Raw genomic sequence first — 57,671 nt, 5'->3', positions numbered from 1 at the left:
ATGGTAGGCGGGAATGCCGACCGACTTGGCGAGGTAGAGGATATATTGCTTGCCATGGGCCGGAAGGTCATCCCCATGGGGCCGAATGGCAGCGGGTCAATCGCTAAGCTAGCGCATAATACGATCGTCGGCATTAACGTAGTTGCACTTGCGGAAGGAATGGCTATCGCGGCAAGCGGCGGCATTGACGGCCATGCTTTCGTCGAGCTCGTCCAATCCGGCGGCGCGGCAAGCAGGGCAGCCGAGATGAAAGGGCCAAAGCTGCTTGAGGGCAACTATGACGTCCAATTCTCGCTTGAGCTCATGCTGAAGGATCTCCGGCTCTCATCCGTGCTGTCGGACAGCCTTAACGTACCTGCGCCGCTGCTTGAAGCTTCCAAAAGCTTATTCCAAGTAGGCGATGCGATGGGCCTCGGCGCGCTCGATATGTCCAGCGTAGGCCAAGCTTATGAGCAATGGATTGGCCGCAAGCTGAGCGGGAAAGCCGAGCAGGTGCACTAAGTACAAGCACAAATGGCGGTGCAGGGGAAATTAACCCTGCACCGCCATTTTGTTTGCCTTGCCATTCCTCAGTATTTTCAAAGATGCTGTCACCTCAGGCATGATGCCAGAAGAGACGGCTTCTTTGTATGTTGATCTACTTGAACCAAGATGTATGCGTTGCTGCGAGATTGGCTCGTTGCAATTAGATTAAGTCGGACTTTTGGAGCAGGCGCTCAATCATTACCGCGACCTCAGCTCTAGTAATGAATTTTTTAGGGGCAAGCTCACTGCCGGTTCTGCCGGACACAACGCCGGATTGGACACTGTCTGCAATGCCTGTTAGTGCCCAAGCCGAAGCTTGTTCCGCATCCAAATAAGGACGAAGCGTCAATTCTACCGATTGCTCTGGAAGCGTAGCTTTCAAAGCTGTAATCGTCATCGCTTTGGAGATGATGACCATCGCTTGTTCACGCGTGATTTTGTCATTCGGATGGAAGGTTCCATCTTCAAATCCATTAATTAATTTATACCCATATGCCGTTTTGATGGAACTATTGAACCAGTCCGCTGCTTCAACATCAGAGAATGGTGCTTCGCCCTCTTCCGGCTTAAGCCCTAAGCCGCGTACAAGGATCGCTGCAAACTCGGCACGGGTGATGTCGCGGTCAGGGCTAAACGCTCCGTTTCCAGTACCGTCAATAACCATGCGTGATCCCATGTTATTCACCGCTTTTTTGGCCCAATGGTTCATCATGTCGCTGAATTCCAGAGGATGCCATACAATCGCGTAAGTGCTGTTGGTTAAGCTTTTTACTTTCGCGAAATACTGGTCTTCGTTCTTAACTACCTTAGTCGGTACATGGCGCACCGTACCGTTAGGCTCAACGACAAGACCTGTCGTAATCTTATTCGGATCAACGCCAGTCGGAATGGCAAATGCACGCTCTACATAAGTACTGAATTTCGTAATGGCAACTTTTTTGTCGCCATATACCGCATGTATTGTGAAGTTCAATGGTGCTACGGCAAGAGTAAAACCGCCGCTTGCCGCTGCATTTTCGACTACGCGAACCGTTTCGCCCAACGGAGCTCCGATTTCAATGCGCAGCTTGATATCCTGCAAGCTCACACTGGAGCCAAGCTCTGCAGAAATCGCATCAATGTTGATTTCCTGCATCGGAAGCGTGTAGATCGCTTTATCCGTTTGGACTTCAATCATTGCTTGTTTGGATTCCATATTTTTCACCATGCGGCCGTTAAGCTCGCTGACGACTACGTCCGCTCCCGAACTGAGCTTGATCGTTATTTTCGCACGATTTCCTTCGTTTCTAAGTCGCTGTTCAAGCTTGGCTTCATCCACTACGATCGTAGTCACCTTTTGGCCGTTTACAACCGTCGTGGTTGCTGTTCCAGCAGATTCAGGCTTGCCGTTCACGTATACTTCTACGCCCGTAGACGCTGGCGGCGATGACGGAGTGACCGTCCAGTGCGCGTAAAGCACTACATTTGTTCCGGCAATCTCGAAAGCGGATCCTGACGCATAAGCCGTACCTTTAAGATCCGCTTGCGTATTCCAGCCTACGAACGTGTAGCCTGCCTTTGTCAACGGCCCTGTATTACCCGCTACCGAAGCCGTTGCGCCTTGCTCGTAGGTTGTGCCGTCAGTCGGAACGCTGCCGCCCGTATTGCCGTTGCCGTCATACGTGATCGCGTATGTCGCAGCCCATTTCGCATAAAGAGTAATGCCGTCTACCGGAACGGTATTAACATCAAAATCCCAAACGTTCGTAAGCTCAATCTCCGTATACCAGCCTTTGAAGGCATAGCCTGCTCGCGTTGGCACTGCCGGTACGGTGATTTTCGTGTCAAAGTCCGCTTGAATGTCACTTACCGCGCTTCCTCCGTTGCTGTCGAAGTTTACTGCATATTTATTCACGTCGTAATCCGCAATTGCCGTCACGCTAGCGATGACATTCGTAAACGCAACATCCCAGCCTGTGAATGTGTAGCCTGTGCGTGTCGGGTTCGCCGGTGCTGTAGCATCGCTGCCGTAATCAACTGTCTCCGACTTTAGCACATCACCGTTCCAGTCCTTGAATACAACCGTGTTTTTAATAATCGCCCAATTCGCATACAGCGTGGTGCCATTTACCGGAATAGTGTCCACGTTAAAGTTCCACTCATTCGTCAAGCCTGCTTCCTTGTACCAGCCTTCGAAGTCATAGCCCACGCGCGTTGGCGCTGTCGGAGCCGTGATCTTCGATCCGTAGTCTGCTTGTACGTCGCCTATTGCGCTTCCTTGGTTGCTGTTGAAGCTGATTGTATATTTATTTATGACATACTGCGCCGTAACGGTTGTATTCTCCGTAATATTCGCAAATGAATTGTCCCAGCCTGTAAACGTATAGCCTGTACGTGCAGGGTTCGCAGGTGCCGTTGCGCCACTGCCATAATCAACCGTTTGCGTATCCAACGTATCGCTGTTCCAATCTTTAAACGTAACCGTATTCGTTTGGATTTTCCACTTCGCATGCAGTGTAATGCCGCCGACAGGAACGGTATCCTCGCTAAAGTTCCACCCATTCGTCAAGCCTGCTTCCTTGTACCAGCCTACGAAGTCATAGCCCACGCGCGTTGGCGCTGCCGGAGCCGTGATCTCCGTTCCGTAGTCTGCTTGTACGTCGCCTACTGCACTTCCTTGGTTGCTGTTGAAGCTAATTGTATATTTATTTATGGCATACTGCGCCGTAACGATTGTACTCTCTGTAACATTCGCAAATGATTTGTCCCAGCCTGTGAACGTATAGCCTGTTCTTGTTGGATTCGCAGGAGCCGTACCATCGCTTCCGTAGTTTACCTCTTCTGTTTTTAATGTGTTTGCGTTCCAGTCCTTAAACGTAACCGTATGCTGCTGGATCGACCATTTCGCATGCAGCGTGATGCCGTTTACCGGAACCGTATCCACACCGAAATCCCACACATTCGTCAAGCCGGCTTCCTTGTACCAGCCATCGAAGGTATACCCCAGCCGCGTCGGCGCTGTCGGGGCCGTGATCTTCGTTCCGTAATCCGCTTGTACCGCAATGACCTCGGTTCCTCCGTTACTGTTAAAACCAACCTCATATTCATTCACGTCATATGTTGCATTTACAGTCAGAATAGCGGTGACATTCGTGAAACCGGCATCCCAGCCGGTGAACGTATAGCCTGTTCTTGTTGGGCTCGCAGGAGCCGTAGCGTTGCCGCCGTAATTTACCATCTCTGTTTTTAATATGTTTGCATTCCAATCTTTAAACGTAACCTTATGCTGCTGGATCGACCATTTCGCATGCAGCGTTGTGCCGTTTACCGGAACCGTGTCCACGCTAAAGTCCCATACATTCGTCAAGCCTGCTTCCTTGTACCAACCGTCAAAAGTATAGCCTACCCGCGTCGGCGCTGCCGGAGCGGTGATTTTTGTTCCGTAGTCCGCTTGTACAGGGCTTACCGCACTTCCTCCATTGCTGTCGAAGCTAATCTCATATTTGTTCACTTCATATGTGGCAGTCACGGTCAAATTTGCTGTGACATTCGAGAATGCGACATCCCATCCCGTGAACGTATAGCCTGCCCGCGTTGGGTTCGCAGGAGCAGTTGCATCGTTGCCGTAGTTTACCGCCTCTGTTTTTATTGTGCTGGCATCCCAATCCTTAAACGTAACCGTATGCTGCTTAATCGACCATTTCGCATGCAGCGTGGTGCCGTTTACCGGAACCGTGTCCACACCGAAGTTCCACACATTCGTCAAGCCCGCTTCCTTGTACCAGCCGTCAAAAGTATAGCCTACCCGTGTCGGCGCTGCCGGAGCGCTAATCTTTGATCCATAGTCCGCTTGTACCGCGCTTACCTCGGTTCCTTCTTTGCTATCGAAGCTAATTTCATATTTGTTCACGTTATATATGGCAGTCACGGTCAAATTAGCGGTGACATTCGAGAATGCGACATCCCAGCCTGTGAACGTATAGCCTGTACGTCCCGGGTTCGCAGGAGCCGTTGCACCGCTGCCTGTGTTAACCGTCTCTGTCTTTAACACGTTCCCATTCCAATCCTCAAAAGTTACCGTATAATTTAGTGGCGCTGCTGCATGTCTTATCAGCCAAGTATTGTAGTCGCTTTTGCCTGCTTCGACATCATTGATTAGCAATGACAATTTACCGTCGACATCTTTAAATGGGAAAACAACTCCGAATTCGGCATTCATGGCAGGCAATTGCGAAGATAAATCATTTTGTAGAACACCGTTATTATCATACTCTTTTAAATAATAAGCTGTATCTACATTATCATTATATGTGTAAGGGATTGCAAAACCGTCATTCGTAACAATTGGTTCACCAATCGAGCCCCACGTATGAGTTCCTCCAATTACTGATTCCGCAGCAAACGGAGTACCGTCCGCATTATAGATTCGAAATGCAGTACTTCTACTGCTATAATCACTAGTTGTTTTTTTCTGATAAACAGCCAAAAACTTTCCATTTGATAATAGTCTTAAATATATGACTCCGTTTGCAGCATCGTTATGAGTAGAAATAACAAATGAATTTTGCCCACCAACTTGTATTGGCGTGGATGCATTGTTGTCAAATACCATCCCTTTATAGTCAGGGTTGTTATACGAAATCATAATCATGAATCTGCCATTATCATTAGAAATAATTTTATGTGAATATTGTGAGCCGGGTGTTCCCGCTAAAGCAGTAATCGATAGTTGTGAAGCATCTACAGCAGTCCCATTCGGTGCAAATCTTCTAAGCGCATAATTACTGGCAGAAGTTGTCCACACAAAGGCAAAATTGCCATCCGAGAGCTCAGCAACATCAGTGTCTCTATTTAATTCGCCGGCCTCTGAGTTTATTTTTGTAGCCCCGACAATTTGAGCACCGTCTTGGTCAATGATTTTGAAATAGGTATCCGTGAAGCCCTTGCCCGATGATCCGCTATACCAATAAATAAGTAAATGACCATTGGAGAGTTCTTTAATTAGAATCGAATCTGAGCTGTCATTCGTTTTAGGAGATATCGAGAATGCCGGAAAAGAGCCGGGTGTACCGTCAGCATTAATAACTGAGGAATATAGGGACCAATCTACTTGATCGTACCATGAAATAACTACCTTATCGCCAACAACCAACGGTGAAGTCATTACGTAGGAATTTATGATTTCACTATTATCAATATTGATCCGTTCAGTACCAATATCAATATTCGCTGCTGACGCATACATCGGAACCACAGAAAAAATGATCATAAAGACTAATAATAGCGGGATAAATCTCGATTTTTTTTTCATTACGCTATAATCTCCCTTTGTCTAGCAAAATTTGGCCTTCGATTTATGTAGACCTACCTTTTGAAAACTTGAATCCCTCCATTCAAACTCACAAAAGCCGACCAGAAGGTCGGCTTTTCATCAATCATTTATGAATAGTAAGGAGAGATCATCAAATACACGACCACTCCTGTGAAGCTAACATATAGCCAGATCGGCATCGTCCATCTTGCGATTTTGCGATGCTTATCCAGTTTCATCTGCAAGCCGCGTACAGCGGATAACAGCGCAAGCGGAACAACGACGATCGCAAGCAAAATATGCGTGAGCAGTATAAAGAAATAAATCGAGCGCAGCGCGCCCTCTCCGCCATATTTCGTTGATTCCGTCAAATAATGATACGTCACATACGAGACAAGAAACAGCGTAGTTGACGTAAAGGCAGCTCCGATAAACGCGCGGTGCAGCTTAACGTTTTTCTTCATAATGGACACCAAAGCAATCACCAGAGATATAAAGGTGAAGCAATTGAAAATCGCATTCAGCAGCGGCAATATCTTAACATCGAATCCGATTTCTCCGTCATAAGCAGGCAAAAAGAACAGCACCGTTATGATGGCAACTAAGACGATGGACAGTATGGCTACCATAGGTCCGACGTTTTTTTCCTTCAAGCGAATAACCTCCTAATCAAATGCGTCAATACTTTAATTACACGCGTTTTCTACTCTCTTAACATATCCGATTTACATAGTTCAAAGCAATTGCATTTTCACTATATTTATCACAAATAATCGAATTTTGTAAAAAAACCGCCGTGGAAAAGCCCATGCCCGGCTCTCCTACGGCGGCATTCCTTTCAGCCTATTTCCTAATAAACGTTCAGCATCTCGAATCGCTGCGGATCGCGTCCCTTGCGCGGGTCATGCTCGGCCTCGTCTGTTACATAAATATGCGCGTTTCTGCGGTCTTCCGTACCGAAACCCGCGCTCAGCACTTTCCCCGTCGTGCGGTTACGAATCCTAACACCGTTCTCGGCGACTGCATTGTCGATCAATCATTCGCTGCAGCCCAAGGCATCGCTTCTCTCCAATACCAACAGCTCATCACGCAGCAGTTCACCGTCTGCTGATAGGCTTACGGCAAGGCATCGGCCATCTGTCTTGCTTCTAATCCGAACATATCCGCTATGGTCAACGGGCTCAACTATCCATTTCTGCACGTCCGAAGCGTATGAAATTGCTTTAACCACTCTCGACGTCTTCTATGGCCAAAACAAAAGAGGCCCTCCCTCGGACGATGAATCGCCACTAGCGGGAAGGCCTCTTCGTTAATCAAATCCAGCTTACTCGTAGATATACGAACAGCAATAGTCGGATACTTCAGCAACCTGAAGCTTGAATTTCGTGTTCGCAGGCACCTGGAACTCGCCTTCGCCTTGAATGTGGATCCACGCGGTCTCGCCAGGCAGAAGCACTTTCAAATCACCTGCGAGAATCTCCATGATTTCTACGCAATCCGTACCGAACTCATAATCGCCCGGCAGCATAATGCCGAGTGTTTTTTTAGTGCCGTCCGCGAATAATACAACGCGGCTTGTCACTTTACCGTCGAAGTAGACGTTAGCCTTCTTGACGATGGATACATTATCGAATTGAGACATGGTAGTCGTGATCTCCCTTATCTGTCAAATGTTAAGCTGCAAGCCGTTATTACAGCAATGCTTTCACTTTGCTAACAACGTTCTCCACGGTAAAGCCGTATTCTTTGATTACGCGATCGCCAGGTGCGGATGCGCCGAAACGGTCGATGGCAAGAATATCGCCTTGATCTCCCGTGTAACGCTCCCAGCCGAACGGATGTGCCATTTCGATCGCAAGGCGAGCTTTAACCTCCGGAAGGATAACGGAGTTTTTGTATTCCTTCGATTGCTTCTCGAACAGATCCCAGCTTGGCATGCTGACGACACGAACCTGAATGCCCTCTTCGGCCAAAGCTTTCTGTGCAGCAACCGCAAGTTGAACCTCGGAGCCTGTTGCAAGGATTTGAGCTTGCGGTTTGCCGCCCTCTGCATCCGATACAACATATGCGCCGCGGCGAATGTTTTCATGAACGCCTTCAACCGTACCTTCAAGAATCGGAAGGTTTTGACGAGTCAAGACGAGGGCAACCGGGTTGCCTGTGTTCTGGACCGCATAAGCCCATGCTGCGGAAGTCTCGTTCGCGTCAGCAGGACGAATAACCGTAAGATCAGGGATAATACGGATCGAAGCAAGCTGCTCGATCGGCTCATGCGTAGGGCCGTCTTCGCCGACAGCGATACTATCATGCGTAAGTACGTATACGACCGGCAGCTTCATCAATGCGGCAAGACGAACGGCAGGACGAAGGTAATCGGTAAATACGAAGAACGTACCGCCGAATACTTTCAAGCCGCTATGAAGGGCAATGCCGTTCATCGCAGCAGCCATGCCGAACTCACGAACGCCGTAGTACAGGTTGCGGCCGTCGTAGCTGCCTGGCTTGAATTGCGTTAAGCCTTTCAAGTGAGTCATTGTCGAGCTTTCAAGGTCAGCCGATCCGCCGAAAATCGTAGGCACGTTTTTGGCAAGTCCGTTTAGTGCGTTGCCGGAAGCGACGCGAGTCGAAACCGCGCTGTCTCCTACCTTGTATGCAGGAAGGTCAGCATCCCAGCCCTCTGGCAATGCACCGGAGATGGCTAGCTCGAACTGAGCAGCAAGCTCAGGGAAAGCTGCTTTATAGGCTGCGTATGCCGCATCCCAAGCCGCGTTTGCTTGCTCGCCGCTGCTTTTCACATCTGCGAAATGAGCGCGAACTTCATCAGGTACGTGGAATTGGTGCTCTTCCGACCAGCCGTACGCTTGTTTCGTCAATTTGGTCTCGTCAGCGCCAAGCGGCGATCCGTGAGGACCGGCATGTCCGCCTTTTCCGCCTTTGTTCGGGCTTCCGTAACCGATAACCGTTTTAACTTCGATCAAAGTCGGTTTGGACAAATCGGCTTGCGCTTCGGCTACCGCTTGGGATAAGGCAGCAAGATCGTTGCCGTCCTCTACGCGAAGCACCTGCCAGCCGTAGCCTTCAAAACGTTTTTGAACGCTTTCGGAATACGAAAGACTCAGCTCGCCATCAAGCGAGATATCGTTTGAATCATATAGAACAACCAATTTGCCAAGCTGCAGGTGACCTGCGAAAGAAGCTGCCTCGTGGGAAACGCCTTCCATCAAATCGCCGTCGCCGCAAATGGAGTATGTGAAGTGGTTGATTAGATCATGGCCTTCTTTGTTGTAAGTAGCGCCAAGCTGAGCTTCCGCGATCGCCATTCCAACAGCCATCGCGATACCTTGTCCAAGCGGGCCAGTTGTCGCGTCTACTCCCGCAGTGTGACCGAACTCAGGATGTCCCGGAGTCAAAGAACCCCATTGACGGAAGTTTTGAAGCTCTTCGAGCGGAAGATCATAGCCCGAAAGGTGGAGCAGGCTGTAAAGCAGCATGGAACCATGTCCTGCGGACAAAACAAAACGGTCGCGGTTAATCCATGTCGGATTTGCCGGATTATGCTTCATATTTTTCGCAAAAAGCTGGTAGCCCATCGGAGCAGCTCCCATTGGCATGCCAGGATGTCCTGATTTTGCTTTCTCGATCGAATCGATCGCTAGCGTACGGATCGTATCGATGGATAGCTGTTCAATTGATTTTTGTGTAACCGTCATTCCTATTTCCTCCTATAGTCTGATCTAATTTCGTCTCGTTATATGGTTTCTCATTAACGATACAACGTCATACCAGTACGCAATAACTTTGAATATTGTATCACTCTGCATGCTTGTTTTCCATCATAAAAATTAAGTGCAACGCATAAAAATACAGTTAATTGAATACGACCGTTTTATTATTATGCACGATTACGCGATCTTCAATATGCCATTTCACCGCACGGGCGAGTACGACGCGCTCGATTGTCCGGCCAATCCGCTTCAAATCATCCACATTGTCGCGATGGCTGACACGTTGAACGTCCTGCTCGATGATTGGTCCGCCATCGAGCTCTTCCGTTACGTAATGCGCGGTAGCGCCAATAATTTTTACGCCGCGCGTATAAGCCTGCGCATATGGCTTTCCGCCAACGAATGCAGGCAGGAAGGAATGATGGATATTAATAATGCGGTTAGGAAATTGCTCAATGAATTTCGGTGAAATGATCTGCATATAACGAGCCAAAACAATAATATCCGCTTTGTCTGCTACAACCTCCATTTGCTTGCGCTCCGCTTCTGCCTTCGTTGAAGCCGTTACCGGAATATGGTGGTATTCGATACCGAACGATTCCACGAGCTCCCGCATATCCGGGTGGTTGCTGATAACCATCGAGATATCGGCATCCAGATCTCCTGCTTTCCACTGCCACAGCAGCTCGAGCAGACAATGATCCTCTTTGGATACGAACACGGCAAGCCTCTTTTTGCGGCTTGCGCGGAACGTATGCCATTTCATATCGAAACGGTCGGCTACCCGGGCGAAATCTTCAACCAATACCGGAAGCTCCTTCTCCAGATCATTCAGGTCAAACTCAAAGCGGATAAAAAACATGCCGCCTTCCGGATCCATGGTATATTGATCCGATTGTACGATATTCGCACCGTGCTCGTATAAGAAATGGGAAACAGCCGCTACGATTCCCGAGCGATCCGGGCACGAGATAAGCATCCGTGCGCGGCCGCTTTTTCCGCCGGCCCCGTTTTGAGCCTCTGGCGGGTTGGATTGTGATGACATGGACTCTTAACTTCCTTTCACAGCAATATAAATGAATGTACGAACCTTTTTATTATTAGATCTTGGCTAGCAGCTCTTTGCCGCCAAACCAAGCCGTAATACGCTGGTTGATTTGTTCTTCGGTGAGACCTTCAGGGAGCGCTTCGCCTGCAATGATAAGATCATACAGTCGCTCCATCGGCTCGCGAGGATCCGCTTTCTTGGCCTTCGCGTCCGATCTCAGGACGTCCCAAGCAGACAATACGAATGCTCTCGGATCAATGTCCTGCTTACCAAAGAAATGGTGAAGGCGTTCTACGTCCTCGAAGAACGGTTCTCCAAGACGGCTTCTGCCATTGTCGCTCAGCAGTGCAATTTCCACTTCATACATAGGCCGTTCCGTTTTGTCTTCTTTGCCAATCCACGGCGTTTCAAGGATGAACGGACGCCCTTTGAGGCCTTCGTGGTGCACGATACGGGAGATCGCGTCATGCCCTAGCCAGCCGGCTCCGATCGGAGCATGCCTGTCTTTTCCCGCGCCGCGAGCGTTTTTGCTGTCATTGACATGAACCACGGCTACGCGGTCAAGTCCCACCAGACGGTCAAACTGCTCCAGGACGCCATCCAGGTCATCAATCAGATCATAACCTGCATCATGCATATGGCAGGTGTCCATACATACAGTCAGGCGATGATTATCCTGTACCTTGTCAATAATAGCTGCCAGCTCTTCAAAGCTGCGCCCAATTTCCGTGCCTTTGCCAGCCATCGTCTCAAGCGCGATATTCACATTGGTTTCTTTTGTACCCGCTAGTACTTCATTCAAGCCCTCTGCTATGCGCGCTATGCCAAACTCGGCATCCTTGTCCGTATAAGCGCCAGGATGTAGGACAATATTACGAACACCGATGTAATCGGTTCTGCGAATTTCTTCCTGCAGGAAGGAAACCGCAAGCTCGAACGTCGAATCCTTGTAGGAGCCCAAATTTACAATATAAGGCGCATGGACGACAATCTCGTTGATGCCCGATTGCTCCATAAGCGCCTTGCCCTCTTCAATATATAAGCTATCGATCGGCTTTCTTCTCGTATTCTGAGGTGCGCCGGTGTAAATCATAAATGTGCCTGAGCCGTAGGATACGGCCTCCTGTGCTGCCGTTAGCAGCCCCTTGTCCGAAAATGATACATGGGAACCTATTTTCAACATAAATTTTACGCCCCTTTCGGTTGATCAAACCTTATTTTACAAGGAATGTCGAAATAAATCTAGGAATACGGTATAATTCATTATTGAGGTGAAAGACAAGTATGAAAGTAGCGCCCGATTGGTTTATGTACTTTATCGTTTTTTGGGCGGTCGTCATGGTTGGAGCCATGTCGATTGGCGGGTTTTTCATGTTTCGCAAATTTCTCAAGGTGCTTCCGATGCGGGACGGCAAGTCCAAGCTCGATTGGCAGAACTATTGGGTGGAACGCAGCCGCAGCATGTGGAATGATGATTCCAAGGCGCTGCTCGACGAGCTTGTATCCCCGGTTCCGACTGCATTCCGCGATATAGCCAAGCATTCAATCGCTGCAAAAATCGGCCAGGTTGCGATCGAGCACGGCGCTTCATCCGTCACTCGCGCGCATTGCATCGAAGGCTACATAAGAGCCACACCAAAACGTGATTACCGCAGCTTAGTTACCTTCCTTGACCGTCAAGGGATTGACTACGCTCCCTATAAGCATCTACTTAATAAATGAGTTTAAGCCGCGGTTTTGCGGCTTAAACTCATTTATATTTTTTCAGACCGCCAGACATCCTTTCCTTGCAATTGCTTCACCCTGCAGCATTAGGGTTAAATATAAAAATGTAACCTAACTAACATCCATTTCGTTATAACAAGCAGGAGGTGGTTCTCATGATGAACTCATCAAGACGCAAAAGAAGCAAAAAAGCAGCAGCAGGAGCCGTTCTTTTAGCAGTGATGCTCGCGACGGCAGCATGCGGCGGTGCGAATGGCAATAAGCCCGCTGCCGGAAATGATCAACCAGGAAACGTGGAGGAATCTCCCATCGTAACGGATTTGCCTGAAGAAAGCGGTGTGCTCGATCCCGACGTATCGGTACCCGAACCAACAGCGGAGCCAACCGCTACCGCAGACAACGAAAGTCCAACTGAAGCTCCGGCTGATCAGGTAAAGGTGAATGAAGGCATATACAGCGGTCTAATCGACTCGCACTCTATAGAAATTGAAACAGCGGCAGGCGCCATACCCTTGCAAATAACCGATGAATTCAAAAGCCAGCTTGAAGCATTGCCTGATGACGCGAAAGTGAAATTTGAGTATACGGAAAAATCGATCGAAGACGATGCTACCGTCAAGCAGAACTGGCTTGTGAAAATTGAGGAAGTGAAGTAACGAGGCTAAAAAAGGAGCGAGTGGGAATGCGGGTTGCAATTGCCGGTGGGACAGGTTTTATCGGAAGCGCTCTGAAAGAAGCGCTGCTGGATAGAAATGACGAGGTATGGATTATATCGAGAAGCCATTCGCAGAACGAGCCAAAACGCCCAGGTCTGAACAGAATGACCTGGGACGAGCTTGAGGCTGCGCCTTCGTTATTGGAAGGGCTCGATGCGATCGTTAATCTCTCGGGCGAATCTATTAATCAACGCTGGTCACCCGCTGCCAAGCAGCGGGTAATGGATTCGAGAATTACGGCAGCAGCCCGCGTCTCCAAGCTTGTTCAATCGCTAAAGCATAAACCGCCGCTCGTTTTGAACGCTTCCGGGATTTCGGCTTACGGGATTTCGGCGGAAGGAAGCTTCGACGAAACAAGTGCAACGAAAGTGACGGACTTCCTATCAGAGGTGGTGCAGAAGTGGGAGCTTGCTGCAGACAGCATTCCTGCTGAGCGACTCGTAAAGCTCCGGGTTGGCGTTGTTCTCGATAAGAAGGAAGGCGCTTTCCCGTTAATGGCTATGCCTTATCGCTTATTCGGCGGTGGCAGAATCGGCACTGGGAAGCAGTGGCTATCTTGGATTCATCTAACCGATATGACCAGAATGCTCTTGTTCATCCTCGACCATGAGGACATAAACGGTCCGATCAACGGCTGTTCGCCAGATCCGGTGACGAATGATGCATTTGGAAGGGCAATCGGCAAAGCCATGGGCAGGCCTCACTGGTTCCCTGTCCCCGCTTTTGTGATGCGTACCTTGTTTGGCGAGATGTCGACGCTATTGCTGGATGGCCAACGTGCCTTCCCACGAAAAGTCGTTGAACATGGCTTTACCTTCCGTTATCCGACGGTTGACAGCGCAATGAATGAGTTAGTCAGGGGCGGCTAGCCTCATCCCCCAGGTTTCAACTCATAAACAGGTCCCTGCTCGCCTGCTAACTGGACAATATCTCCTACCTTCAGCATATAGCTTTTGTAGGGGATCATCACTTCTCCATTTAACAGGCTTCCATTTCTTGACCCCAAGTCTTTTGCCGCGTAATGACCTTCCACATACTCAAACTCCAAATGAAGACGCGAAATTCCGTTTGCTGGATCCGCATAGCTTACCTTTTCGCCAATACGGCCGATTTTGAAGCTGCTCTCCGTCAGCTCCAGCCTTGTTCGCACGCCGTCCAAGCTTCTTTGAAGCCACAAAGCAGATGATGGTTGTGGCTCATGCTGCTCTTGGTCCGGACTCAGCCACACCGTAGGGTCTACGCTAGGGTAAATCGGGTTGGCAGCAACGACATGAAGCGATGCAGCTTTCTTTTCCGCGCTTCCTCCCATAGGAGATTCCATAACGTCTCTTATGTTCGAGTACTCGTGCTCCCTTGCTTTGTCTAAATGTACAGAACCGTTAAACTTTCCCGGCTCATAATAAGGCTGCTGGTTCAGATCCTCCATGTCTTCCGGGCTATCCTTCCGATCCCATCCATTTCTCCATAACCATAAAGCAACAGCCAGCAGGAGCAATGTTATTCCCGCGCATAGAAGCAAGCTTTGCTTAGTTGGTGAAGCGAGGTATACAAATCGCCAGGTACAGGCCGCCGTAACAAGAAGTGCTGCAGTTCCTACCCACCTCCCCTTTCCTTTTGACCCAGACCCGGAATCGGAATCCGACTCGAACTCCGAATCCGAGCCCTTCATGAATTCCAAATCATATTCTTTCGAGACCGCCTGCTGCTGATAGGTATCCATGTATAGCTTTGGCTCAAGCAGAGGCTCTGCGTAAATTTCGGCTGGCTGCTTCGGTTCTTCCGCTCTATGAGAATGCCCATTCGGTTTTGAGTCACTCTGCTCGTACATATTTCGTCCTTGTTTCTCTCGCAATTGTGCTTTCCCTTCAAACCGCATGTCTCTCTGCTGCTGCACGGCCTCGCCCTGTTTTAAAGGAACATCCCCAATTAAATCGAGCAGCGTATGCCGAAGCTCCTCCATGGGCCATTTCTTCCCCGATAAATGATGGAGCACCCGCTTCAAGCCTTCGCCATCTATTTGATTGATATAGGAAGTGAACCGTATAACCAATGACAAAAGATCACCCGCTCCCATTTCCTGAGCGTTCGTGTCAGCCTTAATCGGCACGTAGGCAAGAGCAATGTCATGGAGCTTTTCTCCAATAAAAATAAATTGCTCATCAAGGAGACAGCCTTCCGGACGCAGCATATAATCCCTGCATCCATAGAGCGCATCCACAACGCCAAGAAGGAGAACGTAATACTCCTCCATTGTCAGCTGCTGCTGTTGCAGCCGATGAAGAAGCATTTTTTTGCCGGACAGCCTATAGCGAAAAGTAACTCTAGCATCCAGCTCAAACCAATCCATGTGCAGCAAATAGGGAATCTGCTCATTCCGAAGCATATGGAGCTCAATATCGTCCAGCTCACTTCTGTATATCCCGCTTTCACGGTCAATCACCATTTCATGCCCTTGATTCATTTCAAAATCAATGCGAAAACGCTGCATGGCGATATTCTCTCCTCCCAAGCATCCAGCTCTAATTGATAATGGACCATACGGTAACCGCAGCTGGCGCCACCGCCAGCATGAATGGAAACTTTTTGCCTGAGTTTGCCCATCGCAGCCACTCTGGCTTTCTCCACCCCGATGCAGGCGCGAGAATGGCAGTCACACCTGCCGCAACCCGCTTCCCGAAAGCCCGATTAACTGCGAGAACAAACAATCCGATTATTCCCGCGTACAGAATCGCATAAAACATCAGCTGCAGGACCAATACCCCTCCCGCCCATGCGCCTAATGCTCCGAACAGCTTCACATCTCCTGCGCCGATGCCTTTGGCGATATGAAGGAGCAGCAGCGGCATAAAACCGGCAATTGCGCCAACAGCAGCCGTACCCGCTCCGGCCATTCCATTTGAGGCAATATGATAGATAAACGCACCGATAAAGAAGCTTAGCGTTAGGTAGTTGGGAATAATCTGCGACTTCAAATCCGTAATAAACGCCCATACTAAAAGCAGTCCAATTGCCAGTGTCGGATATAAGTCCATTCAAGCTCCTTTCTGCAGCAGTCGATCATTGAGTTAGCTGCTGCCGCTGCTTTTCTCCACGACGAAATGCATAGATATCCGGTTATCCGCACGGCCAGACTCTGATGCGGCAAGCTCCCATATACCGGGAGTTGTATTCCCGGAAACATGCCAGGTCCATTTGATATATCCTTCTGAGTCAGCGACGGCCTCCCCCAAATGCTTTGCTTTGCTAGATCCGCTTTTATAGGTAACCTCCAGAGAAATCGCCGCTCCCGGCGCTGTTTTCACGATTACGGAGGCTTTTCTGCCAGGCCGCAGCGGTGAAGGCTCAATCGCCACGATTTGGATCGGCACGGCTGCTTGGTCCCCGTCTTCAATGCCATATCTTGCTGGCGCCGCATCACTTAACCAAACACGCTCCGCGGCTTGCTCTTTCAGTACGATTGGCTTTCCCAAAAAAGGCAGCTTTAAAGGAAAATCATATTCTACCTCGATGGATAAATACGGTTCATTGCTCTTGGTTAAATCGGGCAGCGTCAGCCAGCTTAGCCTTAGGCGAGCCGGATCTATGATAGCCGCATCGGTAAAGCTCCTGATCAGAGGCATAATGACGGCTTGCCCGATATGTGTAGCCGCCATATTCTGGAGCGGTTGAAAATCTCCTCGCAGCGTAGAGGCTATTAACGGGCCTGCCGGAGATGGCAGCCATTCCGAAGCCTCTGCTGCTACTTCGTTCCAAGGAGACAGAGGAACCAACGTTTCGGGAAGAGAAGGAGCCTGGGCAGCAGCTTGCTGCCAAGCCAAATCTACAGGATGAATATGGGCCGCAATCTGCTTGACCGATTGCGAGGCTGCCGAATGGAGGGCCATTTGCACCGCACATAATCGGATGAGCATCACGAACACCAGCAGCACCACAATAACCATCGGCATTACCAAAGCTGATTCTACAACGATTGAGCCCTGCTCTTCCCTTAACTTGCGAAGCCTAATATGACCAGCCGATTGTTTGCGTAGTCTCATAGCGGTTTCCTTCAACCTTTCCATCCAGAAGTCCGAGATTGCCGAGCGCGCCCATTAAGCCAGGCACGAACCAAAGCTCCGCGGAGAGCCTAGCCTCTCCCGTTACGCCGCTCGGAACAGCTGATAATATCGTCCCGCTATTATGCTCGATGGATGCAATCATCCGCGCTAAGCTAGAGCTGTCATTCGCCCCGTGTAATAGTATAAAAAGCCTTAAATAATCCTGGTAAGAAAGCTCCAGCTTCACATATTTGGACAAAGGCGCTGAGCCCCGTTCGGTGAACGCAAGCAGATCCTCTATCGATTTCTCTAAGCCGTAAATAAGAGCTGCAGATAGAATGAGCAAAGGATGTCCGAGTGTCCTGCTTTCAATTAACCCTTCCATCGTTCGTACTGACAGCCTCGCGGCAAACAGTTCCCCATATGCAGCAGCAATGTTTCCCACCGGATTGTGGAAGCCATAAATAATGTATTCGGCCTCCTGGTTATTGAATGAAACAGCATGCGACAGCTCTGACAACTCACCACCGGTCATCATCGCCTTCAGATGCTGAGGCGCAAACGAAGCATACCTGCCCAGAACGTATTCACCGAAAAACAAATCGTCTCTCGTATCCGTCAGCATACTTGCCATGCCAGAAAACAAGCCATCCATTAACGCAGCTGATTGCTCGGAAGCATCGTGAGCCCCTCCTGCTGTTCCTGCTGTATCTGGAATGGATGCTTCCTCCTCTTTCTCGTTAAACAAAAGATTGGCATTGTACAGCTGTTTGATCTGTTCAAAAACAAGCTGATGCTCTTCCGTTTGCGGAATTGCAGTAAGTCCGTGAAGCAGGCTGCGAGCCTGTTTCCACAATGATTCGGACTGCTTCTCCTGCTGCTTTAGCTTTTCTTTAATCTCACCGTGCTCCAGGGCATTTCTTCTGCTTGCCAAAATTGCAGCAGGCTGGATATATTTTTCATTGTAGCTGCCGTATGCAACGCTGAGACTCGCTGCCCCCTCTAACAAGGTGTCTGCCGACAGCATCCGGATTGGCTTTATCAGCGAGGCCATAGCACTTGTCTGGAAGCTCCCTGTCTCCATATCAATCGCAGCCGCGGATGAGCCTTGGGCCTCAAGCTCCTGCCGGTATTCCGCAAACCACTCATCATTCAGAACCAGTTCAACCGCTGTTTTCCTTATTTGTTCCAAATCCGATGCCGCATCGGCAGGAACCTCATGCTTAACCGCTCCCGGCACTTCCATTTTCGAAACGGAATCATATCCGCCTTGACTCGCTCGCTGGTTCGCTTCCCTGGCTAGCTGCTGCATCTGCTCGTTCAGCGTCCTAGCAGCTCCTAGCTCCTTAATTGCATCCCCCAGCAGCTTCGTATGGCGTTGAAGCATGTCTCTGCCGACCTGCCTAAGTGTTAATGCAAACCCTTTTACTAACTCTTCATAGTCTTTCATTTGCGTTGTCTTTTCCTGGCCTCCCTCCGACTCAGACAGCTGGCTCTTCATAGCTATCGCTGCATAACCCGAATATGCTCCGGCGATGCCTAAGGCAGTATCGGCAGGTATCGTTCCCGTGCTCGCTTGAACCGGAATCATCGCAGACACTCCGCTGTCCCTCATTGCTGCTGCAGCGAGCTCTTGCAGTTGAAGAACGCGGATTAAATGGGCTTCGCGCTGCTCATAAAGCTTACGCATACGCTCGAGCAGACTGATGGTAATGGAAGATTCCTTCATTGCACCAGCGATCGGTATAAACTTAGCAGCTAGCTCCAACGTAAAATCAACGGGTGCCTTATATTTCATTTCCTCCAAGACCTGCCTAGCAAAAATGTCATGGCTCCCCAAAAACGAAGCAGGATGCAAGGCTGCTTCGTCTGCCTTAATCCGAACCAGCTTCATACCAGGCTCCGTAAACCGAGCCGATTCATCCGTGTTGGCTGTCAGTGCTTCCGAGAATATCGCCTGCCCCTCCGTACCGCCTCGGCCAAACAAGCCGTAGCGCTCGTAAAGCGTGGAATCATAGGCTGAGAGTACGGACCGCACACCTGAGCGAACGGCATCCTCTGCCAGCTTGTGCATAACCGCAATGCGCGCATAATCAATAAGCAGAGAAAAAAATAACAGCAAGGAGGATAACACAATGACGGAAAAAACGGTTACCGCTCCATTTTCTTCAAAGAAAAAACCGCTATTGCAGTCTGTTTTCTTTAATTTCTTTATTTTGGCGGCCAATGCCTTTCTACACCTCCATCGTTACGTTCCCTTCGGCTTGCCAGCTTTTGAAGCCTCGGCATAAGGTGCGAGAACCTGACCCGCTTGCTGCTTCGCCTGGCTCGCACCGCCTGTCCGGTTAGCGAATCTTGCCGCATAGTAACGCGTCAAATCAATGCTTCTTATAAATTCAACCGGATCTATGATCGAGGCAGCTGCTACGGTTTTGGGCTCCCTTCTCAGCCAGCTGGGCGCGGCTCTCCCATTCGAAAAAGGAGACTTTAGCTTAACCTCAACCACTCGCTTCAGAACGTCCCGTGAATAGCTCATTTGCCCTTCATAAGCCAAAGCGGCGTCTCCCATCCACTGAGCCGACTTCGCCAATTTGCGATAATACAAATCATCATCGACGCTATCGGCCTTTCCTTCAACCGGGAGCGCGAAAGATGCCGGCGAGATTTCGCTGCCGATGCTGAACAAGCTGCTGAGCATTTCGTCATCGCCTACCCGCCAATACAAGCCATCATAGGCTGGCTCGCTCAGCATCCCGCTTCTAGCTATTCGGAAGCTGTTGTCCCAACTAAAGGCAGCGCGTTCCGCAGTTGAGGACGCCGCGTAATAAAGGACAACCTTCTGGTACATATACATGCCGAACAATAAAAATAACAAGATAAGGCCGAGCAGCAATGGAAACACAATCGTGGCTTCCAGCGTAAAGCTGCCCTGCTCCTTTCTTAGTATCTGCAGCAGTCTCACACGAAAATTTTGCTTATCCATGCAATGGCACCTGCTAACTGAAAATTTTATCTGCCTCGTCGTCCGCCTTGCCCATCAGGCGCTCGATTAATTCGATGATCCAGTCCTTAAACAACAGGGCAATAATAATGACAACCGCAATAATCAGAATAATCTCCAGCGTGCCAAGTCCCTCTTCCTCTTTCCAAAACGAACGAACGGATTTTGCTAACTGATTCATTTGTCCTCTTCCTCTCTATTTTCAATTTAAGACATAAGCAGAACGGCTGGCGCGGCTACCAGAATCATGAGCACCAACAAAATGCCGACAAGCGGAAATACAAGCTTCGACGAAGCCTCCTCCCCACGCGATCTTGCAATCGCCTTACGCTTCTCCCAAAGCGTATAGGACAGTTCCCGCAAGGCGAGCACGAAATGCTCTCCCCCTCTTCGGTAATTGAGCAGCAGTACTGTCGTAAATACGGATACCTCCTGCACCGAGCAGCGCCGGTTAAAGCGTTCCATCGCCGTATTGAACGACTGGCCATTCCGCAGCATCGAAACAGCCTCGCTCCATTCCTTATATAAGGGGTGAAGCTTCACTTCTTTCCCTTCAAGCGACCTAGCCAGCGCCTGCTGCACAGTCTCTCCCGCGCCTACAAGCAGCATCAGCTTGCTCAGCATGTCGGGCAGCTCGATGATCATCTGCTGCTTGCGCTGCTCGACCTTTCTTCCCGCTTCTACGAATGGCCGAAGCGTAAGAACGATACCGAATATAGCTCCTACCACGAGCAGCAGAGGCTCTTGTCCAAGAAAACTAAGCCACGCGCAGGCCGTCAATGCGGCGTATCCCATGCCTAACGAAGCCGCTGCCTGCTTTTTCGTCTGCTCCATCGTCCATCCGTTTTCCATTAACAAGAGAAGTCTCATATGAAAGCTTCCCATTGGCAAATGCAAGGAATCAAATACCTTATGCCGCTCCAGCATACGTAAAAAGGGATTTACCATACCCAGCTGCTTCCATGCTTCACTCGTCATTCCGCCTTGCTGCTTCTTCCCTGCAAGCTGCTTCCAGCATGCATGCAGCGTGCCTACCCCCGCCCAATAAACCCAAATTCCGATTAGCGCAAACGAAGCTATCGCGGCAGCCATTTCTCCCTTCCTTTCACTACATTTGAATGCGCATCATTTTTGCCATTAGCCAAAAGCAAGCCAGCAACAACGCCAGCGCAGCTGTCAGCAGCAGGTAGCCGGCTCCATCATATAAAGGTGCCATGTAATCAGGAGCGGCTAGGCTTAAAAACGCGAGGAACACAAAAGGGACCGCCATCATAATTCGTCCCTCGAATCTCTTCTGGGCAACCATAACGGCTATTTCTTGCTCAATCTCCAACTTCTCGCCAATAATAACAGCGGTCCGCTTCATGACCTCCAGCAAATCCCCTCCTGAACGCTTGCAGGCTCCCAAAGCATCGACGAATTGGGTGATCTCGTCTATTCCCGCCCGATCCGCAAAATTTCTCAGGGCATATTCAATGGGCTCGGCATTTTCTAGACGAAACCGTATGATTTGAAATTCGATCAATAGCTCCGTTTTCGCGTTCGGATATAGAAGCCTCAAGTCATCAAGGGATGCTAGAAAAGCATTCTCAATCGAGCGCCCCGCCGCAAGCGAGGAGGTTAGCGAGAATAACGCTTCCTTGAATTGCAGCTTCAATCGTTCTTTTCGCTCACGCAGCAATGACATGCGCCGAAAGCGCGGCGCGATAATGCCAAGTGCCGCTGCTGCTAGCGATAACAGAACGGAATGGTAGAACAGGTAGACCGCTGAATAAAAAAGAAGAGACGCCGTAGACGCTGTCAGTAAGAACTGTTTTCGGCTGAGATGATAATGCTCGTAGTTCGTTAATACTCTGCCCGCGCGAATATTCGCCAAAATCTGTTCGCTTTCCCAGCCGCACCAATATAAAAAACGCTGCTTTCTCCCCGATAGCCCATACCGATGCCCCGTTTCGGACATGCCTTTAGCCATACTCATAGCGCAGCCTCCCCCTTTCCCTTTCTACCAGCCATGATCAGCTTGTCCTGTCTGACAATGGCGTTGTCTGTCCGTTTCAGCCCACCCGCCACCTTCCCCTCACGCTCACCCTTCTCCTCGAAATAAAACAAAGGATTAAGCATTACTTCACCGTCAGCCATTCCCACGACTTCGCAAATTTCCGTTACTCTGCGCGATCGGTCCCGGAATCTCGATAAATGAATGATAATATCAATCGCTGAAGCAATCTGCTGCCGAATGACCGTTACAGGCAGTTCCGCTGCGCTAAGTGCCATCGTCTCAAGCCTGGCGAGCATATCCTTCGCACCGTTCGAGTGGCCAGTAGACATGCTTCCAGCATGGCCTGAATTCAACGCTTGCAGCATATCCAGCGCCTCTCCGCCCCGCACCTCCCCCACGATGATCCGGCTCGGCCGCATTCGCAGCGAAGCACGAATCAGATCGCGTACGGTGATCTCGCCTTTGCCTTCCGTATTCGCATTCCGTGTTTCCATCGAGACAAGATTCGGAATGGAGCGAATTTGCAGCTCTGCCGAGTCCTCGATGGTAACGATCCGCTCATCCGCTGGTATGAACTGCGACAAAGCATTAAGAAAGGTCGTTTTGCCCGTCCCCGTTCCTCCGCTGATAAACATATTGTATTGCGCCCCTACGAGCTCACTCAGGAATGCAGCCGCGTCACCGGATAATGACTCAAGCCCCACCAGCTCCTCCATCGCAAGCGGCTTATCCGGGAACTTACGAATGGTCATGCAGGGACCCTTGAGCGCAACGGGAGGAAGCACGACATGCACCCTTGAGCCGTCCTTCAGCCTCGCGTCTACGATAGGCGACGATTCATTGACTACGCGGTTTACGCTGGCCACTACGGTCTGGATCAAATCCTCAAGCCGTTCCCTGCTCTCAAAGGAAACAGGCAGCAATGACATTTCGCCTCTTCTTTCCACAAAAATTTCCGCATGATGATTAATCATGATTTCACTGATCGAAGCATCCTCCATAAGCGGCTGTAAAATATCGAGTCCGCGGAAGGAGTGGAACAGCCTGCGCACCAGCTTGACTTTCCCGGTTGCCGTTAACGGATTGCGCGCACACCAGTCAAATACCGTCTCCTCCGCGATATTCAGCAAGCTTTCGTCGGACAAGGAGCCGCTGAAATCAATCTTTGACCGGATTTGATCCCTCAGCTCCAATACGATTTCATCGCTCGGCAATCATTCCCTCCCCTTCCATGAAGAGCTGCTTGAACAGCTGATCGGCCGCTGCCCGGTACAATGGCGATGACAGCAGCTTTACGCGGCTTGCCCCTCGCCAATCCGCAACTTCCGGCAGGCGGAAGCTGACGGTGCCTCTGTCATCCTTTTCCCGATTCCCGCCTGGATGATTACTGACAGATTGATTATTCACGTATGTAAATTTCCCGAGCAATCGCTTGAAGCGCCCGTCCCACTTCTGCTCACCGTAGCGAAGTACCATGGCTTGCTTTTGTCTTGCGGATGCAGAGCTATTCGATACCCACAGAACAAGATTCGATTTCTCAAACACGCTCACATGCGTGCCGTCCAGATCGCTGTCCAAATCGACGATAATCAAATCGTATTGCCCGCTTGCGGAGATCACCTCAAGCAGCGAAGCCGTATCCTCCTCGCTCAGCGTTAAGCGATCCTCTAAATTGGTGCAGAGCGCCAAATAATCAGCACCAAGAATGGCGTCACGTTTTCGATGCTCCAGCAGCCACTTGCCAGCTAGGCCAGATTGTGCCTTAAGGCTGTAAAGCAGCTCTGATAGGCCTTCCTCCTTTAATGGCTCTTGCTTCTGGTCCTCCTCGTTTCGATTTGGTTCAAACCATGATTCCGAGGAATTCCAACGCTCCAGATTAAGATAGAACGTTCGGAAACGGTGCATGCTTGCCGCATGCGCGATATGAAGCGCAAGCCCGGTCTTCCCGGTGCCGCCGGAAGCGGAGTATACCGCGAGCACCCGCGTTCCGGCAGCCATATCTTCAAATGTTGGAGCTTGACCGGATAACGCTGCTGCTCGGGCATGAATCTCCGACATCCGCTGCAGCAGCCGCGGGAGCGGCTGATATTGCTGGAGCTCATGCTCCTCCGTACTTTCACCGAATGCAAGCACGAGCGCGATAACCGTCATCCTCGGAAGCATCGGCTTGGTCTCTGCCAGCAGCCCCGGCTGCGCAATCAGCATATCCAGCTTGTATCCTTGCCCCACGTACCGTTTGCAAGCATCCGCATGGGTAAAGGCAATAATCTGCCATTGCTCGCTATACTTGCTGTCGCGGATGTAATCGGCTAGCCGCCGCAAGTATTCAGTGTCGCTTACAGCTACTCCCAGCTGGTATTTCATCATCCAAGCATTCCTCCCTTCAGCAAGAAAACACAAAAAAAGCACCGTAGAAGGCGCAGTTAGCTGCGTCCTTATACGGTGCTTCCGTGTGTGATCTTTAACTTTGTATAAAATTTACCATACCCTGATTCTATTCGTCAACCAAGGATTTTACTTCTGCTTGTCCCAATCGCTAAGAAACTTCTCGATCCCGATATCGGTAAGCGGGTGCTTCCACAGCGAAGGCAGCAGCGAGCCCGGTATCGTCGCAATATGCGCGCCTGCGATGGCAGCCTGCTCCAGATGGCCGATATGGCGGATACTCGCAACGATGATTTCAGTCGGATACCCATAGTTACGAATAATGGCGTTCAAATCGCGAACCAGCTTAAGCCCTTCTACGCCAATGTCATCCAGCCGCCCGACAAACGGGCTAATGAACGTCGCTCCTGCTTTTGCTGCCATAAGCCCCTGAGCCGCGGAAAAAACGAGCGTCACGTTCGTTTGAATGCCTTTTTCCGATAACGCGTGTGCTGCATACAAGCCATCCTCCGTAAGAGGCAGCTTAATCACAACATTAGGTGCCCATTCCGCTATTTCAAAAGCTTCCTTAAGCATATCGTCCGCCTTTGTTCCAATAACCTCGGCGCTGACCGGACCAGATACAATGCTGCAAATTTCTTGGATGACTTGTTTAAAATCCCGTCCCTCCTTCGCAATGAGCGAAGGGTTGGTCGTAACCCCGTCAACGAGCCCTAGCTTGGCAATACGCTTAATTTCCTCTACGTTCGCTGTATCCAAGAAAAACTTCATATCCGGTCATCTCCCTTTGTTTATTGGAAAAAAAGTTTGATTTCCCGCTCCGCGCTTTCGGTCGAATCCGAGCCATGGATAATGTTGCTTGCCACGTCGATCGCAAAGTCCCCGCGAATCGTTCCCGCAAGCGCGTCAGCAGGGTTCGTTGCTCCTATGAGCGAACGCGCATTTTTAATCGCGTCCTTGCCTTCCCATACCATAGCAAATATCGGTCCTGACACGATAAAATCCACCAGCTCGCCAAAAAAAACCTTTGATCGCAAATGCTCGTAATGATGCTCCGCATGCTCTCTGGAGAGCTGCATAACCTTTGCGTCCACCAGCGTAAAACCCTTCTCTTCAAAACGTGCGACAATCCGACCTACTAAGCCGCGAGCATAACCATCGGGCTTAACCATTACAAACGTTCTATCCATTTAGAATCCCCCTTGTCTCTATCGGTATAGCCATTTATTTGTTAAGCCATTCAGTAATAATGCCTGCAGTTTCTTCAATAGCGCGATTGGTGACATCGATAACCGGACAATTCAATGATTTCATAACGCCTTCCGCGTAATCCAGCTCCTCTTGAATCCGTTCACGCGTCGCGTATTGGGCCGAAGCCGGAAGCCCCAGCGTCTTCAAGCGCTCGGAGCGAATTTCAAGCAAGTGCTCGGCTTGCATCGTGAGCCCGATAATTAACCGGCCGGGAGCTGGCTTCAGCTCCTCCGGCGGATTGACCTCCGGCATCAAGGGCAGGTTAGCCGTTTTGATTCCCTTATGGGACAAAAAGATGCTTAACGGTGTTTTCGATGTCCGTGATACGCCGATCAATACGACCTGCGCCTGCACAAAGCCTCGCGCGTCCTTGCCATCGTCATATTTGACCGCGAATTCAATGGCGTCCATTCGGCGGTGATAGGCATCATCTATCGAATGCAGTAGTCCTGGCTCGCGCTTCGGAAAGCTGCCGAACGTGTCCACATAAGCTTGCATCATCGGTCCCATCACATCGACGGCGCGCACGCCGACTCTCAGCGCTTCTTCCTTCATTAGCTCGCGCAGCTCTGGCTGCACGAGCGTATAGCTGATAAAGCCGCCTGTGCCCACCGCCTCAGCGACAATGCGCAATATTTCATCCTCCGACTTGATATGGCCGTAGCGCTTGATCTTCACCTGCTCGGATGAGAATTGGCGCAAGGTCGCCTTTGCTACCGCTTCCGCGGTTTCCCCTACGGCATCGGAGCATACGTAAATAATTTGCTGTGTCATAACTCTGGCTCCCCCAATTCCCCATCCATCGCAATGTCCGCCATCAGACGTATAATATTCGACTTCGACACCCAGCCGGTAACCTCTGGATCGGCCGTTTGCTCCTCCCTTGGAACAATGACCGGCAGACAATCTACCTGGTGCAGCGACATTTTTCGAATCGCGTCCATAACGGAGTCGTCTGGCATCAGCGTCACAATATTGGGATAGCGTGTCATCACCATACTGACGGGGATTGCCGCAGCGCCGGCGTTTCCAAGCGTTATTTTGAGCAAATCCTTAGGCGTGACGATGCCAACAAACCGCTTCTGGTCATTGACGACCAGGAGCGTATCCGCATTCTCCGTGAACAAAGTAATGACGGCATCATGAACGGACAAATAGTCAGGCACATTAACGGGGACGCCCTGTACCTCCCTTACCTTCATCGTGTTAAGCTGCTGCAGCGGCTCACGGTTCGTTCGGTAGGCGTTGCCTAGGAAATACCCGACCTTTGGCTTCGCGTCAAGCAAGCCTAGCATGACGAGAAGAGATAAATCCGAGCGCAGTGTCGGTCTGCTCACGCCTAGATTGTCTGCTAATTGTTCACCGGTAATCGGCGCATGCCTCTTCACAAGCTCAAGAAGCTCCAATTGCCGAGAGGATAATTGAATCGGACTCTCCTCCATTCTATTTGTGAGTCATAATTAATTTATGTAGCACTATTATTCGTTATATAATATATCATATTAAAAGAATGTGTACAATAAATAGGACTAATCTTCTTTAAAAATCACTTTATATAACGCCTGTGTACCATTATTCTCATTTCCTTGCTCGATAACCTGCTCATATAAAGATCTTGCCAGCGCAAGCCCAGGCAATGTCAGCCCCATTTCTTCCGCTGATTCAATGGCAATCTTAATATCCTTCATGAAATGTTTAACGTAGAAGCCCGGAGCAAAATCCCCTTTAATAATGCGCGGACCTAGATTCGAAAGCGACCAGCTGCCAGCCGCGCCTGTCTCAATGCTCTTCAGCACCTTGCTAGGATCTAGTCCAGAGCTCTTGGCATATGCAAGTGCCTCGCTTACCCCGATCATATTGGATGCGATCGCGATCTGATTGCACATCTTGGTGAATTGCCCAGAACCAGCTCCGCCTTGGTGCACGATATTTTTGCCCATGCGCTCAAACAACGGAAGGATCGCATCAAAGGTTTCCTCCGCGCCTCCGACCATAATGGACAGTCTTGCTTCCCTTGCTCCGACATCGCCACCTGAGACTGGCGCATCGAGTACTCGCAGGCCTTTGCTCAGACCCTCAAGCTCCAATCGCTTGGCAAGTGATGGGCTGGATGTCGTCATATCTATAAATACCGCATTTTGGCGCGCATGACGCAGCAAACCCGATTCTCCCAGATAAACCTCTTCCACATCAGCCGGGTACCCAAGCATCGTGAAGATGATATCCGAATCCTCCGCTACCGCCATAGGCGATTCCTGCCAAATTGCTCCCTTGGATACCAACCCGTCTGCACGTGATTTCGTGCGGTTATATACGTTTACGCGATACCCTGCCTCAAGCAAATGTCCCGCCATGCTGGCCCCCATAATGCCTGTCCCTATAAATCCGATAACGCTCTCTTGATTAACCGCTTGCTCCGTCATTTCGATTCCGCCTCTCATTTGTTGGTTTCATTGGCTTCATTGTATCAAAAAAAACAGCCAGAGACAGGATTGCTCCTTCGTCTCCGGCTGTCCGGTTGATTGCTTGTCATTCAATTACGCTCATTCATTCGTCATGGCAATAAATTGCTCAACGTCAACGGCAGTAAGAGCAACCGCGTCGCGCCAAAAATCCTTTTCTTCCACATTTACGCCAAGATGCGCCTCAGCCAGCTGTTCAACGGTCATTCTGCCTGTATCGCGGAGCAAAGCAACGTATTGTTCTTTGAAATCCGGTCCTTCTTTTAGCGCTTTCGCGTAAATGCCCGCACTGAACAAATAACCGAAAGTGTACGGAAAGTTGTAAAACGGCACATCCGTTAAGTAAAAATGTAGCTTTGACGCCCAGAAATGCGGATGCGCCTCTCCGAGCATATCGCAATAGGCCTCACGCTGTGCTTCCTCCATCAGCGTGTTCAATTCTTCAACGGATACCAAGCCTTGCCTTCGCTTTTCATAGAAACGGGTCTCGAATAAAAATCTCGCATGGATGTTCATGAAAAATGCAACCGAGCGCTGTATTTTATCTTCGAGCAAGCCGAGCTTTTCTTCCTTTTCCGTTGCTGCCTTGAACGCGCGGTCGGACACGATAAGCTCCGCGAAGGTTGACGCCGTCTCCGCTACGTTCATCGCATATTCCTGGGATAATGCAGGCAGGTCATTCATTACATGCTGATGGTAGGCATGCCCAAGCTCATGCGCAAGCGTTGAGATATTCGAGGCGCTGCCTGAATAGGTCATGAATATGCGGGTTTGGCTGCTTTTGGGAAAGGAAGTACAGAACCCGCCAGGACGCTTGCCAGGTCGATCCTCTGCTTCAATCCAGCCGTCTCTGAAGGCCATCTCCGAGAATTCTGCAAGCTCCGGGCTGAACGAACGAAACTGTTCTACGATAAAAGCAGCTGCTTCGTCATACGGTATCGTCTTCGTTGCTGAACCGATAGGCGCTTCTACGTCATGCCAATCAAGCTTTTCCACCCCGAGCAGCTTTGCCTTGCGGGCCAGATAAGCAACAAGCACCTGCTTGCTCTCCTGAATCGCCTCCCACATCGCTCCTAGCGTCGCCTCGCTCATACGGTTCATCTGCAGCGGCTCTTTGAGCACCGAGTCCCATCCGCGCTTATCATAAAGCTTGAGCCGGAAGCCGGAAATCCGGTTCAATGTTTCCGCGCATAAATCAGCTTGCTCCGACCACTCGCGTTCCCATTCTGCGAATGCTGCCTTACGTACCTCGCGGTCTCCGTCAGACAGGCGGTTATGCATTTGACCGGCCGATAAGACCGTCGTATTCCCTTCCTTATCGGTATCCTTGAACTTTGCCCGCGAAACGATTACGTTGTAATAATCACCCCAGCCATGATAGCCGTCAACAGCCAGATCTCCTGCCAATGCCTCAAGCTCAGGAGCCATCTTCTGCTTGGCCAGCTCACGGCGTTCAGCCAAGTTGAAAGCAACCTCTGCCAGCTTTTCATTCTCGAGCAGCGCCAGCCATGCTCCCTCATCCAGCCCACGCAGCACATTATCGAACCGAGTAAGTACGCCAAGCAGCTTCGCGCCAAGCGTCTTTACGCGGTCGCCTCGCACATTGGCAGCAGAATCCTTGATGTCTTGCGCCAGTAAGCATGAAACAAATGATTCCGATTCCCTTAGCCTAATAATAACGCTTTGCAGAAGCTCCGTCATTTCGGCAATGAGTGGTATAGCGGTAGCCGTGCCATCAAGCAGCATCGCATCCAGCTTAATAATGTCCTCGTCAATGCCCTTCAGTTCCTCTTGGAAAGCAGCAGAGCTTGAGCCGCCTTCGTATAATACATCCAAATCCCAGCTTTGCGGATATCCATTATCCATTTAATACCATCCCTTCCTCCACAAAAAAAGCCAAGCGACGGCTGCGTTTTTATTTGCGCAAACCTTCTTGGCAGTGTATAACTTAATTATATCCAGATTGGAGGAATTTCACCATGTCTAAACCGTTGCAAATTTCCGCTGATACCGCTGTGAAGTTATCCGAGCAGCTCGGCGTACCGATTGAGCACTTAATGCATATGCCACGGCATATATTGCTGCAGAAGCTTGCCGAATTGGCCAAGCCTGATGCGGAAGCAGCTACCGAGAGCGATAAGAACGTATGATTCCGTTCGAGAAAGCCTGGCCTTATGACATCATAATGGGTGATCTTTACGTTTCGAGCTGCCCTTTCTGCTCCGCAGAGAATGTGCTGCTTCCCGTTAAACCCGCCGAGATTCCAGACATTCAAGGCGGCATGAAACGTTTGCTCGTATTCCCATGCTGCAGAAACAAAGTGACGATCATCGACGCAGACCGTGACTATTTGTTGACCGACCGCGTGCTTCGGTAATCGTCCGTCTATGCGGATGTGGATACTGCATGCTCTGACAGGCTTAGATGATCGCTTGGAGAATTGTCGCCGGATGGGTTTTTCGATCTGGCTTCCATCTCCTCGCGAATCAGCTGCCATTGCTCGCGGCTCGCACGAATCATCGCGCCGTCCACAATTTTTTTATCGTTCACGACGCGTGAAAACCATCTTACCGCATCGTTTACTTCGCCAATTCTGCGATTCAGCTCCCCGATTAAAAACATCAGCTTTGCATTGTTTAAGGCAATGCCTTCTGCCTCGTAGACCCGTATGTAAGCTTGAAGCGCAAAGCGCAGAAAACGCTTCTCGTCGCTTTGGTTTCCTTCATAACGATAAAGCCAAGCAATATGGTGCAGGATCCCCGCAAGAATGCGGTCTTTCTCCCCTACAGCCTGAGCCGATAGCAGCGCAAGCTTATAGGTAGCCATTGCTTGGCTTGCATCACGTTCGCCGCAGTAATCATGATTCTGCCAGCGCACGCCAATCTTCTCATGGTATTGCTTCTTTTGTTGATCGTTCAACCGCTCAATTCCGTTCTCCGTCGTAGCATAGCCGCAATTCGGGCAGACCCGTACAACATAATAATCCGGGTTCACTTCCGATTTATAATATCCGCAAAAGTCAGAGTCCACGCTGGCTGCTCTTTTGAAGCTTGGTCTTACGCGAGATGTCATAAATACGTTCTCACAGCAGATGCATTCGATCTTGGATTGGTAGAGCGGTTCCATACGATCACGTCTCCTCTTCAGATGTGTTAACAAAATGATGTGCTGGTCCGGATAGTCTATTTATGACAACGAGCTGAAGCTCTTCTTGCATGCCAACCTCTTGCAGCGCTTTCCTCATGCAGTCCAGCCATGCTTCCGCACGCTCTGGCGTAATGGGAAACGGCAAATGCCTAGCTCTCATCATCGGATGCCCATATTCGTCTGAATATAAGGATGGCCCTCCGAAAAATTGCGTTAGAAATAAGTATTGCTTGTCCATTACCGGAAGGATGTCCTCCGGGAACAAAGGCCCAAGCAAGGGATGTGCTTGTACTCTCGGATAAAAAGCCTCTACAATTAGTCTTAAAGTCTCAGATCCGCCAATCGCTTCATAAAGGCTTATATTCCTATTCATCGTCAAAACCATCTCCAATTTGTAGGTAATTAGTATTATATCACAAAAGATTTTTTACCGGAAATAAAAAAAAGCCCGCAATTTCAAATGCGGGCTCCATCATATAGTGCGTATTACCCATCAACCCTCATAGTCCTCTTCCCCAGGCGCTGTAAGAGATTCTCGAATGACATAGACGAAAGCACATACCAAGATGCCAGCGATTATACTCATACTCATCACTCCAACCGTTTCAAAGGTAATTCTATTGTACCATAAAAATGACAGGAATCCAGTGTTTTGCAAGCGTTTTCTTTTGGGCATGATTTTATTTTCATCAGCCTTAAGTGATGGATGTCCATCTTCGGACATATAAGTGTAAGAGGGGTTGTACCTTCCTTGCCTTTGCAAGGCGGCATCTCTTTTCACAGTCCAATAGGAGGCGGTCAATCTGCTGCGAACCTTCATCCACCCCTTATCCGTTACCGCCTTTAGCGCTCTCGTTATCGCACTGCTTATGACTATCTATCCCACCGAAACGCTTGGCGCCTCGCTTCGAGGCTTATCCATCTGGTGGCAGGTGCTTTTCCCGGCCCTATTCCCCTTTTTCGTCATATCGGAGCTGCTGCTAGGGTTCGGAATTGTCCATTTTTTCGGAAAGCTGCTGGACCCTTATATGCGCCCTTTATTCCGGCTTCCGGGCATCGGCGGTTTCGTCGTGACGATGGGTTACATTTCGGGTTACCCCGTCGGTGCCAGGCTTACTGCACAGCTTTGGGAGCAAAGACTTATTAATCGAGCGGAAGGCGAGCGGCTTGTCGCATTCACTACGACATCCGATCCTATCTTTCTGATTGGTGCCGTTTCCGTCGGTTTTTTTCATAACGTCGCACTGGCTCCTGTGCTTGCTGCCGCTCATTACGGAGGAGGACTGATCATTGGCTTGCTTATGCGATTCCATGACCGAAAGGCACTCCCATCCTCCTTCAAAAAGAACGTCGATACGGCTGCCGGCATACGTAAGCGCAAGCCATCTATTGTATCCGAAGCGCTTAAAGCGATGCATGAAGCGAGACTGCTCGACGGCAGGGATTTAGGCAAACTCGTGCAGGACTCCATACAATCCGCGCTTCGGCTCATGATCGTTGTAGGCGGACTTGTCGTTTTCTTCTCTGTTGTCATGGAAATGCTCACCCACGCCGGTATCGTAGAGGCAATGGCCGAAGCTCTTCGATTCTTATTTCAAATGGTCGGGTTACCTAGGCTGCTTGCAGATGCGGGCATTTACGGCTTATTCGAAGTTACGCTTGGCGCGCGTTCCGCAGGAACAGCTGGAACTGGTCTTTTGCATCAAGCCGCAATAGCCGCTTGGGTGCTGTCATGGGGCGGTCTATCCGTTCATGCCCAGATCGCTAGTCTGCTTAGCAAAACCGATCTTAGGTATCGTCCTTTCCTGTACGCCCGGTTTCTCCATGGGCTGATCGCAATGGCGCTTGTATATGTGCTTTGGGGATGGCTCGGTCCTTGAGCCGGATGATTTTCGCTGTCGAAGCACCGCGGCGCATTGAATTTATAGGCAATTTCCTTTATCATCAATAGTACTATGGTGCTCGGAAGGAGATTTATTTTGAAGTATGCGGTAATTGATCGAGGCGACGCTTTATCCAAATCGTTGGCAGAGAAATTTCATACATTGGCTGCGGAGCGCGGCTTCGCTCGGAATGACGATGCACCCGAAATTGTCATCTCCATCGGAGGCGATGGTACGCTGCTTCTCGCTTTCCATAAATATGTCGACCAAATAACGGATGTTGCTTTTGTAGGCGTTCACACCGGCCATCTTGGTTTCTACGCGGATTGGCAAGCGGATGAGCTTGAGGAGCTTGTCAAGATGATGGCGGAAGAAACGCCGCATATTGTCAGATACCCGCTTGCGGAGATTGAGCTGGAGACGCCGACCGAATCTCGTCATTACCTATCTTTGAACGAATTTACACTCAAGGGCGTAGACGGAACCCTCGTTGCCCAGATTAATATTAATGATGAGATGTTCGAGATGTTCCGAGGTGACGGTATCGTAATCTCAACTCCTTCGGGAAGCACGGCTTACAACAAAAGCTTGGGCGGCGCTATCGTGCACCCGTCCATCGAATCGCTGCAAATCGCTGAGATTGCTTCGATCAACAATCGCGTATACCGTACGTTGGGTTCATCCGTGCTGCTGCCGCAGCATCATCATTGCGACATCATCTCCAAAAAAGAGCAGCGCCTTCAGCTAACCATTGATCACGTCAGCATTATGCGCAGCGATATTCTCTCCATTCGCTGCAGCGTATCAAGCCGCAAGGTCAGCTTTGCCCGATATCGTCCATTCCCGTTCTGGAACCGTGTACGTGAGGCGTTTCTCGGTTACGATGTACGTTAGATCAAACCAAGAAGAAACGGATACCGTCCTCTGCAAGAGGAGGGTATCCGTTTTTCGTTGAAATAAAAGAATACTTTATCGCGTGAAACCTATAAAGTCTTATATTTTAAGAAGAAGTTTTAAGCAGAAACGATGGCGTCCTTTCTATAGACGCCATCGTTTCTTCTTAACGTATAGAGAAAGGATGAGGAAACTCATATCCTTTCCTATACGTCAAGCGTAAACGGCTCCTCAGTGTGCAAAAACCGTCGTTTCACGGAGACATATAAGCACACTTATATGTGAAAACATATAAATTCTATAAATAAAAAAAGACACGAAGCGCCGTATTAATGGCGTTCCGTGTCTTTTTTATGCGGTCGATTCGGTTCAGTGGAAGTTGAAGCCGCTGCGGTTTCGTTGGCTGCAAGCCGGAACGGCTTTTTACCACGGTGGTCATTTCCTTTATAGCCGCCCTTCCGCTGCTGCTCGCGCTTGCCGCTGCTCTGCTGCTCGTTGTTCTTGCCTTCGCTTGCTGCGTTTGCAGAATCGCCTTTGCTCTCGTGGCTGCTGCGGTTAGAGCTTCTATGCCGATTCTCCCGGTTATGGTGCCGGCTATGGCGCTCATGCGTCGGATGCGGGGCTTCTTCCTTCGCGGTTGCGACTTCTGCGTTGTCGAGATCCACGCCGCCCTCTGCGTCCGCCATGCCCGCAACTGCTGCGAGAAGGTCAGCTGCATCGAGGCGCGGCCGATGATCATCGGCATCCAGATCGTAATCCTCCGGCTCCCGCCGCGTGCTTATGGTTTTCTCGAGAATAAAATACGCGCAGCCAAAATTGCAATATTCATTAATATAATCCGGCATGCTGGATAGATTGCTATCCTTCGTTGCTTTCTGGTGGTTGTCGCGGAAGAAGCCTTTCAGCCTCAACTGGCTATAGCCCCAGTCACCTACGATAAAATCATAACGCTCCAGTACTTCACTGTATCGATCGCGAAACGCTTCAGGATTCCAGCCATTTCTATTTTCTTGTACGATTTCATATGATTTTCCGCCGATATGAATCAAAGCCATGGTTTCCACCTCATCTTGAGCGTCAGTTACAAGCTGCTCGAGCAAGCACCGGAGGGAATCTCACGGTCATATCCCGCTTCTACGGTATCTGCAGCAATAGCTGCGTGTGCCGAATCGGTCTGCTCATGTGCATGATAAGAGCTGCGTACTAATGGTGCGGATTCAACATGCCTGAAACCGCGTTTCAGCCCTTCTTCTTTTAGTTTTGCGAATTCATCTGGGTGGACATAACGTACGACCTTCAGATGGCTTGGCGAAGGCTGCAAATATTGACCCAACGTCAAAATATTCACGTCGTTCGCGCGAAGATCATCCATCGTCTGCAAAATTTCATCCCATTCTTCGCCTACGCCAAGCATAATGCTTGATTTCGTTGGAATTTTGGGCTTCATTTCTTTGGCGCGTCTCAACAGCTCCATGGTACGGCTGTATTTCGCTCTTGCACGGACGCGATCCGAGAGTCTCTCTACGGTTTCCACGTTATGGTTCAGAATATCCGGATTGGCATCCATGACGGTCTGAAGCGCATCCTGATTGCCAAGGAAATCGGGGATCAATACCTCTACGCGGCAAAATGGCATACGCTTGCGAATCGCGTGTACCGTAGCCGCAAATATAGAGGCGCCGCCATCCTTCAAATCATCGCGAGCTACAGAAGTAACTACGCAGTGCTGCAAATTCATCTGCTCCGCCGCTTCCGCCACGCGTTCCGGTTCATCCAGATCCAGCTCAGTCGGCATACCGGTTTTGACGGCGCAGAAACGGCATGCGCGCGTGCAAATATCACCCAAAATCATAAATGTAGCCGTACGGTTCGACCAGCATTCATAAATATTCGGGCAGCGTGCTTCCTCGCATACCGTATGTAATGTTTTGGTGCGCATCATATTTTTAATTTCGGCATAGTTGCCGTCTGTCGCTAATTTTATGCGAAGCCAGTCAGGCTTTTTAAGAGTTTCTTGTTGTTTCATAAGGGATTACCTGCTTTCAAGTTCATTTATCGATCCTAAACTCATGGGGTTATTATAACATGTTTCCATAAAAAATAGCACTTTCTCGGCATTTCGTTTCCAATGCGAACCGATTTCGCATAAAAACGATCCATTTGCAAACGATAACGTCATAACCGTCATGCTTTTGGAAGGGTGAGACGTTTGAAACTGACTATACCTATTGCCGCAGCATTAATCGCAGCATTGCTGCTCATGGCTCTTCCGGTCAGCAACGCTAAAGCCTCTCCTGCGATCATGAGCCGGATTGGACCGTCTGCTGATCGGATGGCAGCTGCCGAGGCAGATCCTATGCCTATAAGAAAATCGTTATATGAGAAATTAAGCTTGTTTACCGATGTGCCTTGGTACTGGATCGCCGCAATCGATCAATATGAACGCTCAATGTCCAAGGTAAAACCGAAGGCAAGGCCTATGCTCGGAAGCACGGTTGGCGTATATATCGATCCGGAGCGCTGGGCAGGTGTGCTGAATCCGAACTCGGAGGATAGCTCACCCGCTTCCATTCGTTTTTTCAACGGCATTGGCCGCGACGGAGACGGCAACGGCCAAGCAGATCGGACGAGCGACGACGATCTGCTTTATTCGCTCGTAAGCCGCGTTGCCGCTTACGGCATCTCCGATGACGACTTTTCGATCGGCTTATGGGAATATTACCAGAATAACCGTGCCGTGCAGCGCATCCAGCAGTTTGCCCGTATATACGCTGCTTTCGGGAAGCTTGATTTGTTCGAGCATGCCTTTCCCGTTCCAATCGGCACCCATTATTCGTATAACAGCACATGGGGAACGGGCCGGAGCTGGGGCGGCAGACGGACCCATGAGGGGACCGATATATTCGCGGACCACGGGCTGCCTGTCCGGAGCGTATGTTACGGCATCGTCGAGGTAAAAGGCTGGAATCCTTACGGTGGTTGGCGGATCGGCATCCGCGATCTCAACAACTTTTACCATTATTACGCGCATCTTTCCGGCTTTGACAAAACGGTCAGCACCGGCGATGTCGTGAAGCCAGGCCAGGTGGTTGGCTGGGTAGGAAGCTCTGGATACGGGAAGCCGGGAACCTCGGGTAAATTCCCCCCACATCTGCATTATGGCGTGTACAGCGATCGCGGCCTTATGGAGTGGTCGTTCGATCCTTATCCGATGCTGCGCCGCTGGGAGCAAGCTGAACGCAAGCGGATTCGCTCAGGGAAATAACCCGCAATGACAAAACGACTTTATCGTACGCCACACAGCGGACAATAAAGTCGTTTTTAATGAACGGCTATTCCCCGCCGCTCGCCGCGTTGCCTGAATTGCTTTCGGCATTGCCCGAGTTATTGGAATGCCCCTCCAACCCGTTCGATCCTTCTGAAGCACCCTCACCCCCTGCTGCTCCGGAGCTAGATTCCTCATCATTTCCGCTGTTCTGAGGATTGGCCGTCACGCCGCTGCCGTTTCCTTGGCCCAGCGGAACCGAAATATTAGGAGCCTGAGCAGCCGAATCCCCCACAGGTTTGCCCGTGTTGTCGTAATAATACATAGGCACGTCACCTACAACTAGCAGATAGGAAATCGGTATATCCGTTTCGACGATTTCCGGCTCGGTATCAAACGGGATAATAATCGTTACCTCTGCGATGATCCGAATGTACACCTCGACCAGAATCATGTTGATGCCTGCATCCTTTTGACGCGTGCTGAGGTCTACCTTTACGGCGCCAACGGGCTCGAACTTGACTGGGACCCGCGGTCCGAATGAAGATATAATCGCACTGTTTAGCGCGTGGCCGATCGGGATATGTTCGGGAATATCCTTCATGTCGTTCAAAGTCGCTTGCACCGTATTGATCGTTTGCGAGGTAATGCTCATATGCTCAGCGTAGTTCAGCATGAAGCCTGATATTTTGCCGTTGCTGTTCATTTTCCAATCAATGAGCTTATCTGTATCTGAGCGGCTGGCCACCTGCTCCGTTATCGCTTTATTGATGGCCTGCGTTGCTACCTGCTTCACTCTAATTTTTGCGATGTTCATAAGCGGCGGACGCAGGTTCCGTTCGATGTATACAAAAGATTGTATGGTAAACGCCATCATCACGACCAATGCAATGATGAATATCGTCCTGCGCCTGATCCTTGGTCTTGCCGGTCTCGCTCCCCATGCTCCGCCTGAACTTCCGCTGCTCTTGCTTTTGGAACCGCCAAAGTTAAGCACGGGCCGCCTGCTGCTGCTTGAACTTCCCCGCGTGCCCCATTTCTTCGGTGCCGGGCGCGATGAGGACGTGCTGCCGCGGCTTCCCCAGCTCACTGCCTTAACCCTTGAGAACGGTCGGCCTGATCCGAGCATCCGGCTTCCGCCAAATGGCCTGATCCGCCAGCCTCTCCTCCCCCATTTCGCCAATCCAATCCCCTCCCGCATTCCGGCTCGCAGCCATTACCCATACTTATGCGGAACTTGGCCAAAAAAGAAGATAAGCAGGCAGCCATCATGAGAACGGATTTCATGAAAGCTGGCATAGTGAACGCAAACGGCATGGGATCTGAATTCATAAGTACTCGCATTATTAGAGCTGACAGCCTACATCTGCACAAAAAAGGCAAGCCGCAATCGGCCTGCCTAGTTGAAGCATCTTGAATGTAATTATTCGGACAATGTGACGGCAATATCGCTGCCCGTTGCCCAGCCGGAAACGGCGTTCACTTTATACGTCATGCCCGCTGCCAGCTTTGATCCGCTTGCCAGCTCAAAAATACCGGTTGCGCCTTTGCGTGAAGTGAGTTTATAGGCCGCGGTTAGCTTGCTGCCGTCCGTGCCGGTCAACTCGATGCTTCGCACCGCAAACAGCTCATCCTTCGGATCCTCCTTCAGCGTAAGCTCAAGCGAGCTGTCATTCAATGCTTTTGCCGAAGCCATCTCCAGAGGTGCGATCTCTTTGGCAACAAAAGTGCCGTTCGCGATATTCGACCATTCCGAGGTTACCGTATATTTAACGCCCGGTGTCAGCACGGAACCGGCTGGCAAACGGAATTTAGGCGCTTGACGGCCATCGGTCGCTTGCGTGAATAAGACGTATGTTGCCAGCATCGGCGCACCGCCCTCTGGCGTAATCGTTACCTGCTTGGCACGCATGGAGGAAATAATCTCATACGTATTCCCGTTGTATTGGTTATTCTCGTCCAGCACGAAGGCAATGGCTGCTCTGCCAACCGAGTACGCCGAAATGACATTTCCGTAGTCCGTAACGCCTTTGGATAGCTCTGACACCACCTCGAACGTATCAAACGAAACTTGGCCGGCGCTGCTCATTTCGATTTTCTCGCCGCTGCCCTCGAATTTGCCTGCCGATTTGCCTTTATAGGTTAGCTCATAGGAAGCTCCAGCTTTCTGCGGGGAGGTTGGCACGATATAGGTTGAGATTGATCCGGTCTTAAGCTGCGGCACATTAAGCATGGTCAGTCCGCTATTGAAGGCGAAGTTTTTCAAAGCTACATCGAGCGACGCATCCTCCGGCGTCAGCGGCTCCGAAAAAGTTATCTCAAGCGTGATCGTGTTTAGCACCTTGATCTCTGCAACGGATGCATCCGCCGAAGGCTTCGCCTGTTGCGATGTGACGACAAGCTGCGCCAGTTCGCCGCGCGTCACCGCCTCTGGCTTAACGCCTACATTCTTCGCCCAGTACTGGACGGAAGCAACATCCCGCTTCAACGCCTTCGAGACTATGCCTGCAAGCTCCGCTGCGGTTGCCGGCTCATTCGGCTTCAGCAATCCTCCTTCGGATTGCATCACACCTAGGTTAACAAGCGTTGCGACGTAATCATAGTACCATTTGCCCGCCGCCAAATCCGTAACTCCCGCTGGCTGAGCCGCGCTAATCGGCAGTCCCAGTGCTGTCACGACCAGCTTGGCAAGCTCCGCACGCGTTACTGCCGCATTCGGCTTGACCAGGCCATTGCCATAGCCGTTCATTATTCCTTGCTTCACTAGCTCTTGAATGGCTGCCGAAGAAGCGGCGTCCTCATTTATATCCTGAAAGCCAAGCCCTGCGGCCGTTGCCTGCGTACCGCTGCTTGCCCATACATTCACAGGCCCCGTTGCAAGAACGGAGGCCCCGATTGCTGCTGCTAATACGATTGCTGCCATCTTATTCGAAACGAAATTCATCTTTGTTTCCTCCTCATGAGTGCTGTTGTTTAACTTAAACTCATGATAAAGCACAAAAATAAACCCCGAGCAAACAGAATATTAACAAAAGATAAACAGCCTCGAAACTTTTCTGAAACGATTGCTTCTGCTGCGTCTAAACGGTCAGGCGGTAGCCTGCCCCCCATATGGTTTCAATATATTGCGGGTTTGACGGGTCCGCCTCAATCTTCTCCCTAAGCCTGCGTATATGAACGGTCACGGTAGCGATTTCCCCAAGCGAATCCATGTCCCACAGCTGCTCGAACAGCTCCTGCTTGCTGAATACGTGATTGGGATTAAGCGCTAGGAAAGAGAGCAGATCGAACTCCTTCGCAGTGAATTGCACCTCGCTGCCGTTCACGTAAACACGGCGCGAGCCGGCATCGATCTGCAAGCCGCGAATGCTGATTTTCTCCGAGCCCTTCGTCTCCCGCTTGCCTATTAGGCGCTGATAGCGCTGTAAATGCGCCTTCGCGCGAGCGACAAGCTCGCTTGGGCTAAACGGCTTCGTAATATAGTCATCGGCGCCAAGGCTTAAGCCGCGTATTTTATCGATCTCTTCCTTCTTGGCGGATACGATCAGGATCGGGACCTCCTTTTCGGCCCGAATCTGCCTGCATAGCTCATAGCCGTCCATGCCTGGGAGCTGCAGGTCAAGCACGATGAGATCATATTGACCGTTTATTGCGGCATGCAGGCCATCTGTACCGTTTAAGCAAATATCCGCCGAAAAGCCGTGCAGCTCAAAATAATCCTTCTCTACCTCGGCTATGGTCACTTCGTCTTCCACGATTAAAATCTTCGTCATTGGCGTCCTCCTATTGCTTGGCAGGCGGCAGTAAAATGATGATCGAGGTACCTGCCCCAAGCTTGCTTTCCGCGTATATGGCGCCGTCATGCCCCTCAATGATCTGCTTGGCAATCGCTAGTCCAAGCCCGCTGCCTCCGGTTTGGCTGCTGCGCGACAAATCCTCGCGAAAGAACCGCTCAAACACAAACGGCACGGCCTCCTCCGAAATGCCCGGCCCGTTATCGCGGATCGTTAGACAGATCTGCTCCTGCTCCGGCTGCAGCGTAATTGAGATTTTTTTCGGCGATGCCTTCATATATTTCACGCAGTTGTCCATGATGTTCACTAAAACCCGTTTCAGCTTATCGCGGTCGCCCAGCACGCTTGAGGCAGGGGAGGTATCAATGCTCCATTCCAGCTGAATGCCTTGTTCTTGCAGGTCGAATTGCAAATCCTCCGCATAATCCTGAATGAAATGTCCCAGATTAACCGGCTCAAACGTAAACGGCAGCTGCTTCAAATCCAGCTTAGAGTAGAGAAACAGCTCATCTATGAGCTGGTCCATGTCATCGGCTTTGGTCAGAATCGTATTCACGTACCGTTCCATCTTTTGCTTCGTATCCGGCACCCCGTCCCGAATGCCTTCAATGCTCGCTTTAATGGAGGTAATAGGCGTTTTCAGATCATGCGTAATGTTTGCGATCAGCTCCTTGCGATTGTGCTCGTATTGCAGCTGCTTCTCCACGGACTGCTTCAGCTTCCCGCGCATCACCTCAAAAGCCTCGCTCAGCTTGGCGATCTCATCGTTTCCTTCCGCATGCAGCTCAAAGGACAGATTGCCCCCCGTGATTCGCTCCGTTGATTTCCGAAGCAGCTCAAGCGGCTTAACGATGCTGCGAGTTAAGAAATAGTAGAGCAGCACATTCATGAGCAGCAGGACGATAAACAGCACGCCTAGGAAAATAGGGAGCAGCGTCCGCACGATTTCCGCGAATGGGCTCCGCTCGCGTACGACAAGCACGCTGCCCTTCGAGCGGTCAGGAAAATAAAAATCAAATTTGGCGTATGCGTAAAAATGCTCGCCGATTTGGAGCGTATTCCGAATCGCGTTATTCTCCATTTCATATTCAGGCAGATGCTCCATAAAGGCTGGCTGTTTCACGGACAATGAGGAATAGAGCTGCGTATCCTCTTTCCGAATGAACAGCTCCGCCTGCTCTGCGCGAAGCTTGTAATTATATTGATCAAGCAGCTCCCGGTCCAGCAGGGAATCCGGTTCGTTTTTGGCCATATACTTGAGGTCGAGAAAGATGGTCTCCTCCTGCTCAGTGAGCGGGTTTACGGAATAATGGATATTGTAAAAGTCCTTCACGCTTCTTACGTCACCCGTTATTGCAACCACGAAAAGAAGCGCGGCGGCAAGAAACAAAACGATGGTTACGATAAGTATGCACGTGTAAGACAGCAGCAGCCGAATACGTATAGACATGCTTGTCGCTCCTTCTTGGTGTTCATCTTTCGTGTTTACAATGTAACATAGGATGGGTCGGAGCGACAAAGAGACTTTGCAACGCATGACCGCATGCGATAGACTAATACTAATCATTTCCTTGCCAAAGGAGCTTAACGATGGCCATAAACCGAAGGCTGAGCACCGACCTTGATTTTGAAGAGGTCCTCGAGCAGCAGCAGCGCATCCGCGTGTTTCAGAACAATCAGCTTGTCGACGCAAGCTCGCTTGTCGTGCGATTTGACGATAGCATCATCGTAACCCAGTCCGGGGTAAGCGATATCGCCTATCACAACCGCAAGGAATGCGAATTTTTCGTACTGAGAAAACGTTGAGCACGGCAAAAAACGGTGTCGGCCCGCCCGCTTTCGCGGAATGGGCTGACACCGTTTTTCTATAGGAGCTGCGCCGTTATTTGTCTAGCAACTGCGCGAATTGCAGCAAACGCGTAATAACCGCTGCCGCTTCCGCGCGGCTTGCTAGATCGGCAGGCAAGAATCGTTCGTTGCCCTTGCCCTGCAGCACGCCTGCGGCAGCGACCGTCTTCACCGCCGCGAGTGCCCAGCCGTGAATGTCTGATTCATCCGCAAAGCTCACCGCTTGCGGAGCGCCTACGCTCACGCCCGCCCCTGCCTGCTTCGCGAATTGCAGCGCATTCGCTGCCATTACAGCCATCTGCTCACGCGTAATCGTCTCATTCGGACGGAAATTGCCGTCCTCGAAGCCTTTAATGATCCCGTAGCCCGCAGCAGCCTTGACCTCATCCGCATACCACGCGGCTGCTGGCACATCTGCAAACGTCGGAGCCTTAGTTCCCTCTCCTATACCAAGTCCAAGCGATCTTGCCAGCATCGCAGCGAATTCCGCGCGCGTAATGGTCCGATTAGGCGCATACTCAGAGTCGGAATTCCCGCTGACGATCAGCTTGGAAGCAAGCAGCTCGATATTCGCTTTGGCCCAGTGCTGGCCAATATCCGTGAAGGATTGCTTATGAACGGCAACGGCATAGATGCTGTTGCTAAGGCTCATGATAGCTGCTGTCGTTTGTCCGCCTGCTACGGTAAACAAAGACGGAACATAGCGGAATTGGCCAGCTGCTTCGTCATAAACCAGCGCTACCGCAGAGCCAACGTCAAGCACGCCTTCCACGGTTAAGGTACGCTTCACGAACTTGCCCCCAAAGCTGTGCACCTCCGTCGAAGTGCTGCCCTCTATAATGGCAAGCGTAAAGGCTGCTTGTTCCCGAGCAAGCTCTAAGCCCGCAGCTCGAGCCTTTGCTTCCAGCTCAGCCGACTGTGCTGCGCTTACCGGTTGTATCGTGAAGAGAAAGATGGCTTTCATGCTTCCAGCCGGCTCCGACTGCTCCAGCAAGCCTTTGGCCAGCGCAAGAGGGAACTCATACGTCGATTTCCCCTGCTCAATGACTATGACCGCATCAGGGCTGTTCTTTGCAGCTTCCAGAAGCGCCTCAGCCGAGAAAGCGAGCTCTCCGTTTGCCGTTAACGCCGCCTTGTCAAATACGATTCGCTGCTGCTTGCCGCCTGCTGCCGCTTTCAGTTTGCTGTCGTTCTGCTGCGTTGGCATGCTGCTTCCAGCCCCGCCGGAGCCCGCGCCTCCGCTGCCTGTTTCTTCGCCTGTCCCGGCAGCCGCCTTCACCTCTACCGTATAGACTCTGCTCTTCCCAGCCGCAGTCACGGTTAGCCGCGTCAAACCTGCTGTCCGTGCAGTCAGCTTCTGATCTGCCCCGATTGACACAATGCCGGGATGTTCGGTCACGAGGGCTGCATCCGCCGTCATATCAACATCTTCCGAGTCAAGCACTTGAAGCGGTACAGACTCTCCCGCCGTCAAGGTGATCGGGCCCCTGTCCCCTGCAGCAGTCGTTATTCGGAACGGCTTCGGACGGTTCGCGAAGCCCTCGTTCAGCTCCGTGAACGAAAGCTGCTCATTCGTGTCCGCCAGCATCGCAATCCTCTCGCCGCGTACAATAATGTTATCTGCCCCGATGACGCCTGACACGTTGCCTGTAACGTCGATCCCGTTCGTTCCCATTCCGTCGAGAACGATGTTCTGCAGCGACAAGTTGTCGATATTGAAGCCGCCGCCATGAACGATCAAGCCCGCATACGTGCTATCCAGCGCTACGTTATCACGCACGATAACCTTGCCGCTCAAGTCCTTCTCCCCAGCAAAAATCCAAATCGCGCCTAAATTGACATTGTACGCCGAATCCGCGCTGCCCGTACGGATCAGCGTATTGCGCTCAACGATCGTCGTCCCGCTGAATGCTACGGGATTAAACCTCGTCGACACCGCAATTCCCGCGCCATTCGTAATCGTATCCGTGCCGATGCTGTCCTGAAGCTTGTTGCCTTGCCCGCCGAAAATAACGAAGTTATCGGCCAGCCAAGGCAAAGCGACCGTATTGAAGCGTGCCGTATTGTTCACGCTCGCACGTCCTTCCGCCGACCACATCGCCAGTCCGTCATCGCCCGGGTAACGAATATCGGATTGCTCCATAAGACTGTTGCTTGTGCCTACGGAGAAGTTAATGCCATCCGCCATCAGATTGCGAAGACGCAGATTAACCATATGCAGGCCATCTGTGATCTCGTCGCCGCCTCTGACCTTCGAGAGCCAAAGCCCGGTTTTGGAATGCTCTACCCATACGTTCTGAATGACCGAGCCCGCGCCAAAGCCGCCGTAGAAAGCATGCGTCAGCGCTTCATCGTCGCGAATGTTGAGGTCACCGTCGATAAGCAGATCATATACGCCAATCCGTTCGCCTTTTCCGATAAATCTGGCTCCGATCAGCGTCGTATGCCACATGCCCGCTCCGCGAATCGTAATGTGGTCCAAATCAATAACATCCGCCTTGAGCTCGAATTGGCCGGCAGGGAACCATACGCCTTTTCCTTGTTCCTTTGCTGCGATAACAGCGGCATGGTAAGCTGTAGAATCATCAATGCCGTCAGCGGATACCGCTCCGTAATCGGTAACCGGCAGGAAGCCGTCCGGCATAGCGATCGGACTCTCTACCTGCTCCATGTCCACCAGGTCAATCACATAATAATCCGCTTCATTTTCTTGGTCCTTCTGCAAGCGAATCGTAGCGCCTGCCGGCAGTTCATCAATCAAAGCATGAATTTCGTCGAAGAAGCGGTGCGCGTTGCCTTGCTTCGGATCATTCGACCATGGATAGCTGCCGTATTCCCAGCCATGCTTCGAGCTGAGCGCTACATGTTGCTTGAACTCTCCGTTCACATAAAGCGCTAAGGTCTCGTTTAGTCCCTCTCCGTCCGCGCTATCAGGGATAACATAGCGCAGCACGAGCGAATTGGCCGGCTCCGCCAGCGTAAATTCTACATAGTCGCCATCGTCATTCAGCTTAACGGCTTGACGGCCCGAAGCCTCGGATGCCATATCGCGATAGCTGCGCGACGGTCCGATGAGCTCACCGTTCGTCGCGCCATGCTCCGCTTCATAGGTGATATATGGAACCGTGGCTCCGCGATAGGCGATGCCGACGCTATCCCTCACAACCAGGCTGTCGAGCGATACCCCGCCTGAATCCGCCGCATCCTTTTGCAGGGCAATGGTATTAATGCCGCTGCGCAGCTCGACTGAAACAGCTGCTGTCAACCAGCTTGCCGAGCCTTCCGCTGCCGCGAACGGCACCTGCTCGGTTCGAATCCCGTTTACATAGAGGCTTAGCTGCTTCGCGGAGCCGGTAGCATTCAAATAACGAAGCTCCGTCTCGAAGCTGCCAGCAGCCTGAGCGTGAACGGTGAAGCTGATTTTGTCCCCCGTCTCCGCGAAGCTGCCGGCATAACCGTCGCCCGTGTACCCTTTGTGGGAGGCTCCTGCTTGAATACCTGTCGATGCAAAAGCCTTCTCAGCCTCATAGCGTTGATGCGATGCGACCGGCTCAAGCTGCCATAATGTCTCCTCGATAGCATCCGCTACTCCATAAGCCAATTGGCCTCCCGACTGATGCAGAGCTCCTGCCCCCGAAGCATTCAAGAGCTGCTTGTAGCCTGCCCGGTCCTCGATTCTCCACTGGGCAGCGTCATATCCTCTAAGCACACCCGAATATCCAATTAGGCTGGACGTCTCGGCATCCCAAGCAAGAAGATGCCCCGTCGCTTTGTTCTTCAGCAGCCGGCGACCGTTGAAATCCTGCGGCAGCCACTGCAAGCTGGCGCTGTCAACAGCCGATGACATGGTTAATACCGCACCATCGATCTCATACAAGTAACCGCCTTGTTTCGCCTTGATACGGACGTAACCCGTACCATCAAAAATCGGAGTGGCTGTGTCATTCGTTTTCACCTCGCCCATTGCTGGCGTCTCGAACTGCTCGGGCGCATCCTCGAAGGTCCACTGCGCCGAACCGAACGAGGCGGGATACAAGCCGCGCTCCGCGTACCCGGCATTATTCTGCACGTGAATGAGCTCATCATCATATATTCCGTTCATGCTGCGTATCCAATATTCCGCACCGCTAGGCGTGCTTTCGACCGACCACTGCGAAGCTTGATCAGTTGCCTCCGTTTGCTTGCTTTCAATAAAAGCATAATCGCCCGTCATAGCCATATAACGGCCGGTTACCCGGTTTCTCAGCCTTTGCGGGCCGCTGCCGGACTCAATGATCCAGTGGCTGAAGCCATTGTTATCTGCCAAATCACCATATAACACGATGCCGCCGTTGTTCTCATACAAATATTGGCCGTTTGCCTTATTGCGAATGCGCACCGGAGCTTCCGAAAGCGGCTCCGCAGCGACCGCGACGGGTTCCGCTGCGAATTGGGCGCTGTCCTCTCCGGCGACCGCCTTGCTGACCTTCGTGAAAGCCTCGCCATCCGCATACAGCAAATGGCCCGCCCAGCCGCTTTTGAAAACGACAAGGCCCTCCGCTGCTCCTGGCTCCATCAGCCATTTCGCACTGCCCCAGCAGGTGCAAATTTCGCCTTGCGCGATGATCTGCTGCGTTGGTGCCTCCAGCTCAACATCTCCTCCCACATGCTCCATCGAAGCATAATGGCCGGTTTGGATGTTTTTCAAGCGGACGGACGTTGGGCCGTCGCCCGTTCTCTCCAAGTACCATATCGAGCTCATATCCGATTCTGGCAGCTCGCCGTACTTCAGCTTCCCCGTATCCTCACCTTCGGCTGTCACTTCATAAAGGTAACTGCCGGTTGCTTTGTTTTTGAGCCGGACATTCGTGAGCGCCGCGTCGGTTACCGGAATGAACTTCCATTTCGGGCTGCCCCAGGTCGGATTAATGATGCCGTATTCCGCGTATTTGGTCAGGTTCTGCAAGCTTATATATTTCTGCTGGCCCACAACGTCATTCGCATCCTGAACGCTGTGAATCAACTTCGAGCCGCTAACGTCCTCGATGACCCAAACCGCGCTCGTCCAGTCATCCGCAACCTCGGATACATCAATGCGGCCGTCCTTCATATTCTGCAAATGGATATAATGGCCCGTCGCTCTGTTCTGAATCCGTTTGCGACCGTTGAAGCGCTCGATCAGCCATTGCCCTTTATGGTCATTTTCTGCAACATTGCCATATTTCAGTTGGCCCGCAGCATCCTCGTAAAGCACAAAGCCTTGCCAATCATTCTGGATCCGAACATATTGAGGGGTACCGTCGCCGCTGAATGCCGGATCCTCGAACAGCCACTGCGCCGCATTCTCGTTCGGGTCAATTGCGCCCGCCTGCGCGGCTCCCGTGCTTCCATGAATATGCAAGTAGTGAGCTGGTCCCGCCTCGCTCTTCACCACTTTATAATCGTCATACAGCTTGGAGCTGCTAATCGACCATTGATCGTCTGCTGAGCTTGCCCCTAGTGCCAGTGCTTGGATTGGATCGCTTGGGTCAGAGGTGCCAGCCCTAGTCATGTAACGGCCGGTTGCCAGGTTGCGCAGCCGTTTCTTCCCGTTAAAGTCCTCCTGAACCCACTGGAAATATGCTTTTTCTCCTGCTCCGGCAGTCAGCGCGCCATATTCAACGATTCCCGCTTCTTCGTGCAAGTAAGCGATTCCGACAGGCTCATTCGTGAAATTAACGATTCGGTACGGCTGTGCGTCCGGCGCCAGCTCAACTCGCCAATGCGCGTTGTCCCGATCCGGTACCGACCAATTGTTGGACCGCACATGAATATCGTCAAACTGCGTGTTCAGCACGAAAGGCTGCGCAGGGTCTGCCTGGTGCGCCTCTACGTTTTGAAAGGTGACGAAACCGTCCCCGGCTGCCGGCGCCATCATCCATTCGCTTTTGACCGTGGAATCCAAAGCGACGGCTTTGATCGGCTCCCACAAAACGCCCTGCGTAATGTAATGGCCGGTCAAGCGGTTTTTGATCCGGTAAGATTCGGGAGTTTCCCCGGGTACCAGCACCCAATGGGAAGCGCGGTCCACAGCCGGTATCTGGCCATAATCCACGGAGCCGTCGGCCGCTTCATACAAATATTGGCCAGCGCGGAACTTGTTCGCAAGTCGAATCGGCGCAGCAGGCTCTACGGGCTCAAGCGCCCATTGCGGGCTTTCAAACGTAATGTTAATATCGTTGCTTGCTTCCGCAAAGCCGAGCTGGTCCTCCTGATGGATAACGAGATTCGCGTTTGCCGGAACGGTAGCGCTCTTAATGACCACATAACCCGCACGGGTGGAATCATGAATCGTCCATTGATCAGCAAGCGTGCTCTCTGCGATCGCACGGCTCGTCAGCGCGTCCCTCCTCTGCGCAACTTCCGCAATCGTCATATAATGTCCGGTGGCGCGATTCTGAAAACGTTTGTTGCCGTTATAATCCTCTATGAGCCATTGCGAGGATTGATCCTCGTAGCTTGGAAAGCCGTAACGGACAATCCCGCTCTCATCCTCATACAAATAATTGTTCTGCCATTTGTTCTGTATGCGTACGTAGGTGGACTCGGTTACCGAAATTGCCGCCGTCTCCGGCGGTGAAGCGCCTTCCGTTTCCGGTGCTGCCTCATTCGCATAGACTGGCACTGCCGTAAGTAAAAGCAGCAGCGTGAGCAGCAATGCCATGATGGACCTTGCTCGTTTCATTGCACAGACCTCCCCAAAGGTTTGCAAGTGCTCTCGGGGTTCGAAAGCACTCGTTTATGTCATGCGATCATTCCTATTAATCATAATTTGGAATCGCTTACATAACGATGTGCGTTTCTAAATAAAGTAGGTGTTATATTACGAATACAAAGAACAAGCCCCTGCCTAAATGGGGGGCTTGACCACAAAAGGCGGGGCTTGTTCTTTGCAAATCTATCTTTCCATTTATCTATCTATCTTTGTGTCTTTCTTTCTATCTTTCTTTCTATCTTTCTTTCTATCTTTCTTTCTATTGATCTGTCCATCGCTATTTCGCTCCTGCCAGCCAGTCAGCCAATTCCTCTGTCTGGGACAAGGTTGCAATCGGGTCGAAATACCATGAACGGTCTGGCTTCCAAATATAGACGCGGTCATTTTTGACGGCATCGAGCAATTTCCAGATCGGGTCTGCTTTCAGATCGGCAAGCGTCAGTGTTTCGGCAGTCAAAATAATATAATCGCCGGCAAAATCGGTTAAAACTTCTCCCGACACCTCAACAATTTGTTCCTTCATCAGCTGTTCTTCCACTTTAGCAGGCGCTTTAAGGCCCAATGCTTGATATACCGCTTGTCCGCCTCTGCCAAAGTTATCGCCGAACACGCCCGTGTTTTTCCCCCAGTCTTGCATAACCGAAACGGTCATTCCGGCTGGAATGGCATTCTCCACCTTCGCTTTTGCAGCCGAAATCCGGCTATCGTAATCCGCCAGCCACGCCGCGGCTTCCGCTTCTTTGCCAAGCAGCTTTCCGAAATACGTCAGCTCTTCTTGCGCGTTCTTCAGTTCGCCGAACGGGACCAGGACCGTTGGCGCGATTTTGCTAAATTCCGCATACGCCTCCTCATTCCCCGTTACAATCAGATCCGGCTGTAAGTCGATCACTTTCTCAAGCGACACGCTTTCGTATTCACCGATATTTTCAACGCCGGCGAGCGCCTCCATAAAATACGGGTTTTTCAAATTCAGCTCGGGCGTCCCAACCGGCTTAACTTCCAAGGCAATAAAGCTGCCTAAATATAAATCTACGACGATTCGCTGAGGCTTGTCCGGAATTTCGATATCCCCTTTTATCGTAGCCATTACTCTCGTCTGGGCCGGTGCTTCGGTCGCTGAAGCAGTTGCTTGTGATTCCAAGGCGCTGTTGCCCGCGTTTGGATTTCCTGTTGAGCAAGCGCTCATCAATAAGGCAAAACAGAATAGTAACGTTGCAGCCATCGAAAATTTCAGACCTTTGTGCATGGGTAAATGTCTCGCTCCTCTTAATTGATAATGATTATCATAACCATACACATTGTATCGCTGGAGTTTTCTCGGAACAATGGACAATTGGCTCGATCTATATAGACGATTTGCTCCGCTCCTAATCTCGTTCTTGCTGTCCCTGAACCGACCAGGAGATACTCCCGTATGCTTCTTGAAAATTCTAGTGAAATACAAACGATCCGGATAACCCACGCTCTCGGAAATTTCCTGAATGCTCGCGTCTGTTTGTCGCAGTAATTGTTTGGCATGATTGATTCTCACTTGAATAACGTAATCAATGACGCTGTATCCCGTTTCCTGCTTGAATACCTTCGAAAGGTTTTTTGCGCTGTAGTTTAAATGTTGTGCCAATTGCTCCAATGTGATCGGCTCGCTGTACATTTGATGAATATAGCTCTGCGCTTGGGCTGCCAATGTGGTTCTCGCAGGATGGGCGCCATTTTTTTGAAGCTGCTTCATCACCTCATAAACAAACTGATGGAACAGCGCATTCACGTGCATCCGCTCCAACGATTCGGATACCCGCCACTCCTCTTCCATCGCCTTCAGATTGTGGAAGAGCGCAATGGGATTTTGCAATGCGCATCCGTAAGACCTGCAAAAAGGATTCGTTCGTTCAAATAAAGCGACGATCTCTTGACGGCACGGTACGGGAATTGTTGCTTTATAGAAAATGAAATAATATTCGAACCCGCCTTCCGCGATTACGATATCCATGCTCATTCCTTTGCCGCCATGCAGCAAGCGGAATTGCTCGGTCTCGTAAGCATGGTTATCCAGCAGCACTTGCGCTTTTCCTTTCACGGTGTACAGATAGCCGCTTGCAGGCAGTAAATACGTGCTTATTTTATCCCCAGGCTTCAACTTGTGATGTCGGATATCTAAAACTTTAACGGAAGCATAGTTCCATAGCTTGACATGATCGTTCCATTCCATCTTCTTCCTTCCACTCCTCAACGCTTGCTTTGCATGTGCGGTTAGCTTCGCATCTATTACGGAGTATTCTAATGATAACCATTCTCATTGTCAATTTCATTTCATGCAGGAATCTTAAATAGGCAAGACTTCTTTCATTGAGAAGCTCCTGCTGCATAAAGCAGCAATAAGCAATGATCAACCTTCTAGCACCTGGTACTACAATAAGTTGGTACTTTCAGTCATAGGAATATGCTGTAAACTAAAGACATCAACAACAACTCGATTCGGGAGGCATTCACAAATGGAAAAAATGGAAACGATGCATGTACGCAAACCCGCTAACTTTTACCGCCGCCGCAATACCCCTACTTATACGTTCATGGCTTGGGCAGCCTTTCTTATCGCTTGCGGCTTCGAATTTATCGGCATCTATACGCTGAAGCAGCCGATGTCCGTTCAAGGCTATTACGCCGTAACCGGTATTCTCTTAATCATCACTTCCTTCCTGCTCCAGAAGGTAGCACGGGACAACGACGAAGATAAGTTTCTGAAGGATTACAATCCCGGTTATAGGAGCCGCAATACTTCCGCATTCACATTCATGGCTTGGGCCGGCTTTATCCTTGCCGTTCTCGCCCAATACATTGGCATATACGTGCTTGAGGAGCCGCTTTACGTGAAAGGCTACTACGCCATAGCCGGTGCGTTCCTTATCGTCGCCTGCCTTGTGCTTCAGAAAACAATCAGAGACAACGAGGAAGACAGCCTGCACGCGAATGCAGCCGAAGAATTCGAAAACTAGACAACATAAAAGGCCTCCCTTCAACTTGCGAAGGGAGGCCTTTCGATTGCTATTCTACTTTAATCGAATCAAAAAACTTTTCTTGTACGACTTTAGCCGATTTATCAAGCAAAGCCTGCAAGTCAGAACCTTTATTCGAGAATACTTCCTGAAGCACGTTCGTTACTTCGCCATAGTAATCTTGTGTGTTGTATTGCGCTTCCGGCTTGCCGTCAAGCAGCGCATCGGACTCCGGATTATATTTATAGACGTTATCGTACTTGTCAAAAATCGCTTGAGCCTTCTGTCCGTATTCCGAAGACGGGCTGTAGTAGTTCATTTGCGGCGGAATAAAGAATTTGCCTTCAGCTTGGCGCTTCTGGATATCCGCTTCGATCGACTCTAAGCCTTTATCCGTAAAGTAATCGAATGTGATGTAGCGGAAGGCCATATCTTGCTCATCCTTCGTTGCATTCGGGTTGATGACCAGGTAATCGCCGCCAAGCACGCCAGTGTGCTTGCCGCCTTTCTCGGCTGCCGGCATCGGGAACGTCAATACATCCTCCGGCTTCAGGCCGCCTTGGTTAAGCGCTTGCTCGAGAACGCCTTCTGCTCCTGCGATAACCATTGCCGTACGGCTTTGGCCGAATGCGCCAACCGCATCTCCCCAGCCAAGCGCCCAGTCTTGCGGAATCGCATTGGCTTCCCATCTTAGCTTATTATAGAACTCAAGCGCTTTTAGGCCGGCAGGCGAGTTGAATGCTGCCGTTACTTTGCCGTCTGCGACAGTCTGGATTTCGCCGCCTGCTTCGAACAGGAAGTTGGTCCAGTTCCAGCCTGCTTCCGTGCCTTTGCCCATTGGAGCGATACCCGCGATCCCTTTTTTCGGATCGGCAACCGCTTTGGCCGTGTTGTACATATCTTCCCATGTCCAGTCGTAGGACGGAACGGCTACGCCTTTTTCATCCAGCATCTTTTTGTTAACGACCGTTGTCGTCACGTAAGCCTTCTGGGATACTCCGAACACCTTGCCGTCAATAATGAATTGGCTTTGCAGAACGGGATTGATTTGATCCTTATACTCATAAGCATCCCAAAGCTCCGTAATATCGGCTACCCAGCCGCGCTCCTGCAAGAACTTTGCTTCCGTCGCCCACGTATTGAAGAAAGTCGGCGCTTCGTTGGCCGCCATTTTGATGCCGATTTCGCTCGGGTTGTAGTGCCAGTCGCTCTTCACGATTTCTACGTTAGGATACACTTCGTTGAAGCGTTTGATTTTATCGTCTTCCAGCTTGCGGTTCTCGACTTGGTCAGGCAGTGGATAATAGATGCTGATCGTAATTTTTTTGTCTTTAATGTCTTCCTTGGGAGGCTCTGTCTCCGTCGTTCCTGTATTGTTCGTCGCTGCGTTTGTTGGCTTTTCCGTTTCCTTCGGATCGTTCTTGCCGTTTCCGCTGCTGCATGCAGCCAGGATGGAGCATAGCATAACCATACAAATGAGGATTGCTACATTTTTCTTTACCATCGATATTCCCCTTCTCAACTCATATTTTCGCTACATCCCCATCATAAAGGAGGCGTTTTCATACAACGAGGTGTATTCCTATTCCGATCATGTGCATGTTTACGAACTGTTTATCCCTTGACCCCGCCAAGCTGAAGTCCGCGCATAATAAATTTCTGGAACGTAAGAAACACGAGAATCGGAGGCAGCATGACCATGGTCAGGATGGCGAACCTAATGTTCAGATTCAGCCGCTGCGCGCTGATGACGTACTTGTAAACCGCTGTTGCGAGCGGGTATTTGCTGTCGCTGTGCATGACGAGCGATGGCCAGAACCAATCGTTCCAAGCCGTCGAGAACACGAAAATTGCGAGCGTCGAGAAAATGGGAATGGACAGCGGCACGGCAATCAAACTGAAGCACTTCCAATCCGATGCGCCATCAATGCGCGCAGCCTCGAACATCTCATGATGGATGCCGTCAATAAAGTTTTTGAGAAGGAGCAAATAAAAAGCGCTGGCGCTGGCAGGCAGCCAGAATGCGGCGTACGTATTCAGCAGGCCAAGATCCTTCAAATTGAGAAAGTTCGGAATAATATACGTGCTCGGCGGTATGAACAGCGTAATCATGAAGAAGAAATAGATCGCCCGCTGGTACGGTACGTTGAGCTTCGACAGGCTGAAAGCCGCCAGCCCAAGCACAACGACCGTCATGACCATGTTGCCGCCAAAAATCATCAGCGTGTTTTTCAGAAAAACAGGCAGGTTCATAAAATTCCAGCCCGCTTCATAATTGTCGAAATGCCATTCCGAAGGCAGGAAGCGCGGCGGGAAGGAATTAACCTCCGTATTCGCCTTCAAGCCGTTGAACAGGGCGGTCAATACCGGATAAAGCATCGAGCCCACCATTGCGATAATAACGGCGATAACGACCAAGAAGCCGAGCTTATTTGTTTTTTTGCGGTAATCGTAGCTGGATAGAATGCCTCTGTCTATGCTTTTCATGACTTCGCTGCCCCCTTGTTGTTCAGTTTGAATTGCAGCAGCGCCAATCCGCCAAGGACAAGGAACATTAGCACGCCAAGCGCGGAAGCAACCCCGTAATCCAGTCTTGTGAACGCGTATTTGACGATGAGCAGCGAGTACGTAAGCGTTGCTTTATTCGGGCCGCCGTCGAGCAGCGCCAGCTGCGATTGGAAGCCTTGCGTAGTCGCGATCAGCTGCAGGAGGAACAGCAGCAGCACGAGTCCTCGAATCGACGGCAGCGTAATATGCCAAATGCGGCGGAAGATGCCTGCACCGTCGATCTCTGCCGCTTCATACCAATCACGCGGAATGCTTAGCACAGCCGCCAGATAGATGAGCATGCCTGAACCGAATTGCTGCCACGTTTCCATAATGACAAGCGAGATCATCGACCAGCTCTTATTGGTGAGAAAAGCGATTTGATCCGATCCTGCCTGTGTCAAAACACCGTTGATAGGCCCGACCGGATCATAGAACCATCGCCACAAGCCGTACAGCACAACCGCCGGTATGACATTGGGCAGGTAAGCCGCCACGCGCACGAAGCCTTGAAATCGGCGCAGCTCAGAGATGGCGATTGCGAATAGGATCGGTACCCAAAAGCCAATGATGAGACATAAAAACATGTAATAAAGCGTATTTTTCACGCCGATCCATACATCCGGATCATTGAAGATCGTCTTGTAGTTGTCCAGCCCGACAAACTCATTTCCTTTGACAAAGTCAATCGTGTAGAAGCTGTAAATAATCCCCTTTGTTATCGGCACCCACAAAAACAAAATAAATATGATGGCTGCCGGCAACAGAAACAAATAGCCTGAAACATGCTTTTTCCACCTGCCAGCCTTCCTCTGCACCTGGGTATCGAGCGGCTTGCTAACTGCTGCTGGTTGGTTCATCAGGATTCCCTCTTTTCTTTTCTATCGCTCTATCTCATTTTAGAAGGAAGACGGCTGGCTGGTAATGTGCATATCTAAGGCAATGATAGCTATTTTTACTTCATCTTATCGCTTATCGTCCTTCTTCAGCTCGCTCGGGCTCATCCCATAATATTTTTTGAAAATTTTGCTAAAATGCTCCGGCGATTCATAGCCTACCCGCTCCGATATTTCGTATCTGCGCAAATCCGTGTGAAGAATGAGCTTGCGGCTCTCTTCCATTCGGAGCTTGATGACGTACTCCCACAGGTTATAGCCCGTATCCTTTTTGAACAAGTAGCTCAAATAATTGGGGCTGACATGGTTTTTCTGGGCTACCTCATGCAGCGTAAGACCCTTCTGCGCGAAATTGCGGTCGATATATGCCTTGGATTTCTCCACGATCAGGCTGTTCTGCTCATTCAGCTCCTCAGCCGTCGGGTCCTGCGTGTAGGTGCTCCAGTTAAAATCGCCATAATAAAAAACATAATGGTCACGGTGCTCGCGGTTCCATAGAATGGCCTTGCGCGCCTGCTCGTCAAGCATGCTTAGAAATTCAATCCCGCGCACGATTTGGCTGATTCCGATAACCCCGTGCAGCCCCAAATATTTGTGGATATTGTAATAGAGGCTGCGCCCGATCATATCAAGCTGATTGATTTTGTTCACGCTCGATTCGCCGAACTCGCTCTCGTCCCATTGAATGAGGATGCTGATTTCCTGGTTCGGCGAATAAAAGGCGGCATGGTTCCATTCCTTATCAAGCAGCTCGTTGGCAATGTTAAGGGCAGCATACTGCAGCAGCAGTGCATCTCTTGCCGGTATGGCGCGATCCTTCACCGCCAAATGAAGACGCAGCTTGATTACTGCGAAATACGGTCCCTGAAGCTTCACGGCATACCGGTCATACAGCATTCTCGCTACCTCTCCAGCATTCTCCTGCGGGCTTGCCAGCAGCTTGTTGAACAGCTCGGTCCGCTGCGGGAGCGGCTCCTCCATGTGGAAATGCTCCTGCAGCTTCGATAGGAACTGATCCTCCGAGGCCGCGGGCTTATCCATCTTGAGCAGCACGTTCCGTACGGAATCCAGAAACTGATCATTGTTAAGCGGCTTGATCATATAATCCTTCGCGCCTAGCCGGATAGCCATCTGCGCGTACTGGAACGTCTCATAAGCCGAAATAATGATGGTCTGCACCCATGGCTTGAGCAACTTGGCCTGATGCATCAGCTCAATCCCGTTCATGGAGCCCATCTGGATGTCGGTAATCAGCAGATCTATCTCTTCAATCCTCAAATAATCAAGTGCCTCGTAGCCGCTGTGCGCCATATAGACATGGGCCAGATTAATGCCGGAAGAAGCGAGCAGGCTTGACAGCCCTTCGCAAATTAACGGTTCGTCATCCACGATCAGTATATTGTACATGTAGCTTCCTCCCGGTTCTCGTTTCGTTCGCTCATTTGGGTTCATCATGGCTAGCTGGCAAAATAATCGTGGCGGCCGTTCCGCCATGCTCCCCGCGCCTGTA

51 protein-coding genes and 1 pseudogene (2 of these 52 only partly in view) are annotated in these 57,671 nt (G+C 50.7%); 12 read left to right on the top strand and 40 right to left on the bottom strand.

What is annotated here, in order from left to right; all coding sequences use genetic code 11:
* A protein-coding gene (locus tag AC0YN3_RS24560; protein WP_475777563.1) for an NAD(P)-dependent oxidoreductase crosses the window boundary here: on the top strand, window positions 1-501 show its 3' portion. Its footprint begins 405 nt before the window's first position; only the last 501 of its 906 coding nucleotides appear in the window; its start codon lies beyond the left edge, outside the window; its stop codon occupies window positions 499-501.
* A gap of 184 nt (window positions 502-685) precedes the next feature.
* On the opposite strand, the gene AC0YN3_RS24555 is transcribed toward AC0YN3_RS24560, so the two are convergent.
* From AC0YN3_RS24555 to AC0YN3_RS24520, 8 genes are all read right to left on the bottom strand, one after another.
* The gene (locus AC0YN3_RS24555; protein ID WP_475777562.1) at window positions 686-5,815 is read right to left on the bottom strand and encodes an InlB B-repeat-containing protein; all 5,130 of its coding nucleotides are present in this window, start codon (window positions 5,813-5,815) and stop codon (window positions 686-688) included.
* Window positions 5,816-5,943: 128 nt separating this feature from the next.
* Window positions 5,944-6,444 (bottom strand): DUF420 domain-containing protein, encoded by a 501-nt coding sequence (locus AC0YN3_RS24550; RefSeq protein ID WP_475777573.1) that lies wholly within the window; start codon window positions 6,442-6,444, stop codon window positions 5,944-5,946.
* 221 nt (window positions 6,445-6,665) lie between these two features.
* On the bottom strand, window positions 6,666-6,851 hold the full coding sequence (locus tag AC0YN3_RS24545) for a hypothetical protein (protein WP_475777561.1): 186 nt from the start codon (window positions 6,849-6,851) through the stop codon (window positions 6,666-6,668).
* Window positions 6,852-7,046 (bottom strand): hypothetical protein, encoded by a 195-nt coding sequence (locus AC0YN3_RS24540; protein WP_475777560.1) that lies wholly within the window; start codon window positions 7,044-7,046, stop codon window positions 6,852-6,854.
* Window positions 7,047-7,139: 93 nt separating this feature from the next.
* Window positions 7,140-7,457 carry a pyrimidine/purine nucleoside phosphorylase gene (gene ppnP / locus AC0YN3_RS24535; RefSeq protein ID WP_475777559.1) on the bottom strand — a complete coding sequence of 106 codons (318 nt, stop codon included), beginning with the start codon at window positions 7,455-7,457 and terminating at the stop codon, window positions 7,140-7,142.
* Window positions 7,458-7,506: 49 nt separating this feature from the next.
* A complete protein-coding gene (gene tkt, locus AC0YN3_RS24530; RefSeq protein ID WP_441941485.1) occupies window positions 7,507-9,525 on the bottom strand; it encodes a transketolase in 2,019 nt (672 codons plus the stop codon).
* Window positions 9,526-9,682: 157 nt separating this feature from the next.
* A complete protein-coding gene (purU, locus tag AC0YN3_RS24525) occupies window positions 9,683-10,585 on the bottom strand; it encodes a formyltetrahydrofolate deformylase (RefSeq protein ID WP_475777558.1) in 903 nt (300 codons plus the stop codon).
* 55 nt (window positions 10,586-10,640) lie between these two features.
* Window positions 10,641-11,771 (bottom strand): deoxyribonuclease IV, encoded by a 1,131-nt coding sequence (locus AC0YN3_RS24520; protein ID WP_475777557.1) that lies wholly within the window; start codon window positions 11,769-11,771, stop codon window positions 10,641-10,643.
* 101 nt (window positions 11,772-11,872) lie between these two features.
* Here AC0YN3_RS24520 and AC0YN3_RS24515 point away from each other — a divergent pair, with 101 nt between their 5' ends.
* The 3 genes from AC0YN3_RS24515 (at window position 11,873) to AC0YN3_RS24505 (ending at window position 13,898) form a co-directional block, all read left to right on the top strand.
* Window positions 11,873-12,310 (top strand): DUF2621 domain-containing protein, encoded by a 438-nt coding sequence (locus AC0YN3_RS24515; RefSeq protein ID WP_183569059.1) that lies wholly within the window; start codon window positions 11,873-11,875, stop codon window positions 12,308-12,310.
* Window positions 12,311-12,468: 158 nt separating this feature from the next.
* Window positions 12,469-12,969 carry a hypothetical protein gene (locus AC0YN3_RS24510; RefSeq protein WP_475777556.1) on the top strand — a complete coding sequence of 167 codons (501 nt, stop codon included), beginning with the start codon at window positions 12,469-12,471 and terminating at the stop codon, window positions 12,967-12,969.
* A 26-nt stretch (window positions 12,970-12,995) separates the two neighbouring features.
* The gene (locus tag AC0YN3_RS24505) at window positions 12,996-13,898 is read left to right on the top strand and encodes a TIGR01777 family oxidoreductase (RefSeq protein WP_475777555.1); all 903 of its coding nucleotides are present in this window, start codon (window positions 12,996-12,998) and stop codon (window positions 13,896-13,898) included.
* Window positions 13,899-13,900: 2 nt separating this feature from the next.
* Here AC0YN3_RS24505 and AC0YN3_RS24500 read toward each other — a convergent pair whose 3' ends face one another.
* The 16 genes from AC0YN3_RS24500 to AC0YN3_RS24425 all read right to left on the bottom strand — a co-directional run bounded on the left by AC0YN3_RS24500 (window position 13,901) and on the right by AC0YN3_RS24425 (window position 30,030).
* Window positions 13,901-15,517 (bottom strand): DUF6382 domain-containing protein, encoded by a 1,617-nt coding sequence (locus AC0YN3_RS24500; RefSeq protein ID WP_475777554.1) that lies wholly within the window; start codon window positions 15,515-15,517, stop codon window positions 13,901-13,903.
* A gap of 31 nt (window positions 15,518-15,548) precedes the next feature.
* Window positions 15,549-16,061, bottom strand: coding sequence for an A24 family peptidase (locus AC0YN3_RS24495; protein WP_475777553.1), 513 nt, complete (start codon window positions 16,059-16,061; stop codon window positions 15,549-15,551).
* 33 nt (window positions 16,062-16,094) lie between these two features.
* Window positions 16,095-17,066, bottom strand: a complete 972-nt coding sequence (locus AC0YN3_RS24490; RefSeq protein ID WP_475777552.1) for a TadE/TadG family type IV pilus assembly protein — start codon at window positions 17,064-17,066, stop codon at window positions 16,095-16,097.
* The gene (locus AC0YN3_RS24485; RefSeq protein WP_475777551.1) at window positions 17,032-19,293 is read right to left on the bottom strand and encodes a hypothetical protein; all 2,262 of its coding nucleotides are present in this window, start codon (window positions 19,291-19,293) and stop codon (window positions 17,032-17,034) included. Before AC0YN3_RS24485 ends, AC0YN3_RS24490 begins: the two co-directional genes overlap by 35 nt.
* A 21-nt stretch (window positions 19,294-19,314) precedes the next feature.
* Window positions 19,315-20,049 (bottom strand): TadE/TadG family type IV pilus assembly protein, encoded by a 735-nt coding sequence (locus AC0YN3_RS24480; protein WP_475777550.1) that lies wholly within the window; start codon window positions 20,047-20,049, stop codon window positions 19,315-19,317.
* A 13-nt stretch (window positions 20,050-20,062) separates the two neighbouring features.
* The gene (locus AC0YN3_RS24475; RefSeq protein ID WP_475777549.1) at window positions 20,063-20,248 is read right to left on the bottom strand and encodes a Flp1 family type IVb pilin; all 186 of its coding nucleotides are present in this window, start codon (window positions 20,246-20,248) and stop codon (window positions 20,063-20,065) included.
* A gap of 26 nt (window positions 20,249-20,274) precedes the next feature.
* Entirely contained in the window at window positions 20,275-21,159 is an 885-nt protein-coding gene (locus AC0YN3_RS24470) for a type II secretion system F family protein (protein ID WP_475777548.1), read from the bottom strand.
* Window positions 21,160-21,175: 16 nt separating this feature from the next.
* Window positions 21,176-22,045 (bottom strand): type II secretion system F family protein, encoded by an 870-nt coding sequence (locus AC0YN3_RS24465; protein ID WP_475777547.1) that lies wholly within the window; start codon window positions 22,043-22,045, stop codon window positions 21,176-21,178.
* Entirely contained in the window at window positions 22,042-23,280 is a 1,239-nt protein-coding gene (locus AC0YN3_RS24460) for a CpaF family protein (protein ID WP_475777546.1), read from the bottom strand. The genes AC0YN3_RS24465 and AC0YN3_RS24460 overlap by 4 nt, the downstream gene beginning before the upstream one ends.
* Window positions 23,267-24,433, bottom strand: coding sequence for a P-loop NTPase family protein (locus AC0YN3_RS24455; RefSeq protein ID WP_475777545.1), 1,167 nt, complete (start codon window positions 24,431-24,433; stop codon window positions 23,267-23,269). The genes AC0YN3_RS24460 and AC0YN3_RS24455 overlap by 14 nt, the downstream gene beginning before the upstream one ends.
* 147 nt (window positions 24,434-24,580) lie before the next feature.
* A complete protein-coding gene (gene fsa, locus AC0YN3_RS24450) occupies window positions 24,581-25,222 on the bottom strand; it encodes a fructose-6-phosphate aldolase (RefSeq protein WP_475777544.1) in 642 nt (213 codons plus the stop codon).
* Window positions 25,223-25,242: 20 nt separating this feature from the next.
* Window positions 25,243-25,641 carry a nucleoside-diphosphate kinase gene (ndk, locus tag AC0YN3_RS24445; protein ID WP_475777543.1) on the bottom strand — a complete coding sequence of 133 codons (399 nt, stop codon included), beginning with the start codon at window positions 25,639-25,641 and terminating at the stop codon, window positions 25,243-25,245.
* A 34-nt stretch (window positions 25,642-25,675) separates the two neighbouring features.
* On the bottom strand, window positions 25,676-26,476 hold the full coding sequence (locus AC0YN3_RS24440; RefSeq protein ID WP_475777542.1) for a pyruvate, water dikinase regulatory protein: 801 nt from the start codon (window positions 26,474-26,476) through the stop codon (window positions 25,676-25,678).
* Window positions 26,473-27,144: a CBS domain-containing protein gene (locus tag AC0YN3_RS24435; protein WP_475777541.1), complete on the bottom strand. Its 672-nt coding sequence runs from the start codon at window positions 27,142-27,144 to the stop codon at window positions 26,473-26,475. Before AC0YN3_RS24435 ends, AC0YN3_RS24440 begins: the two co-directional genes overlap by 4 nt.
* Before the next feature lie 87 nt (window positions 27,145-27,231).
* Entirely contained in the window at window positions 27,232-28,125 is an 894-nt protein-coding gene (locus AC0YN3_RS24430) for an NAD(P)-dependent oxidoreductase (protein ID WP_475777540.1), read from the bottom strand.
* Between the two features lie 120 nt (window positions 28,126-28,245).
* Entirely contained in the window at window positions 28,246-30,030 is a 1,785-nt protein-coding gene (locus AC0YN3_RS24425) for a M3 family oligoendopeptidase (protein ID WP_475777539.1), read from the bottom strand.
* A gap of 113 nt (window positions 30,031-30,143) precedes the next feature.
* On the opposite strand from AC0YN3_RS24425, the gene AC0YN3_RS24420 reads away from it, so the two are divergent.
* The gene (locus AC0YN3_RS24420; protein ID WP_475777538.1) at window positions 30,144-30,314 is read left to right on the top strand and encodes a YycC family protein; all 171 of its coding nucleotides are present in this window, start codon (window positions 30,144-30,146) and stop codon (window positions 30,312-30,314) included.
* Window positions 30,311-30,541 (top strand): hypothetical protein, encoded by a 231-nt coding sequence (locus AC0YN3_RS24415; RefSeq protein ID WP_183569022.1) that lies wholly within the window; start codon window positions 30,311-30,313, stop codon window positions 30,539-30,541. The genes AC0YN3_RS24420 and AC0YN3_RS24415 overlap by 4 nt, the downstream gene beginning before the upstream one ends.
* Window positions 30,542-30,549: 8 nt before the next feature.
* Here AC0YN3_RS24415 and AC0YN3_RS24410 read toward each other — a convergent pair whose 3' ends face one another.
* The 3 genes from AC0YN3_RS24410 to AC0YN3_RS24400 all read right to left on the bottom strand — a co-directional run bounded on the left by AC0YN3_RS24410 (window position 30,550) and on the right by AC0YN3_RS24400 (window position 32,131).
* On the bottom strand, window positions 30,550-31,290 hold the full coding sequence (locus tag AC0YN3_RS24410; protein ID WP_475777537.1) for a DUF2225 domain-containing protein: 741 nt from the start codon (window positions 31,288-31,290) through the stop codon (window positions 30,550-30,552).
* A gap of 4 nt (window positions 31,291-31,294) precedes the next feature.
* Entirely contained in the window at window positions 31,295-31,684 is a 390-nt protein-coding gene (locus AC0YN3_RS24405; protein WP_475777536.1) for a globin domain-containing protein, read from the bottom strand.
* 120 nt (window positions 31,685-31,804) lie between these two features.
* Window positions 31,805-32,131, bottom strand: coding sequence for a hypothetical protein (locus AC0YN3_RS24400; RefSeq protein WP_475777535.1), 327 nt, complete (start codon window positions 32,129-32,131; stop codon window positions 31,805-31,807).
* A 49-nt stretch (window positions 32,132-32,180) separates the two neighbouring features.
* On the opposite strand from AC0YN3_RS24400, the gene ylbJ reads away from it, so the two are divergent.
* Both ylbJ and AC0YN3_RS24390 read left to right on the top strand, forming a co-directional pair.
* Window positions 32,181-33,191, top strand: a complete 1,011-nt coding sequence (gene ylbJ, locus AC0YN3_RS24395) for a sporulation integral membrane protein YlbJ (RefSeq protein WP_475777534.1) — start codon at window positions 32,181-32,183, stop codon at window positions 33,189-33,191.
* A gap of 99 nt (window positions 33,192-33,290) precedes the next feature.
* Window positions 33,291-34,088 (top strand): NAD kinase, encoded by a 798-nt coding sequence (locus tag AC0YN3_RS24390; RefSeq protein ID WP_475777533.1) that lies wholly within the window; start codon window positions 33,291-33,293, stop codon window positions 34,086-34,088.
* 329 nt (window positions 34,089-34,417) lie between these two features.
* Here AC0YN3_RS24390 and AC0YN3_RS24385 read toward each other — a convergent pair whose 3' ends face one another.
* Both AC0YN3_RS24385 and lipA read right to left on the bottom strand, forming a co-directional pair.
* Complete coding sequence (locus tag AC0YN3_RS24385) at window positions 34,418-35,143, bottom strand: YutD family protein (RefSeq protein WP_475777532.1); 726 nt, start codon at window positions 35,141-35,143, stop codon at window positions 34,418-34,420.
* Window positions 35,144-35,169: 26 nt separating this feature from the next.
* A complete protein-coding gene (gene lipA / locus AC0YN3_RS24380) occupies window positions 35,170-36,114 on the bottom strand; it encodes a lipoyl synthase (protein WP_475777531.1) in 945 nt (314 codons plus the stop codon).
* Window positions 36,115-36,348: 234 nt separating this feature from the next.
* Between lipA and AC0YN3_RS24375 the strand changes: the two genes are divergently transcribed.
* Window positions 36,349-37,353: a M23 family metallopeptidase gene (locus AC0YN3_RS24375; protein WP_475777572.1), complete on the top strand. Its 1,005-nt coding sequence runs from the start codon at window positions 36,349-36,351 to the stop codon at window positions 37,351-37,353.
* 67 nt (window positions 37,354-37,420) lie between these two features.
* On the opposite strand, the gene yunB is transcribed toward AC0YN3_RS24375, so the two are convergent.
* The 4 genes from yunB to AC0YN3_RS24355 all read right to left on the bottom strand — a co-directional run bounded on the left by yunB (window position 37,421) and on the right by AC0YN3_RS24355 (window position 42,597).
* Entirely contained in the window at window positions 37,421-38,536 is a 1,116-nt protein-coding gene (gene yunB, locus AC0YN3_RS24370; protein ID WP_475777530.1) for a sporulation protein YunB, read from the bottom strand.
* 240 nt (window positions 38,537-38,776) lie between these two features.
* Window positions 38,777-40,297 (bottom strand): S-layer homology domain-containing protein, encoded by a 1,521-nt coding sequence (locus tag AC0YN3_RS24365; RefSeq protein ID WP_475777529.1) that lies wholly within the window; start codon window positions 40,295-40,297, stop codon window positions 38,777-38,779.
* A 136-nt stretch (window positions 40,298-40,433) separates the two neighbouring features.
* A complete protein-coding gene (locus AC0YN3_RS24360; protein ID WP_475777528.1) occupies window positions 40,434-41,126 on the bottom strand; it encodes a response regulator transcription factor in 693 nt (230 codons plus the stop codon).
* A gap of 10 nt (window positions 41,127-41,136) precedes the next feature.
* The gene (locus AC0YN3_RS24355; protein ID WP_475777527.1) at window positions 41,137-42,597 is read right to left on the bottom strand and encodes a sensor histidine kinase; all 1,461 of its coding nucleotides are present in this window, start codon (window positions 42,595-42,597) and stop codon (window positions 41,137-41,139) included.
* A 140-nt stretch (window positions 42,598-42,737) separates the two neighbouring features.
* Between AC0YN3_RS24355 and AC0YN3_RS24350 the strand changes: the two genes are divergently transcribed.
* Window positions 42,738-42,953 carry a hypothetical protein gene (locus tag AC0YN3_RS24350; RefSeq protein WP_475777526.1) on the top strand — a complete coding sequence of 72 codons (216 nt, stop codon included), beginning with the start codon at window positions 42,738-42,740 and terminating at the stop codon, window positions 42,951-42,953.
* 76 nt (window positions 42,954-43,029) lie between these two features.
* Here AC0YN3_RS24350 and AC0YN3_RS24345 read toward each other — a convergent pair whose 3' ends face one another.
* Both AC0YN3_RS24345 and AC0YN3_RS24340 read right to left on the bottom strand, forming a co-directional pair.
* The gene (locus AC0YN3_RS24345; RefSeq protein ID WP_475777525.1) at window positions 43,030-49,698 is read right to left on the bottom strand and encodes an S-layer homology domain-containing protein; all 6,669 of its coding nucleotides are present in this window, start codon (window positions 49,696-49,698) and stop codon (window positions 43,030-43,032) included.
* A 307-nt stretch (window positions 49,699-50,005) separates the two neighbouring features.
* Window positions 50,006-51,934 carry an ABC transporter substrate-binding protein gene (locus AC0YN3_RS24340; protein ID WP_475777524.1) on the bottom strand — a complete coding sequence of 643 codons (1,929 nt, stop codon included), beginning with the start codon at window positions 51,932-51,934 and terminating at the stop codon, window positions 50,006-50,008.
* 283 nt (window positions 51,935-52,217) lie between these two features.
* Here AC0YN3_RS24340 and AC0YN3_RS24335 point away from each other — a divergent pair.
* A pseudogene (locus AC0YN3_RS24335) lies at window positions 52,218-52,433 on the top strand (YiaA/YiaB family inner membrane protein); the annotation flags it as partial.
* Window positions 52,434-52,517: 84 nt separating this feature from the next.
* Complete coding sequence (locus AC0YN3_RS24330; protein ID WP_475777571.1) at window positions 52,518-52,718, top strand: YiaA/YiaB family inner membrane protein; 201 nt, start codon at window positions 52,518-52,520, stop codon at window positions 52,716-52,718.
* A gap of 49 nt (window positions 52,719-52,767) precedes the next feature.
* Here AC0YN3_RS24330 and AC0YN3_RS24325 read toward each other — a convergent pair whose 3' ends face one another.
* The 5 genes from AC0YN3_RS24325 to AC0YN3_RS24305 form a co-directional block, all read right to left on the bottom strand.
* Window positions 52,768-54,222: an ABC transporter substrate-binding protein gene (locus AC0YN3_RS24325; RefSeq protein ID WP_475777523.1), complete on the bottom strand. Its 1,455-nt coding sequence runs from the start codon at window positions 54,220-54,222 to the stop codon at window positions 52,768-52,770.
* A 110-nt stretch (window positions 54,223-54,332) separates the two neighbouring features.
* Window positions 54,333-55,205, bottom strand: coding sequence for a carbohydrate ABC transporter permease (locus AC0YN3_RS24320; protein ID WP_475777522.1), 873 nt, complete (start codon window positions 55,203-55,205; stop codon window positions 54,333-54,335).
* Window positions 55,202-56,125: a carbohydrate ABC transporter permease gene (locus AC0YN3_RS24315; RefSeq protein WP_183568997.1), complete on the bottom strand. Its 924-nt coding sequence runs from the start codon at window positions 56,123-56,125 to the stop codon at window positions 55,202-55,204. The genes AC0YN3_RS24320 and AC0YN3_RS24315 overlap by 4 nt, the downstream gene beginning before the upstream one ends.
* A gap of 105 nt (window positions 56,126-56,230) precedes the next feature.
* Window positions 56,231-57,568, bottom strand: a complete 1,338-nt coding sequence (locus AC0YN3_RS24310) for a response regulator (protein ID WP_475777521.1) — start codon at window positions 57,566-57,568, stop codon at window positions 56,231-56,233.
* Between the two features lie 31 nt (window positions 57,569-57,599).
* Window positions 57,600-57,671, bottom strand: the end of a protein-coding gene (locus tag AC0YN3_RS24305) for a sensor histidine kinase (protein WP_475777520.1). The gene runs 1,731 nt beyond the window's last position; the window shows 72 of its 1,803 coding nt (coding positions 1,732-1,803); its start codon lies beyond the right edge, outside the window; its stop codon occupies window positions 57,600-57,602.

Source organism: Paenibacillus sp. J22R232, assembly GCF_056269165.1.
Note: the sequence above shows the minus strand (reverse complement) of the source record. Positions and strands in the feature narration are given on the sequence as shown.

Bases quoted from the DNA above. Each gene is read 5' to 3' on its own strand.
- AC0YN3_RS24555 (WP_475777562.1), bottom strand. From the start codon at position 5,815: ATGAAAAAAAAATCGAGATTTATCCCGCTATTATTAGTCTTTATGATC.
- AC0YN3_RS24550 (WP_475777573.1), bottom strand. From the start codon at position 6,444: ATGGTAGCCATACTGTCCATCGTCTTAGTTGCCATCATAACGGTGCTG.
- ppnP (WP_475777559.1), bottom strand. From the start codon at position 7,457: ATGTCTCAATTCGATAATGTATCCATCGTCAAGAAGGCTAACGTCTAC.
- tkt (WP_441941485.1), bottom strand. From the start codon at position 9,525: ATGACGGTTACACAAAAATCAATTGAACAGCTATCCATCGATACGATC.
- purU (WP_475777558.1), bottom strand. From the start codon at position 10,585: ATGTCATCACAATCCAACCCGCCAGAGGCTCAAAACGGGGCCGGCGGA.
- AC0YN3_RS24520 (WP_475777557.1), bottom strand. From the start codon at position 11,771: ATGTTGAAAATAGGTTCCCATGTATCATTTTCGGACAAGGGGCTGCTA.
- AC0YN3_RS24515 (WP_183569059.1), top strand. From the start codon at position 11,873: ATGAAAGTAGCGCCCGATTGGTTTATGTACTTTATCGTTTTTTGGGCG.
- AC0YN3_RS24510 (WP_475777556.1), top strand. From the start codon at position 12,469: ATGATGAACTCATCAAGACGCAAAAGAAGCAAAAAAGCAGCAGCAGGA.
- AC0YN3_RS24505 (WP_475777555.1), top strand. From the start codon at position 12,996: ATGCGGGTTGCAATTGCCGGTGGGACAGGTTTTATCGGAAGCGCTCTG.
- AC0YN3_RS24500 (WP_475777554.1), bottom strand. From the start codon at position 15,517: ATGCAGCGTTTTCGCATTGATTTTGAAATGAATCAAGGGCATGAAATG.
- AC0YN3_RS24495 (WP_475777553.1), bottom strand. From the start codon at position 16,061: ATGGACTTATATCCGACACTGGCAATTGGACTGCTTTTAGTATGGGCG.
- AC0YN3_RS24490 (WP_475777552.1), bottom strand. From the start codon at position 17,066: ATGAGACTACGCAAACAATCGGCTGGTCATATTAGGCTTCGCAAGTTA.
- AC0YN3_RS24480 (WP_475777550.1), bottom strand. From the start codon at position 20,049: ATGGATAAGCAAAATTTTCGTGTGAGACTGCTGCAGATACTAAGAAAG.
- AC0YN3_RS24475 (WP_475777549.1), bottom strand. From the start codon at position 20,248: ATGAATCAGTTAGCAAAATCCGTTCGTTCGTTTTGGAAAGAGGAAGAG.
- AC0YN3_RS24470 (WP_475777548.1), bottom strand. From the start codon at position 21,159: ATGGCTGCCGCGATAGCTTCGTTTGCGCTAATCGGAATTTGGGTTTAT.
- AC0YN3_RS24465 (WP_475777547.1), bottom strand. From the start codon at position 22,045: ATGAGTATGGCTAAAGGCATGTCCGAAACGGGGCATCGGTATGGGCTA.
- AC0YN3_RS24455 (WP_475777545.1), bottom strand. From the start codon at position 24,433: ATGATGAAATACCAGCTGGGAGTAGCTGTAAGCGACACTGAATACTTG.
- fsa (WP_475777544.1), bottom strand. From the start codon at position 25,222: ATGAAGTTTTTCTTGGATACAGCGAACGTAGAGGAAATTAAGCGTATT.
- ndk (WP_475777543.1), bottom strand. From the start codon at position 25,641: ATGGATAGAACGTTTGTAATGGTTAAGCCCGATGGTTATGCTCGCGGC.
- AC0YN3_RS24440 (WP_475777542.1), bottom strand. From the start codon at position 26,476: ATGACACAGCAAATTATTTACGTATGCTCCGATGCCGTAGGGGAAACC.
- AC0YN3_RS24435 (WP_475777541.1), bottom strand. From the start codon at position 27,144: ATGGAGGAGAGTCCGATTCAATTATCCTCTCGGCAATTGGAGCTTCTT.
- AC0YN3_RS24430 (WP_475777540.1), bottom strand. From the start codon at position 28,125: ATGACGGAGCAAGCGGTTAATCAAGAGAGCGTTATCGGATTTATAGGG.
- AC0YN3_RS24425 (WP_475777539.1), bottom strand. From the start codon at position 30,030: ATGGATAATGGATATCCGCAAAGCTGGGATTTGGATGTATTATACGAA.
- AC0YN3_RS24420 (WP_475777538.1), top strand. From the start codon at position 30,144: ATGTCTAAACCGTTGCAAATTTCCGCTGATACCGCTGTGAAGTTATCC.
- AC0YN3_RS24415 (WP_183569022.1), top strand. From the start codon at position 30,311: ATGATTCCGTTCGAGAAAGCCTGGCCTTATGACATCATAATGGGTGAT.
- AC0YN3_RS24410 (WP_475777537.1), bottom strand. From the start codon at position 31,290: ATGGAACCGCTCTACCAATCCAAGATCGAATGCATCTGCTGTGAGAAC.
- AC0YN3_RS24405 (WP_475777536.1), bottom strand. From the start codon at position 31,684: ATGAATAGGAATATAAGCCTTTATGAAGCGATTGGCGGATCTGAGACT.
- AC0YN3_RS24400 (WP_475777535.1), bottom strand. From the start codon at position 32,131: ATGAAGGTTCGCAGCAGATTGACCGCCTCCTATTGGACTGTGAAAAGA.
- ylbJ (WP_475777534.1), top strand. From the start codon at position 32,181: ATGACTATCTATCCCACCGAAACGCTTGGCGCCTCGCTTCGAGGCTTA.
- AC0YN3_RS24385 (WP_475777532.1), bottom strand. From the start codon at position 35,143: ATGGCTTTGATTCATATCGGCGGAAAATCATATGAAATCGTACAAGAA.
- lipA (WP_475777531.1), bottom strand. From the start codon at position 36,114: ATGAAACAACAAGAAACTCTTAAAAAGCCTGACTGGCTTCGCATAAAA.
- AC0YN3_RS24375 (WP_475777572.1), top strand. From the start codon at position 36,349: ATGGCTCTTCCGGTCAGCAACGCTAAAGCCTCTCCTGCGATCATGAGC.
- AC0YN3_RS24365 (WP_475777529.1), bottom strand. From the start codon at position 40,297: ATGAATTTCGTTTCGAATAAGATGGCAGCAATCGTATTAGCAGCAGCA.
- AC0YN3_RS24360 (WP_475777528.1), bottom strand. From the start codon at position 41,126: ATGACGAAGATTTTAATCGTGGAAGACGAAGTGACCATAGCCGAGGTA.
- AC0YN3_RS24355 (WP_475777527.1), bottom strand. From the start codon at position 42,597: ATGTCTATACGTATTCGGCTGCTGCTGTCTTACACGTGCATACTTATC.
- AC0YN3_RS24350 (WP_475777526.1), top strand. From the start codon at position 42,738: ATGGCCATAAACCGAAGGCTGAGCACCGACCTTGATTTTGAAGAGGTC.
- AC0YN3_RS24345 (WP_475777525.1), bottom strand. From the start codon at position 49,698: ATGAAACGAGCAAGGTCCATCATGGCATTGCTGCTCACGCTGCTGCTT.
- AC0YN3_RS24340 (WP_475777524.1), bottom strand. From the start codon at position 51,934: ATGGAATGGAACGATCATGTCAAGCTATGGAACTATGCTTCCGTTAAA.
- AC0YN3_RS24330 (WP_475777571.1), top strand. From the start codon at position 52,518: ATGGCTTGGGCCGGCTTTATCCTTGCCGTTCTCGCCCAATACATTGGC.
- AC0YN3_RS24325 (WP_475777523.1), bottom strand. From the start codon at position 54,222: ATGGTAAAGAAAAATGTAGCAATCCTCATTTGTATGGTTATGCTATGC.
- AC0YN3_RS24320 (WP_475777522.1), bottom strand. From the start codon at position 55,205: ATGAAAAGCATAGACAGAGGCATTCTATCCAGCTACGATTACCGCAAA.
- AC0YN3_RS24315 (WP_183568997.1), bottom strand. From the start codon at position 56,125: ATGAACCAACCAGCAGCAGTTAGCAAGCCGCTCGATACCCAGGTGCAG.
- AC0YN3_RS24310 (WP_475777521.1), bottom strand. From the start codon at position 57,568: ATGTACAATATACTGATCGTGGATGACGAACCGTTAATTTGCGAAGGG.